Genomic DNA, 42,752 nt, shown 5'->3' on the forward strand with positions numbered 1-42,752 from the left:
TCCAGACCCTCGTCCGCGGGATCCGGGAGCGCCACGAGTAACCGCCGCAAGATGCCGAGTCCCTGTCGCGCCAGCAGGGTGGGTAGACCGCGCACGGCAAAGCGGTCGAGATCTTTCATCGGTTCCGACAACTCGGCGTAGGGGATCAATTGGGGGTGATGTTTGAGCCGGTTGTCCCGGACCGGTGCGTAACTCCAGCCGTCGAGCGAGCGGTCCGCCGCCCAGCGTTCGTGTTCGATGATGGCCAACCGCTCGACTTCCATTGGGGTCATGATGAAGGATTCGACCATCTCCTCGGCCACGGCGCGGGAGTCGATCACCGCGAGTTTCGCCCAGACATGATCGGCTTGGTGACGGTTGGCTTGGCGATAGGATTCCGCCAACAACGGCCAGGGCTGACCAGCCGGCTCCCGAGCAGGATCGCGGCCCTGAGCGGCGATGCTATCGCGATAGTGGTCGTGAATGGTGCGGGCGACGTCATCCCCCGCGCCGTCGAGCAAGACCTCGGCACGGCAGGCCTCGCGTTGGTAGGCGATCGGGATGAGCTGTCCGTCCCATGGCGCGATCCGGTCGGTGTGGTGCTGATCAGGCTCATGGAGCTGTCCAGTCTCCAGGAGGATTGGGGGCGAGACACCCTGTTGGCGCGCCAGGATCTCACGAATCCGCGCGGCCGTTGCGAGACCTGCTCGCGCGGCGTCATCCAGGCAGACGATGGCGAGGGTGACCGGTCGTGCTGCTGCCGGACCCAGATCGATGTCTCGTCCTGCGCCCAGCTCCTCGGCGGCGCCCTCCGTGTCCGTCCCGTGGGAGTGCGCATCCAAGTGCATGGGGCGGGGCGCGCTGGGGTTGGTCAAGGCCGTGAGTGGGGCGAACGCGATGCTGGCGACCGCGCGTGCCTGAGGATAAGCGGCGAGGAAGCCGGTTTCGACTTGCTGGCTCTGATGGCAGAAGATACTGACATGCGCACGATCATTGCCGTACTGAATGAGGCGTAGTGCGTGCACGAGCAGAGCCTGCGCGGGCGGGTCGAAACCGGCGATCAGCAGATGTGGCGACTGCCCAAAGCATGGGTCCATGCCCAGGTGCAGTGGCCAGCGTGATAACAGAATGCGCGCCGCGCGACTCTCGATGCCGAAGGTTTCCAGGCGCACGGGGTGGTCCGGAGCCAGTACAGGAAGGTGTGGTGGCGCGTCCCCTCTGTGCATCAGGATCAGGCGGGAGTTCGGGCGACTGGCGCGACGTCGTGGGGGCGGCCAGGACGCAATCAGTTGTTCGACCAAGCTGGTGGCATTCGGTGGATCGACCAGAATACAGGTGCCGACACCTTTGAGATCGAGGGTTGCGAGCCGTTGTGGATCGATCTGGGTGACACGACGACGGGTCGTGCGCAAGCCGGCGGCAACGGCGGACGCGAGTGGCTCCCGGCCGCAAACCACATTCAGGAGGGAGGTTGCGAGGAACACGGGCGGCCTATCGGCGGTTGCTGGGTGCCAGTCGTGCGTGCAGAAACTGGGGCAACGAGGCCGCCGCCTCGTCCCACGGCATCACCTCGATCAGGGATCGGTCGATGGAGGCGAGCAGGGGGTCGACGGGGGCGTCCTGCGCTCCCTGTTGTCGCCACGCAACGAGCTGATCGGTCATGCCACCAGTACCGGCGAGCAGCAGCACGCGCCCGCGCTGCTTGAGCCAATGCCAGACGTCGAGACGGGTGATGTCACCACCCGCGGCAACCAGCATGAGCGCGGGCTGACCCGCGGCGAGTTGGACCGCGGCCGCGCTGATCCAGGGCGATTCATCGCCCCAGTGCGCGCCGGGGATGAGCAGGATGTGGCTGTGATGGGGGTCGAGTCGAACCGGAGCCGCGGGACTCGTCGGCAGGGGGGTGACCGCACCCTGTGGCGCGATTCCGAGCAGTGGGAAGTGGGCGCGCGTGCGCATGCGCGCCTGCCCCATCGCCGCCATGACGCCGTAAGCCGTGCCGCCGTCGATGACGGCCGCGCCGACCTCGTCGAGGATCGGCGTGATCCGTTCGAAGATGGCCACCAGAGTAGCGGCGAGGTGGTCCGGGAGATTGCCCGCACCGCCAACGACCACCAGGAGAGGACGTGGACTCCGCAGGTCCAGTGACGCGAAGGCACGGGCCAGCTCCTGCGATGGGGTGCGTTGGGCGGTGGCGATCCAGACCCGCTGGCACGGAGGCGGATCCGCTATGTCAGCCTGTTCCAAGGCCCTTCATTCCGAATGATGCAGGACGTTTCCGGCGGTGTCCTGCACCGTAACCCGCAGCGGGATGCCTTCCCGAATACTGGCCGAGACCACACAGAAATCCTCGAAGAGGTCCTTGCAGCGGGCGAAGCGAGGCGCCTGGATGACGACGTCTTCAAGAATCAAGGTCACCTCCAGCCGACCGACACGCAGGCGTTTTTTCGCATTGCGGACCATGACGCAGATGGCCTCGGCACGCACGCAGGACGCGGGTGGCTCCTCTTTGAAGACACAGTAGAGGAGACTTGCGCTGAGACAGTTGGCGGCCGCTGCCGCAAGCAGTCGCGAGGCGTTCGGACCCTGTTGCTCACCGAGCGGTGGCGGTTCATCCATGATGAGATCCGCCGCCCGTTTCCAATCAAAGGCGACCTTGATCTGAAACCCTTCCTGTTGCTCGAGATGGATCTTGAAACGGCCCTCTTCAGACATGGCGTTGGCTCCGGTGCAATGGGTACGGGGACAGATCGTTGAGTTGAATAGGTTGGACGTCGTGACATGACGTCGTGGTTACGGGCTTTGCCCATCCTCCGATGGGGGCCGGTCGAGCGCTCGGCGGGGTGTGGTGTAGGCTGGTCGGCGCGGATTCTTCGGATCACGAACGCAGCGGATCCCGGCGGCGCGAATCGAATCGGGAGCGGCTGCGAAGGCGCGCCAATCGCCTGCGTGAATGATGGCCCGATCCTTCACCGACCCGCGGTAGAGATAGATCCAGACGCGGCCATAGGGCGAGGGCAGCAACTGGCGGTCGTAGAGACGCGGATAGTCCTCGAGCCGATCGAGTTGACGCAAGCCGGCGCGATCGACGCGATAAACCTCACCGTGAATTGGGCTGACGCCGCCACGCACGGCACCAGGATAGGCTCCGAGTAAGTAGAGGGTGAAGCAGGGTGCCGTGCGCAAGGGTCCGAGACGCTCGGCATGGGCGAGCAGGTGATGATTCACCTGTCCACGGAGCAGGGTGCCGTAGACGAAGACCCGATGGTGCATCTGAACCTCCAGACTCAAGGCGCCAGACCAAGTGCACGCAGATGCCCTGCGGTACTGGCGATGGTGTGATAATCGGCCACCGCCTGTTGCAGGGCAAGTCGATCTGGTGGTGTGTCGAGTGCCACCGTGATTGCTGCGGCGAGGGCCTCCGGATCCTCCATCGGGACCAGGTGGCCATAGCGCCCGTTCTGGGTGATTTCACGGGGTCCGCTTGGGCAATCGGTTGCGACCACCGGGATCCCCAAGGCCAGGGCCTCGGTCAACACCGTCGGTGAGCCCTCCCAGATCGACGAGAGCACGAACAGATCGCAGCGCGCGAGATAGGCATAGGGATTCGGACGAAAACCGGGAAGAGACAACGCCTCCTGGATCCCCAGGTCCAGGGCTAGGGCTTCGAGTGCCGCGCGGGCGCCCGGCTCACCGTCGCCGAGGATCAGAAGCCGACAGGGGCGGCGGGCATGCACGATCGCAAAGGCGCGGAGCAGGGTGGGGAAATCCTTCTGGCGGGTGAGGCGACCTGAACCAACCAGCACCGGAGTCGTCTTCGGCGACAGAAAGGGATGTACAACTGGCTCAGCGGCTTGCTCGAACAGATCATGGGCGATCACCGGATTATGGATCACGGTGATCCGCTCCGCCGGCAGGCCCGTGATCCGGGCCGTGTCGTCCGCGACGCCTTGGGAGACGGCGACGATGGCATGGGCACGTGGGTAGAGCCACCGCATGGGCAGATAATAGGCGAGCCGACGCAGGAGGTTGCTGTGCTCCAGCGCTTTCGACAGATGTGTGTCCATGCGCACGACGATGCGTGTCGATCCGCCCGCTAGGGCTCCGGCGAGTAAGGCGATGCGATTGCCGCGGTTCTTGGCGGTGAGCAGCGCGGGCGGACGTTCACGGCGAAGATACCGCACCAGCGGCAGCAGACAGAGGGCGGTGTGTGAGGAGCCGAGGCGAATGATGTTCACGCCCACCGGGAGCTTGGCGAAATGCGGACCACGTGCCTTGACCAACAACAAATCAACGGCGAAGCCCTGGTCGAGGAAGCCCTGGCAGAGATTGACGATCACGCGCTCCACCCCGCCGTCCCCGGAGAAGGATACGAATATCGCCAGGCGTGTGGTCATGTACGCGATCCCGGTGGGCCAAAACGTTTGGTCGTCACGGCAGGCTCAACAGAGCCAGCAGCGAGACCTGATGTGGTGTTGAGAATGGCGCAAGGATAACAGGAATCGCGGTGTGAACTGGGCGACGCAGTGGACCCCGAGCAGAGCCTTCGCCGCGGAGCGGGCAGCGGTGCGTTGAGTAACCCGTTGACGCCGCGCGGGCCGGTCGGGTGTGCCAACCGACCGCGTGGACGGTTCAGCTCACCCCGATTCCGTTTGGTCTATAGTTGAAAAGGTATTCCGTGGTGGCGGCACCTGAGAGTGTCCCACCGCGTCCGAGCGGCGGAGATCGTGCCGCCACCATGATCCGAGGGAATGGGGCGAGGAAAGACCGATGTTCATTAAGCGATCCCTGACGCGTCTATCAATCTTCATAACGTGTTCGATCGTCATGCTTGCGGCGGCACTGGTGCCGATGACCGACCTGTTCGCCGGAACGCGGGTGTGCGGTGTGGATTGGGAATGGATCGTCCCGCAACCGCAAGGCAATCGCCTCAAGAGTGTTACCCATGGCCGTGGTGTGTTCGTCGCCGTCGGCGCGTACGGGACCATCCTGACCAGCTTAGACGGAATCCAGTGGACACTAGCAGTGTCCGGGACGCGTCGTGATTTGAATCAGGTGATTTGGACGGGCAGCCAATTTGTTGTGGTTGGGCGTCAAGGTGCCATCCTGACCAGCCCTGATGGACAGTCCTGGACCGAACGCCTGTCATCAGTTCAAGGTGATCTCCAGAGTGTTGCCTGGAATGGCGAGCGCTTCGTCGCCACCGGAGGGCTTGGCAAGTTCTATCACGAGGGCGAGCCGAATCAATACGAAACGCTCATCGTTACGAGCGAGGATGGCCGCCACTGGACCCTGCAACCGAACGACAACAGCGTCCTGCTGATGGATGTGATCTGGGGTCATGGACTCTGGATCGCCGTGGGCCAGGCTGCTCGAAATCAGTTCAGTCCCGCGCCGCGATCGTCTTTTTTCGTCAGTCAAGATGGCCTGACCTGGAGCGAGGTCGCCAGCTTTGGGGCTGCGCTCAAGCGTCTGGCCTGGAACGGAGAACGCTATCTCGCCGTGGGCTGGGGGCCGGATGATCCGGCAGCGCGAACCGATTCGAGTGTGACCCTGACGAGTGCGGATGGCGTTCATTGGTCGGTTGCATCACGATCCCCCGGCATCTTTTTGGACCTGCACTGGACTGGCGACCTGTTCGTCGTGACGGGCAGAGACGGACTGGTTGCAACCAGTTCGAATGGCCAAGCCTGGATCGAGCAACAGACCGGAGTGACCGAGTCACTCGATGGTCTGGCCTGGAATCAGGAGCGATTCGTCGCCGTTGGGGGCGCGGGTATGCTGTTGACGAGCCAGAATCTCACGAATTGGGTCGAGCAATCGACCAGGAATGCGCTCAATTTTGGCCAGATCATCTGGGATGGCGACCAGTTCGTCGCCATTGCCGGCCGCGACATCTTGACCAGTCGCGATGGCGTCGCTTGGGCGGTGCGCCATACGCGCACTGGTGCGGATCGCCTGAGGACCTTGGTCTGGGGCGGGGGACAATACCTTGCGCTTACGGGCACGGGTATCTTGCTCAGCGTAGATGGCATCACCTGGACCTTCTACCCTGGCGCTTCGCCTCTGGATCCCTTGCAGGTGATCTGGACGGGTCAGCGGTTCCTAGCGATCAACACCGAGGGGGTATTCGCTAGCGTGGATGGTCTGACTTGGAGCCATCTCTACTCGAGCACGGGCTCTGGAATCCTCCACTCGATTGCGGCTCGCGGTTCCGCCATCGTCGTACTCGAACGTGATGATGAATTTTATGAAAATTGGCGCATCTTCAGTCCAGATGGCAACAGTTGGACGAAGCAATCAACGCCTCATGTGCTGAATCACGTCATCAGTGGTGGCGATGGTTTCGTGATCGTTGGTCGGCAAGGCGTGATCATGACAAGCCCCAATGGGGTTGATTGGAGGACGCGCGCGTCTGGAACCACGGAATCAATCGAGCAGTTGATCTGGAATGGCAGCCAATATTTGGCGCTGGCACAAACTCTTGAATTTCAATTCGACAGCCTGGGGATCAATCCGCAGGTTGGCACGATGTCGGTCCTGACCAGCGCCGATGCGATCGACTGGAGCCGGCATCCCCTGATGCCGACAAACGCATCGGGCCCCTTGGCTTGGGGTGCGGATCAGTTCTTGTTGCCGCGGTTCGCTGGCGTGCTGCGCAGTCCATGCGACGCACGGATCATGCCGCCAATCGTCGAGACGGGTGGCAAGCGCGCAATCGGTCGTGAGAGTGTGACGCTGGAGGGATCCGTCGATGAGCAAGCCTCCAATGCCTGGGTCAGCTTCGAGTACGGCCCGACGGAAGTGCTTGGAGAGAAGATCAGTGCCTGGCCGCGGGTGGTCGAGCCCGGAACCGGGCGCAAGCTCTTCACCGCGACGCTGACCGGTTTGAACTGCGGCACCAGCTACCATTATCGGGCGACGGCCACGAACGGGGCGGGAACTCGCTTCGGTCAGATCCGCCAGTTGATGACTGCGGATTGTTCGGGGCTGGGGCAGCCGATGCTCAATGCCGCTGTCCTGCCCTATGCTCGGGCGGTTGCCGTCGGTACGCCAGCAACGGCCTTCGGCACCCTCATCAATGCCGGTGACGCTGTTGCCGAGCGTTGCGCAATCCGGCTACCAACATCGATCCCCGCGCTGTTCGACTTCCAAACAGCCGATGCGACGAATCACTTGGTCGGCTCACCCAATGAGCCCGTGACCATTCCACCGGGGGGAATTCAGAGCTTTGTGTTTGGGGTAACGCCGCTTGTGCCGATGATGTCGGTGGAGATCCCGTTGCGGTTTGACTGTGACAACGCGGAAGGAGCGCCTAGTCATCCTGGGCTCAACACCTTCATACTTTCAGCCGCACAGACTGCCCCCCCTGATTTACTCGCCATTGCCGCGACGCCGACGCAGGACGGTGTCATCCGTCTCCCGAATCCTCTCGGGCAGGCGGCCTTCGCGGCCGCGGCCATCAATATCGGTTCCGGCGGAAAGGTCCTGATCAGCGCCGACGATGGCGATCAACGACTGCCAGTCGATCTGCAGGTTTGCGAGACGACCGCCACCGGACAATGGCTCTCCTGCGGTAAGACTCTCTCGCGCCGGGTTGCCGCCAATCGAACCGTTTTCTACACGGTTGTCATCGGGGGCCGAGGCGAGGCGGTTGCGTTCGATCCGGCGGTCAATCGTGTCTTCCTGCGATTCGAAGCGGATGGCATCCTGGTCGGGGCAACGAGTGTTGCGGTGACGGTTCCCGAGGGCTGAGAGTTGCTTCGTCTCTTGCTCGTCGATTCAACTGAATGGAGTGCTCCGAGACATGACGAAGAAGCGCCTTCTGATCCTGCTCCTCATGGTGATACTGTTGCCGGGCTGTTCGACGTCTCCTCAGAGTGCGGAACCGGGCACGGTGTCCGATCATCCGGTCATCTATGGACAGCTCGGTGTCTCGATCGATCGCGTACGGGTCCGCTGAGCGCGCTTGAGTCCGCCATCGCGCGCTGTGCGCCGAGCCGATCGGGGACTCCGTGCGGTCTCAGTCGTGTGTACGCGACTCCCTATGCCTCCAGCGCGCACGCGCCTGGGACGCGATGGCACGCCGCAGCGGGCGCACCCCGGCTCCTATCAGAATCATGAGGGACAGGATGCTGATCCAGCTCGGCAGCAACTCTTGCGTCGCGCTCACCTGACTCATGATCTCCAGATGCAAGCCTGGGAGCATCCAATCGAGGAGGGTGCCCAGCAGGATGGTTGAGACGAGGATTCCAAACAGGTAACTGCCGAGCGCTCGGGTGCCGAGTTCGCGCTGGAGCAGGATGAGTGTCGCGGCACTGGTCATTGGACCCGCGAGTAGGAAGACCAGCGCCGCTCCGGGTGAGAGGCCAGCGCTCAGGAGGCCCAACGCGATCGGCGTCGCCGCCGTGGCGCAGACATAGAGTGGGATGCCAATGATGGCCATCAGGATCATGATGCCGAAACCGCTGCCGATCACGGCAAGCGCGTCGGGTGGCACCAAGGCCATGACGATGCCGGCGATGACTAAGCCACCAAGGATCCAGGCGCCGATGTCATCCAAGAGATCGGTGAAGGCATAGCGTACCCCCAAGTGGATCCGGGTGGCGATCCGCGGTTCTGACGGAGCGGTTCTTGCTCCGCCTGGGGTGCTCCGCGCGTCCCCGCGGCAGGCCCCGCTGCAGCAGGCCGACGCGGCCTCCTGGCGTGGTGTCATGGACTGCTCCCGGTTGCCCGTCATCCCGACCAGCAGACCCGTGACGATGGCCGTCAGAACGGCTCCCAGGGCCCGCGCGATGGCCATGAAAGGACCCAGGAGCGCAAAAGTGATCGCCACGGAGTCGATGCCGATCCCAGGAGTGCCAATCAGAAAGGCCGTCGTGGGTCCGCGTCCGGCACCCTTGCGGTGCAGCATGAGTGCGGTCGGAATGGCGCCACAGGAACACAAGGGCAGCGGAGCGCCCACCACCGCGGCACGAGCAATGGCACCCACGCCATTGCCTCCGATCCACTGTTGAATGCGTTCCTCGGGCACCAGCGCCTTGATCAGTCCGGCGGCCAGCAGGCCGACCAGCAGCCAGGGCGCGGTGGCGAGGACAATCGAGAGGATGGCGGCCAGGATGGTCATGTGATCGCGCCTCCGGCTTGAGACAGTCGTTATGGCGCGTCCCGTCCCGGCATCCGCGGTGCGTGCCCGAGCGCGCGTGCGGACGGGCGACCCCGTTCGTCTGAGAGACCGCGCGCCGGTCACCGGGTTCAGTATGCCCGTGCTGCCCCCCGGACTGGTTGGTGAGGCGTGCTCCGCTAGTTGCCGCGCTCCGACTCCCGCTCGGTGGGCTCGCCGGCAACCGCCTCGGGGTGATTCCCCTTGGGTTGGATCAAGGCACTGCCTTTCTCCCCCAACCACTGGAACATGACGTAGAGTCCCGGGATTAGCAGGATACCGATGACCACGGCGAATAACATGCCACCGAGCACGGTGGTGCCGAGATGGATCCGTGCATTGGCACCCGCGCCCGTCGCGAGCACGAGGGGCAGTAAGCCGATCATAAAGGCAAGCGCGGTCATGAGCACGGCACGGAAGCGCATGCGCGCGGCATTCATGGCTGAATCCAACAGACTCTTGCCCGATTCGCGTTGTTCCTTGGCGAACTCGACGATGAGGATCGCATTCTTGCCGGCAAGACCGATCAAGAGCACCAGGCCGATCTGGGTGTAGAGATCATTGTCGAGTCCGACCATCCAGAGGGTGACGGCGGCACCGAGGATGGCCACCGTCACTGAGGTCAAGACGGCGAAGGGAATCGACCAACTCTCGTAGAGCGCCACCAGGAAGAGATAGCCGAACAGGATCGCTAGGCCGAAGATGGCGATTTCAGCACCCGCGCTCTGTTGCGATTCTTGCAGCGAGAGGGCGGTCCACTCGAAGCCATAACCTTCCGGTAGGGCCTTCTTTGCCGCCTCCTGCATCGCGGCCATGGCATCGCCGCCCGAGTAGCCCGGTCCTGGGGTGCCATTCACCATGGCGGTGAGGTACTCGTTGTAGCGGAAAATCAGGTCCGCGCCGAGTTCATCGCGGATGGTCGCCAGGGTACCGAGCGGCACCATGTCGCCGTTGCGTGAGCGCACATAGGTCCCGGCGAGATCCTCGATGCTGCGGCGTGCGTTTTGGTCGGCCTGGACATTGACCTGGTAGGTCTGCCCCAGGTAGGTGAAATTATTGACATAGGTGGTCCCGAAGACAGCCTGGAGTGTCGCAAAGACGTCCGCAACCGGAACGTCGAGGTACTGCGCCTTGGTGCGGTCGAGTTCCAGAAAGAGTTGCGGAACATCGGCACTGAAGGAGGAGTAGGCGGTCCCGATGCGGGGGTCTTCCTTGGCCGTTGCGATCAAGCCCTGCAAGGTTTGGGTCAGTTCCATCGGTGACTGTCCGCCGAGGGCCTCGAGCTGCATCGTGAAGCCACTCGCCTCGCCAAGACCCGGAATCGGCGGTGGTGGAAACATGAAGACGGTCGCCTCGGGGATCCGGTTCATCTCGCTCTGGAGGGTCTCGAGCAGCCCCTTGATGCGCAGTGCCGGTGTCTCACGCTGGTCCCACGGGTCGAGCACAATGACGCCCATGCCACTATTGGATGACGGCGCGCTGGTGAGCAGGCTGTAGCCGGAGACTGTCATGACATTGGCCACGCCAGGAGTGCGCGCGGCGATCTGTTGCACCTGCGTGAGGACCTCGGTGGTGCGCGGGAGCGCCGACCCGCTCGGCAGACTGACGTCGACGAAGATGACCCCTTGGTCCTCGTTCGGAATGAAACCGGTCGGAAGCCGCTCGAGGACCAGGATGGCGACGCCGCCAATGATGACGATCAGCAGGCCGGCGACCGCCGAGCGGCGGGCGATGAGGGCGACGAGGCGCACATAACCATTGCGGGTCTTGTCGAAGCCGGCATTGAACCAGGCAAAGGGGCCGCGTTTGATCTCCTTCGGTTTTCCGAGAAAGAGTGAACAGAGCACCGGCGAGAGGGTGAGGGCATTCAGGGCGGAGATCGCGACCGCCGCCGAGATGGTCAGGGCGAATTGACGAAACATCTCGCCTGTGATGCCAGGGAGGAACGCCACCGGGGCGAAGATCGCGAACAGCACCAGGGTGGTGGAGATGATGGGGCCCGTGACCTGCTCCATGGCCTTCAATGTTGCCGAGCGGCGATCGAGACCTTCTTCGAGCATGATCCGCTGAACGTTTTCCACCACCACGATCGCATCGTCGACGACCAATCCGATCGCGAGGACCACCGCGAAGAGGCTGATGGTATTGGCCGAGAATCCCGCCGCGAGCAAGACCACGAAGACCCCGATGAGCGACACGGGAATGGTGAGGGCGGGGACGATCGTCGCGCGCAGATCCTGCAGAAAGATGAACACCACCAACAACACGATGACCGAGGTGATGGCGAGCGTGAAGATAATCTCCTGGATCGATGCCTGCACGAAAAGGGTCGAGTCGTAGATGACCTCTGCGTCGACTCCCGAGGGAAAGCGGCTTTTGAGGGTCTCGAGTTCGGCGCGGACCAACTTGGCGACCTCTAGGGCATTGGCGTTCGGTGCCTGGTAGATGCCGATGGCGGCCGCGGGCTTGCCGTTCAGATAGGAGATCTGGGTATAGGCCTGAGCACCGAGTTCAACGCGCGCGATGTCCTGAACACGCACGATGGCGCCGTCATCGCCCGTGCGCACGACGATCTCCTCGAATTCGCTGGGTTGGACCAACTGCCCTTCGGTGACGATGGCGTATTGGATGACCTGATCATCGCCGATCGGTGGGCCGCCGATCTGTCCCAGTGCGGCTTGGAGATTCTGCGCCTGGATCGCGTTGATGACGTCACTCGGAGCGATCCCCAGCGCCGACATCTGCTCGGGGTGGAGCCAGATGCGCATGGAGTAGTTGAGCGCGCCGAAGAGACTGGCTTGGCCAACGCCTGGGATGCGCGCGATCTCGTTCTCGATGTTGATGGTCGTGAAATTCGACAAGAAGATCGGGTCACGGCTCTCGTCAGGCGAGTAAACATTGATGAAGAGCAACAGATTGGTCGACTGGGCCTGGACCGTGATGCCGAGCGCCTGCACCTCCGGCGGGAGTTGGGCGAGTGCTTGGGAGACGCGATTCTGGGTATTGACCTGCGCGATGTCCGGGTCGGTGCCAACCTCGAAGGTGACGGTCAGATTGTAGGTGCCGGCCGAGGAGGCGGTGGAGGACATGTAGAGCATGTTCTCGACGCCGTTGACCTGTTGCTCGATCGGGCTACCAACAGTGTCGGCAATGGTTTGGGCATCAGCGCCGGGATACGAGGCCGTGACCTGAACGACCGGCGGCACGATGTTCGGGTACTGAGCGACCGGGATGTTGAAGATCGACAGCAGACCGGAGACGACGATGACGATCGATACCACGGCAGCGAGCCGGGGGCGATCCACGAAGACCTTTGAAATCATCATCAGTCTCCCGTCTTGCTGGTTGCGTCGTGCTTGGCTCCATCGCTTGCGTCACTTGGGTCGGCTGGATGCGCGGCCGGGTCCGCCGCCGGAGCGGATGCGGTGTCAGGATTGGCTGGGGACGGATTCGGAGCGGACGCGTGTTTGGATGTGTCGGCAGGGCTTGGGTCGACGACCATGCCGGATTTGATCTTCTGAATCCCGGAGACGACGACGATCTCGCCTTCTCGTAAGCCTTCGGTGACAGCGAACCCCGTGCCGACCTGAGCCCCGGTCTTGATGTTGCGAAGGGTCACGCGGTGATCGCTGCCGACCACATAGACCTGCTGGCCATCGCGAGTCTGGATCACGGCGCTCGCCGGCACGACGGGCAGGCGACGCTGCTCGGCGGTATGGACAACGGCGGTGATGAACTGACCCGGCAAGAGGATCCCTTCGGGGTTGGGAAAGTCGGCATAGATCGCGATCGAGCCGGTTGCCGGGTTCACTTGATTGTCGATGAAGGCGACGCGTCCTGGCTTGGCATACGGCTCGCCGGTTGGCAGGATCAATTCTGGAACATAGCTTGAGATGTCATCGCCCTGAACCTGGTCTGAGATGCGCACGAAGGCCGCGCTCGGGATCGAGAAGACGGCGCGGATGGGATCGAGCTGAACCACGGTCGCGAGGGTCTCACTGCCTGGCCCGACGAGGTTGCCGACGGTGAAATTGGTCGCCCCGATGCGGCCATCGATTGGGCTGGAAATCGTGGTGTAGCCGAGATTGATCTGGGCGGTCTTGACCTGGGCCTCGGACTGTTGTTTAGACGCCTCGGCGCGTTGGACATCCGCCGCGGCCATGTCGCGCTTGGCTTTGACGCGATCGAATTCGGCTTGGGACACATCACCCTTCTTGACCAACGTTGAATAACGGTCGAATTCAGCTTGTGCGTCGACCAAATCGGCCTGCGCGCGCGCGATGTCGGCGACCGTCGCGGCGAGATCCGCGTTGGCCGCATCCAGCGCGGCTTGGAAGGGTGCCGGTTCGATCTGATAGAGCAGTTGATCGGTGTTGACGAGCGACCCTTGCGAAAAGGCGACTTGTTCGAGGAAGCCTTCGACCCGGGCGCGCACCTTGACCTGCTGGATGGCTTGGATGGTGCCGATGAAACGTCCCGCGTGATCGACGACTTCGGTTTTCACCGCATCGACTAACACAGCAGGCGCGGCGGCCGCGTCAGCTTGCTTGCTCTGGGCTTGGGTCTCGTGGCCATCGTGGGACGTCCCGTCCGCGGCAGCCATGCCCGCCAAGATCCAAAGACCAAGGCTGGCACCGCTGAGGAAAAGGCTAGGCCCTCGTTGTCTGTGGCTCTGGGACATTGGCATCATCGCCTCGTGCTGACTGGGTAGATGGGACTTGGTCATGCGTTGCGCGAACGCCTTGGCATGGCGTCGCCAGGGGGCTCACCGGATTTGTCGGGATTGTAACAGGAGAGACCCTGGCTGCTCGGGGAAGAATGACGGCGGGGCCACTGCATGAGCTGACCGGGTCTGGCACGGCCTAACTCATGCTCGCACGCGACCAGGGTGCATGACGACGCGCAGGGTGGTCGTTGCCCGATTTGAGTCGCAAGGTTGTGCGATAATCGATGAAATTACCGCGTGCCCGCGCGATGCATATCGCCAGCGCTCGGCACGAACGGACATGCGGCTTGGGTCTGCGAACGCGTCCGCAGTATCGTGGCTGTTACTGACCGTCGCACGCCTTTGCCATTCTGACTGCGTTTGGATGCGGATCGCCGACATGAGTTCTATCCAGGTCAAAACCGGCCGTCGCATCGCACCGACCTGGCGCGAGCGTCTGCATGGCTATCTGTTGCTGATCCGTCTCAATCGACCCATCGGCATTTTCTTGCTGATGTGGCCGGCACTGTGGGCCTTGTGGCTCGCCGGCGATGGTCAGCCGCCTTGGCCGCTGGTGGTGATCTTCGTCCTCGGCGTGGTGTTGATGCGCTCGGCTGGTTGCGCCATCAATGATTTTGCGGATCGAGGTTTCGACGGCCAGGTCGCTCGGACGCGTCATCGCCCCCTGGCGACGGGCCTCGTCTCGCCCCAGGAAGCCGTCGCCATCTTCGTGCTCCTGAGCCTTGCTGCATTTGGGCTGGTGCTCTTGCTGAACTGGCAGACCATTGCCCTCTCGGTGGTGGCGGTTTTGCTGACCGTGATCTACCCTTTCATGAAGCGTTTCACTCATGTCCCGCAATTGTTTCTCGGTGCTGCGTTTGGTTGGGCGATCCCCATGGCGTTCACCGCGGTGACGGGAACGATTCCGGTCGATGCCTGGATCCTGTTCGCAGCGACGCTGGTCTGGGCGCTGATCTACGATACTCAGTACGCAATGGTCGATCGCGAGGATGATCTCAAGGTTGGGATCAAGTCGACCGCGATCCTGTTCGGCCGTGCCGATCGACTCGCGATCGGTCTGCTCCAGCTGGTGATGCTCGCACTGCTGGCCTGGGTCGGCATGCTGGCTGGACGCGGTGCTCTGTTCTTCGGTTTCCTGGCAGTCGCCGCTGCATTGGCGGTCTATCAGCAGGTGCTGATTCGTCACCGGGATCCGGTACGTTGCTTCAAGGCATTTCTGAACAATAATTATTTTGGGATGGCCATCTTCCTCGGGCTGGTGCTCGACTATGCATTGGGCACGGTTCCGGCTGGGATCGATTAAGGCGATTTCCGGAGCATCTTGTCCCCGACCCCGAAGGCGATCCTCGGCCCACTCTAGGTCGGACTTCAGTCCGACTCGGTGGTCTCGCCATCCTAAACCTGTTCTGGTCGTGCTGAAGCCCAACCCACGGTTGGGATACGGTTTACCGGCAATGGCCTAAGCGCTGGCGCGATCTGTTAGGCCGCGGGATGCGACGCGGGCACGGTCTCCTCGATCACCTCGGCCGCACCGTTGGGAAAGCGCTGGACCACCCAAGCGGGTAGCTTCGCCTGATTGGCGTGATAGAGCGCGTCGGATTCGAACATGATCAGGACGAGGATGGTGCCCATGACGGGTAGGATCCCGACGCCGATGACCAGAGCCAACACCGCTTCCTTCATCATCCCGCCGTAGGCATAACCGATCCAACCCAGCAACATAGCGACCAGCAGCAAGCTGAGCATCGCTAGGAACACCACACTGCGCTTCGCGCAGACTTGCCAATGACACATGACATACCAGGTGTCCGTGGTGAACGCGCGTTTGGCGCGCCAGAGCGTGTACCCAAGAATACTGAAGGAAATCAACGGAACTAGAATCATCACCCAGGGGAAACTGCCGGCGAGACCGCCGAGCGCGACGGCGAGCAGGATGTGATTCCCGATGAGGTTGGTGAGAAAGAGTTCGTGCGGAACGTTCGCTTTCTTGATCTCGGTTGCTGTGACATTGAAACGCATCGGTATCGACCTATCGTGACCGCTCGGTTGAAGGGTACGGACGTCGCGGCCCGTGAGGATGCGCCGGGGGGCGCGGGTCTGCGCAAATGGAGCAGGTCGGATCGGCAGTCACGCGGACGCTGCGCCACTGCATCCGTGCCGCGTCGAGCAATAAGAGCTGTCCGAAGAGCGGTTCTCCGATGCCAGCGAGGATTTTGATCGCTTCGAGGGCTTGGATACTGCCGATGATGCCAACGAGGGGCGCTAGGATGCCGGTGGCCGCGCAGGTCTCCTCGACCTCGCCATCATTCGGGTAGAGACACTGATAGCAGGGACCACCAGGTTGGCCTGAGAACGCAGTGACCTGACCGTCGAGGCGACTGGCGGCACCGCTGACGAAAGGGACGCCGTTCTGCGTGCAGGCCGCATTCACCGCGAACCGCGTTGCGAAGTTATCGCAGCAGTCGAGGACCAGATCCACGTCTGTGATCAAGTCGTTCAGGGTGTCGTGGGTGAGGCTGCGCTTGACGGTATGCAGTCTGACCTCGGGGTTAAGCGCGGCCAGTGTGATGCGGGCCGAATCGGCTTTCGGGGTGCCACAGCGATCGCTGGTATGGAGGATCTGGCGCTGGAGATTGGATAGATCCACGGCGTCGAAGTCAGCCAGGATCAAGTCACCGACGCCCGCCGCGGCGAGGTACATGGCGACCGGCGAGCCAAGCCCACCTAAGCCGACAATGAGCACTTTGGCATGACGCAACCGCTCCTGTCCCGCGATCCCGAATTCGGGGAGCAGGATTTGGCGGCTGTAGCGCAAAAGTTCCTCATCGGTCATGCCGGCGGACTCGGGTGTGGGTCGAGGCGCCGCATGCGGCGTTGGCGTGCCCCGTTCAGAGGTAACGGCGCCAATGTTCGGGGCGCAGATCGCGGCACCCGTGCTCGATTAACTCGTAGCGCTTGGCGAAGACCCGTTCCGTGCAGTTACTCAATCCGTTAGGGCAACCGCAATTGGCGCGGAGCGTTTCTTCCGTGTAGTGGTAGAGCGCACGCTTCAAGCGACACATCATGCGACTGTCGAGGTGGAGGCCAAGCTCGGTCAGTGCGCCTTCGATTTCGTGCAATGTGGTCACCAGGACATCGTAGGACACCTTGAGCAGTGTCGGAGCAATCGGATCCGCACCCAGGATCCCATCAACACCGCTGAGGAAACGCGCGGCGGTCATGGCCTGGTTCGGGTCAGGATGGATCCCGTGAAAGGTGATCTCACGGAGTTTGATGCGGTCAGCGTCTGAGATGTCCATGGTATGCTTATCCTAGTCGCGGTCTTGCCTTTCGCCAAGTCTAATCCAAGCGGATGATGAGGCCGGCGCGCTCGCTTGGGCGTCTTGCGGGCGTCTTTGGGGTTGCAGGTGTTCTGGCTGGTCTTTGGCCCCACGACGACATCGCCATGCGCCGGCAGAATGGGCATTGCCGCAGACCCGATGCGTGCCAATCAGCCCCGATGTCCAACACCAAGAAGCGTCTCGGAATCCTCGATGAATGAACCAGAAGTGATCGCGCCCGTGAGGGATGCCGCCACGCGTGACCAGTGCCCGGTGCCGGTGACGCTCGGGATTCGGGTGCGGAGCCTGCTGTTCGTCCTGCTCTACAATCTAATGGGGATCCTGCATAGCCTCGTGTCGCTGGCCTTGGCCCCGTTTCAGAACTTCGAACAACGGTATCGCTTCGTCAATCATTGGACACAGGCAACCATGCGGTTGTTGCGTGTGCTCAATGGTGTCGAGATTCGGGTGCGGGGGAGCGAAAAGCTCCCACGAGGCGAGGCGGTGGTGGTGCTCTCGAATCATCAGAGTCAATGGGAGACCTTCTACCTGCAGTTGCTCTTCATGCCGCAAGCGACCGTGCTCAAACGGGAACTCCTATGGGTGCCCTTCTTTGGTTGGGCCTTGGCCTTGTTACGCCCCATTGCGATCGATCGTGGGCAACCCGGTCAAGCCTTGAAGAACATTCTGCGCGTTGGTCAAGAGCGGCTCGAAGAGGGGATCAGCGTGGTCATCTATCCCGAGGGCACCCGCCAACCACCTGGAACGGTCGGACGCTTCAATGCCGGCGGCGCCATGTTGGCCTGCCGAGCCGGTCGGCGCGTGGTGCCCATCGCTCACAATGCGGGCCACTGTTGGCCGGCCCGCTCCATCTGGCGTTTCCCCGGCACCATCACGCTGGTGATCGGTGACCCGATCGATTGCGCTGGAATGACTCCGAAGGAGGTCAATCAGCGTGTCGAGAACTGGATCCGAGAGCAGCTTCGTGATCTCTGATCACAGGCCCCGAGATCACCGCCTCGGTTCCTGCATTGGTTTCAATCGGTGGCCGGTCCTGGACTGGCCTCGACATTGAATGCCTCAAGGCCGGATAGACGCATCCGGTGATCGGCGCAATGCGGCTGGCGTGGCGGCTGGCCCGCCACCGCCTCGGCGATGGCGCGAATGTGCTCGGGCGTGCTGCCGCAGCATCCGCCGACGATGTTGAGAAAGCCTGATGTCGCCCACTCTGCGATGTGCTCGGCCATTTGGTGTGGGGTCATGTCATAGCCCCCCATTTCGTTTGGAAGACCGGCATTGGGATGGAAGGTGGTGTAGGACTCGGCAATCCGCGCCATGTCCTCGACGTGCGGGCGTAACAGATCGGGTCCGAGTGCGCAATTCAGTCCGATCGCGAAGGGTTTGACGTGCCGCAAACTGTTGTAGAAGGCTTCGACGGTTTGACCGGAGAGGGTGCGCCCCGAGGCATCGGTGATGGTCCCTGAGATCATCACGGGCAGCACCACCCCGTCCTCCTCGAAGACTTGGTCAACGGCGAACGCCGCGGCCTTGGCATTCAGAGTATCAAAGATGGTCTCGATGAGAATGAGGTCGACCGCACCGGTGAGCAGCGCGCGCGTCGCCTCGGCATACACCTGCACGAGTTCGTCGAAGTGCGTATTGCGGGCACCTGGATCATTGACGTCGGGTGAGATGCTGGCGGTCTTGCTGGTGGGACCCAGCACGCCGGCGACGAACCGCGGCTTCTCGGGGGTTTTTGCGGTCCAGGCATCAGCGACGTCACGGGCGAGGCGGGCGGCGGCGGTGACGATCTCGCACGTGTGCGCCCCGAGACCGTAATCGGCCTGGGAGAGACGGTTGCCATTGAAGGTATTGGTTTCAATGATGTCGGCGCCAGCCTCCAGGTAAGCATCGTGGATGGCGCGGATCACCTCGGGTTTGGTCAGGGAGAGCAAATCGTTGTTGCCCTTGAGGTCGGATGGCCAGTCCTTGAAGGCCGCGCCACGATAGTCGGCCTCGGTGAGGTCGTAACGCTGAATCATGGTGCCCATGGCGCCGTCGAGGATCAGGATGCGGCGGTTGGCGAGGTCGGTGAGTCGGGTACGCGAATCTGGCATGATGGGCAGCTGTATCAATCGAGGTCAGATAATGGGTGACCAGTATACCCAGGGTGCGACAGGATCGTGAGTCGATGCGGGTCCATCTGATCGCAGTCGGTCGTCGCATGCCACAATGGGTGCAGACGGCCTACGGTGACTATGCCAAACGCTTGCCACCCGAGTGCGCGCTCGTCCTGCACGAGATCGAGCCTGGCGCGCGGGGTAAGGCGGAGCCCCCGGTGCGTGCACGCGCCGCGGAGGGGGAACGGATGTTACGAGCGATTCCCAAGGGCGCGCGCGTGATCGCGCTCGACGTTCGGGGCGAACCCTGGAGCACCGAGCAATTGAGCCTTCAATTGACCTCTTGGCTGGCGGGCGGACGCGATGTCGCCTGCTTGGTGGGGGGGCCTGATGGGTTGGCCGAGACGTGTCTGACGCGCGCGGAACAGCGCTGGTCGCTGTCGCGTCTGACCTTCCCGCATCCCTTGGTGCGCGTCATCCTGGCCGAGCAACTCTATCGGGCCTGGAGTCTGACTCGGGGACATCCTTATCACCGCGCAGGGGAGAGCTGAATCCGATGATCGGTTGCGAGGGGGAGCCGCGGGTTTATCTGGCGTCACGCTCGCCACGGCGGCGTCTTTTGCTTGAACAGATCGGTGTGCGCGCGCTCGTCATCGAGGTTGCGATCGACGAGACGCCGCGACCCCTTGAGCCGCCAGCGGCCTATGTCAGGCGGGTCGCGGCGGCGAAGGCGCGTGCGGGTTGTGCGGCCCGACCGGCTGCCGCATCGTTACCGGTGTTGGCGGCCGACACCGCGGTCGTGCTGGACACCAGCATTCTTGGTCAGCCGGGCGATCGAGCGGCGGCGGTCAGGATGCTGCGGCGGCTTGCGGGTCGCTCGCATGAGGTGTTCACCGCCGTGACCCTTATTGCTGGAGGACGTGAGCAGCAGGCCCTGAGCGTCAATCAGGTGACCTTTCGAGCCCTGACGGAGTCTGAAATTTTGAAGTATTGCGATACGGGCGAACCGCTCGACAAGGCCGGAGCCTACGGCATTCAGGGGCTCGGTGCCGTATTCGTCGAGCGGCTCCAGGGCAGCTATAGCGGCGTCATGGGCTTGCCCTTGTTGGAGACGGCTCAGTTGCTCGCCGCCGCCGGCGTCGATGTCCTGGCCGCGGCGGCGCGGATCCAAGCGCGGGGGGCAGACCGAGCATCATGAGCAGGCTCCGCCACGCACAGCCGGTTGGGCGGCCTTCAGGGTCGCGGTGCCCGGTTGTCGCGGCTGGTGATGGGCCGGGACGACATCCACTGCAAGCGAGCGACGGACAATGAACTTGTGAGCGAAGAGATCCTGATCAATGTGACACCGCCGGAGACACGGGTCGCCGTGGTTGAAAACGGTGTCGTGCAGGAAATCATTATCGAGCGCGCCGAGCGCTGTGGTTTAGTCGGTAACATTTACAAGGGGCGGGTTTGCCGCGTGCTGCCCGGGATGCAGGCCGCGTTTGTCGATATTGGTCTCGAGCGTGCGGCCTTTCTGCACGCCTCGGACATCGTCGGCCCCCAAGGAGAGACTCGAGGTGATCAGATCACGGAACTGGTGCGCGAGGGCGATCGCCTCATCGTGCAAGTCGTGAAGGATCCGCTCGGTTCGAAAGGGGCGCGGTTGACCACGAATATCTCGGTCGCCTCCCGTTATCTCGTCTGCATGCCAGCGCTCGGTACGACCGGGGTGTCACAGAAGATCGAGGATGATCAGGAGCGCCGCCGTCTGCGCGAAATCCTCCAGGGATACGTCGAGACTCACAGCGATGACGGCGGGTTCATCGCCCGGACCGCTGCCGATGGGGTCACGGCGGAGGCGCTGTGCCGTGACATGGCTTTTTTGGCCAAGCTCTGGCGCGGCATCAAGGATCGCTGCAGCGCGGCAACCGAGATCGGCTTGATTCATGATGATTTGCCACTTGCCTTGCGTGCATTACGGGACCTGGTCACCCCCGAGGTCGAGCGTGTGCGGGTCGACTCCAGTGCCATGGTCGATAAAGCCCGCGGCTTCGCGGTGAAATACATTCCTGAGATCAAGGACCGCATCGATCACTACCAGGGTGAGCGTCCCTTGTTCGATCTCTACGGCGTGGAAGAAGAGATTCGCAAGGCCCTGCAACGGAAGGTACAGCTCAAATCGGGTGGTCATCTGGTGATCGATCAGACCGAGGCCATGACGACGATCGATGTGAACACGGGGGCTTTCGTCGGGCATCGCAACCTCGAGGAGACCATCTTCAAGACCAATCTGGAGGCAGCCCAGGCCATCTGCCGGCAACTCCGGCTGCGCAATCTCGGTGGGATCATCATCATTGATTTCATTGATATGACCGAGGATGAGCACAAACGCCAAGTCCTTCGCGCATTGGAAAAATGTCTCGCCCGGGATCATGCCAAGACGCACATCACCGAGGTCTCGTCGCTGGGGCTGGTGGAGATGACACGTAAGCGCACACGCGAGTCGCTCGAACATGTGCTCTGTGAACCCTGCCCCTACTGCATGGGGCGTGGTTCCGTGAAGACCGCGCAAACGACCTCTTACGAGATCTTCCGTGAGATCCTGCGCGAGTCGCGACAATTCGATGTGGAAACCCTCCTCGTCCTGGCCTCTCCAGAGGTCATCGATCGGTTGCTCGATGAAGAGTCCGCGCATCTGGCCGAACTCGAAGCCTTCATCGGACGGCCGATTCGTCTGCAGGCCGAGGCGCTCTACACGCAAGAGCAATTCGACGTGGTCTTGATCTGAACGGGGATGGGTGGAGCGAGCGTGCATGAGGATGTGGCGTGCGCGGATGAGCGGATTGGGGCGGCTCCTGGGGGCTCTGGGACTGATCCTCCTGACTGTGATCGCCTTGATGACGGTCGTCGCGCGCTTCGCGCTTCCAATGAGCGATGCCGATAACAGATGGATCGCCGAGGTCGTCGGCGCAGCCCTCGGCTACGAGGTGACACTGGGCGGCGCGGACGTGCGCTTCCACGGCGGGCGACCGCGTCTGACGGTGCGCGACATTCTACTGACTGATCCACGGCACGGGCAGCGGGCGCTGGAACTGACGTCGTTGGAGTTCACGCTGGACCCGCTCGCCTCACTGCTCAGTGCGTCGCCGCGCATCGGGCGTGTGGGGCTATCCGGGTCGCACGTGACGGTTCGTCTGGATTCCGAGGGGCGCCTGCGGGTGGATGGCCTTGAGCGGATGCACGGCGAGGAATCACCCGCGATCGCAGCGATGCTGGCTCGGGCTCGGGTCGAACTGCGATTCGACGAGGTGATCATGCGGGACGAACGAGATCGCATGGCACCGATGGGGCTGCGCCTGCAGGATGTCCATCTGCGTCTGCTCACGCTGAACTCAGGGTTTCGTTTGGCCGTGAACGCCGGGTTGCAGAATGGGCCCTCTGACCCGGACCCGAGCCTGCGCTCGATGGGAGCAGACGGGTCCTCACGGACGCTCAGCCAGCTGGACGTCATCGCTGAATTCAACGGCACGGTGACCGACCCGGCATCCTGGACCGGGCGTGCCTACGCACACCTCGATGCCGCGGTCCGCGATACGATCCCGCAGGTGCATCGTTTCGATGACCTCGACCTCGACCTCGATGCCGCGCGCGTGCGCTTGGAGCACTGGCTGCGGATCGATGCCGGCCGGTTGCATCAGGCGTTGGCCTGGTTCGAGTTGACGGGCCTTGGCGGGGGCGCGGTGGCACCAGATGCCTCATCGATGTCGCCGCACCGGCTCGAGCAGGTGACTGGGCGGCTGCGGCTGATGCCGCGCAGCGGCGGCGGTTGGCAACTCCAGGCGCGTGATCTGCTCGGTCGCCTCGCCACGACCGATCGGCTGCCCCGCCTGGAACTGGATCTCGACCTTGATCAGGATCACCGCCCCGAGCGGCTGCGGGTGACGAGCCGCCCCTGGGAGTTCGATGTGCTGACGCGCCTGGCCGGCGCCTGGGTGAGTCAACTCCAGGTTCCGACCGCGATTGCCGAGATCCTCGAGAGCCTGGATGCGGCGCAACCACATGGGCAGCTCGATCAGATCAGCCTGGATGTCGCCTGGCAGGATGATCGCAAGTCCGCTTGGGGGGATGCGCAGTGGACGGCTTCGGCGGTGGGGCGTGGGCTCGGGTGGCGGCGCACGGCGGTGCTGCCCGGCGTGGTCGGACTGGAGGCTCAGTTGCGGCTCGATGCGCGAGGTGCGGAGGCCTGGCTGGGGTCGCACGCACTGCAACTGGATCTCAATCCACTCTTCAGTGAGCCCCTCGCGCTTGACCGTGTGGCGGGTCGGCTGCAATGGCGGCACGCGCTCGATGAGCCCGCGCGTCTCATGGTGCGGAATCTGACCTTCGAGAACGCGCACCTAGCCGGACGCGCGCGGATGCTGCTCGAGGTTCCGAACGACGGGTCGAGCCCGCATCTGGATCTGCGTGCGAGCTTCCACGATGCCGAGGGCTCTCAGCTGCGGACCTATCTCCCCGTTGGCATCATGCGTCCTGAACTGATTGCCTGGCTTGAGCGGGCAATCCAGGGGGGGCGCATCCCGCAGGCCGATCTGGTGCTCCGCGGTCCCCTTGCCGCCTACCCCTTTCATGGTGATGAAGGGCGTTTCGAACTCATATTGGATCTTGAGGACGTGGTCTTTGATTACCTCGCGGACTGGCCGGTGATCACGCAAGCGGCAGGGCGGCTGCAGTTCGAGAATGAATCCCTGAGGATCGAGCTCGATCATGGCCAGATCCTCGACAGTCGGCTGGTTGAGGCACGCGCCGATCTTGCCGATCTATGGGGTGAGCAGCGGATGACAATCAGTGCCGCGGTGGAGGGGCCCTTCGTCGATACGCTACGGGCCTTGGCGGACTCACCGTTGCGCACGACGTTGGGCCGGCTGAGTGAGCACTTGGAGGTGCATGGTGAGTCGCGGCTGCGCCTGGCGATCGATCTGCCCTTCAGTGATCTCTCGCGGAGCAGCGTGGCCGGGTGGTTGACGTGGCCGCGCCCGGCGACGTTGGGAATCGGCGGAACGAACCTGGTCCTCACGGATCTGCTCGGGGGGGTCAGCTTTGATCAGCAGGGCCTCACCGCCGATGAGATCACGGCGCAGTTCTGGGGCCATCCGCTGCGTCTGACGATCGAAACCCATCACCCCGCAGATTCAGAGTCGTCCTCCATCCAGTTCAAGGCGCGTTCCGCGACTCCCGTCTCCGAACTCGCGCGACGTCTTCCGAGCCCGGCTTGGGACCTGCTCGATGGGCAACTCGCATGGGACTTGGATGTTCAGTTGCCTGCTCATGAGATCCAAAACGACCCGTTTCCGCTCGCGTTTCGGCTGCGTTCCGATTTGCAGGGGTTGGCGATCGAGCTGCCCGAACCGCTGGCGAAGACGGCAGAGATCCGTCGCAGCCTGGATGTCGCCGGAACCCTCGTGCCCGCGCGTTCGCTCCAGCTGCTTGGTGAGCTGGGGGCACTGGCGGGGGATCTGTGGCTCGATCTCGGGGTTTCCCCCGCGCGTCTCGAACGGCTGTCCATCCGCGCTGGCGAAGGGGCGAGTCCGGTTGCGCGGGAGCCCGGGATCATCGTTTCCGGGCAGCTCGAGGAACTCGATCTGTCGGCCTGGCGCAAGATCTGGGACCGGCTCGCGAACAGCGATGGCATGGCATGGTCTCCAACTCAAGGGGGTGGCGCGGCCACGCTGCGAATTGATCATCTGCTGGTGGGTGGCGTGAATCTCAGTGACGTTGACCTGAGGGTGGCTCCTGACCCCGGCGCGGTCGCGACCGGGTTGGGTCGAGAGAGCAACCGAACAGGTGATCCAAGGACCATGGGCTGGCTCGCCGAGGTGCAGGCGCCCGCCTTGTCTGGTCGTGTGCGCATCTCCGGGCTCCCGGAGCAGCCGGTTGATGTGTCGTTGAATGATCTCGATCTGCGCGCCGTCTGGGCCGGTAGCGTGCGCACGACCGGAGCCGAGACCTGGCCTCATGGCGAGGTTGCGGGAGACGATGGGCTGCCCTCGTTCGACCTCCGGGTCGAGCGCCTGCGCTGGGGCGAGCTGCCGTTGGGAGAACTGGCGCTGGAGCTGCGTGCCGCACCTTTTCTCGTGCGAGTTCCCAGGATCGCGCTCTCCGGTACTGGTCTGCTGTCGGTCGACGGCGAGGCGTCTTGGCGCGCCAACGAGGAGGGTGGGCAAACCGAGTTATCGCTGGCGATCACAACCACGGATACGGGGACGCTCTTGGAGGCGATCGATTCGCGGAATCAACTCGAGGATGCGCCATTGCAGGCACGCTTGTTGCTGAACTGGCCGGGTGGTTTGGATGATTTCGATCTTGCCCGGGCGCACGGCTTCATCGATCTGGACGTGGGGCCGGGGCGACTGCTGGAGGTCGAGCCTGGACTGGGACGCATCCTGGGGGTGCTGAATCTCAACGCCCTGAAACGGCGCCTGTCGATGGACTTCACCGATCTCTATGGCCAGGGATTTGCCTTCGAGGATATGCAGGGGCGGATTCGCGTCGGCGAGGGCCGTGCGTTGCTCCGGGACTTCACGATCGATGGTCCGGCGAGTCAGCTGATCATCAGCGGTGAAAGTGACCTGGTGCATCAGCAGTTCGATCAGACGGTCATCGTCGAACCGCGTTTGGGTTCGAGCGTCGCTCTCGCAGGCGCCGTTGCCGGTGGGCCGATCCTTGGTGCCGCCGTCTATCTTGTCGATCGTCTCGCGGGCAACCCACTCGATCGTCTCGGTCGTTACCAGTATCGGATCACCGGTTCCTGGACCGATCCCGAGGTGCGCGGGATGGGCTGGGATCCGGCAGTCGGAGCAGATCGGGGGGGTGCCTCTGAGCCTGGTTCCTCTGGTCCTGTTCCATCGGACTCCACTGCGCCACGGAATCTATTTCTGGATTGAGTGGAACCCGAAACACGGTGTTTCAGCCGGTTCGTTGGGGTGGTATCGTTCCCTGATGCGCGGCTGAGACGAGATGGCCCGCGAGCGGATGCCGGGGATGTGATCGTGACATGAGTATGAAGATGAAACCGAAGGTCGGTGCGGTTCAGATGGCGACGGGTCCAAACGTCAACGCCAATCTCTTCGAGGCAGAACGGCTCGTCAAGGCGGCGCGCGACAAAGGCGCTGGTCTGGTGGTGCTGCCGGAGAACTTTGCCTTCATGGGTAAGCGTGACCAGGATCAACTCGCGTTGCGCGAGGAGGAAGGTGATGGTCCATTGCAGTCCTTTCTTGCGCGCGTCGCCCGACAACAGGGGGTGTGGTTGGTGGGTGGGACCATCCCGATGGTGGCTCACGATGCCGGGAAGATCCGCGCCGCTTGCCTCGTCTTCGATGACCGAGGAGAGCAGGTCGGGCGCTACGACAAGGTCCATCTCTTCGATGTCTGTCTCCCCGAGGGGAATGAACGCTATCAGGAGTCGGCGACCATCGAGGCCGGGGATGCGACGGTGGTGCTCGAGACCCCATTTGGACGCATGGGGGTCGCGGTCTGCTACGACCTGCGCTTTCCGGAGATGTTTCGACAGATGCTCGACCGTGGCATGGAGATCCTGGCCATCCCCTCGGCCTTCACCTCGATTACGGGCAAGGCCCATTGGGAGACCCTGGTCCGTGCGCGGGCGATCGAAAACCTCGCCTACGTGATCGCGGCGGCACAGGGTGGGTTTCACATCAGTGGCCGCGAGACACACGGCCACAGCATGATTGTTGACCCCTGGGGGACCGTGCTCGCGCAGGTGCCACGGGGATCGGGATTCATCTGCAGTGCCCTTGACGAGGATTATCAGGAGTCGGTTCGGCGAAATTTCCCGACGATCGAGCACCGTCGTTTGAAATGCCGCGCTTGAGACCGCAATCTGTTTCGAACCCAGGCGGTTCCGAAGAGTTGATTTGCGGGGCCAGATCCCCTCGATGTCTCTGATGCGACGCCGAACTTCACGGAGCCTCACGACCAAATCATGATGATGACTGATCCTGTTTCAATCGCACGCCGTCGTATTCTCGAACCCGCCAATCTGACCGACGCTGACTTGGATCGATTGCTTGGCATGTTGATTGGGCCAACCGTCGACGCCGCTGATCTCTATTTTCAAACCAGTCGGCTCGAATCCTGGATTCTTGAGGACGGAATCATTAAGGACGGTAACTTTAGCATCGAGCAGGGTGCGGGGATGCGCGTCATCAGTGGCGAGAAAACCGGATTCGCCTATTCCGATGAGCTGCGCTTGCCCATCCTGGCGCAAGCGGCCAACGCCGCGCGTGCCATTGCGCGCCAGGGACAATGCGCCACCACGCGGATCGGAACAGTGTCGCATCCGCAGCAGCTTTATCACCCGATCGATCCGATTGTCAGTCTGCCAGACCCCGAGAAGATCGCATTGCTGAAGCGGGTCGATGCCGAAGCGCGGCGTGCCGACCCACGCGTGTGCGAGGTGGTGGCGAGCGTGGTCGCGGTCCAGGACACCATTCTCGTCCTGGCTGACGACGGTTCACTCGCGGCTGACGTGAGGCCTTTGGTGCGGCTGAATGTGAATGTCGTGGTGGAGTCTGATGGGCGACGGGAGCAGGGTTCGGCCGGCGGTGGCGCGCGCGCGGACCTCGGATATTTCCTTATGGAAGATCGGGCCATGTCGTTCGCCCGCGAGGCCGTGCGGCTGGCGGTGACGAATCTCGAAGCTGGCGAAGCTCCCGCCGGGACCATGACCGTGGTGCTCGGCTCGGGTTGGCCTGGCGTCCTGCTGCATGAGGCCGTTGGGCATGGCCTCGAGGGCGATTTCAATCGCAAGGGCAGTTCGGCGTTTGCCGGTCGCATCGGTGAGCGTGTCGCCGCGCCGGGAGTGACGGTCGTCGATGATGGGACACTGCCGGGCCGTCGCGGATCGCTTAACATGGATGACGAGGGGACCATGACGCAGCGCACGGTGCTGATCGAGGATGGCATCCTGCGTGGCTACCTCCAAGACAAGCTTAATGCTCGGCTCACCGGGACCCGCTCGACTGGAAACGGCCGGCGTGAATCCTATGCGCATCTGCCGATGCCACGGATGACGAATACCTACATGCTGGCGGGTGATCGCGATCCAGAAGAGATCATTGCTTCGGTCGATCAGGGGCTCTACGCGGTCAATTTCGGCGGTGGCCAGGTCGACATCACCTCGGGAAAATTCGTCTTCTCGGCGAGCGAAGCCTACCTGATCGAGCGGGGAAAGATCGGTCGTTCCGTGAAAGGGGCAACCCTGATTGGTAACGGTCCAGACGTCCTGACCCGGGTCAGTATGATCGGCAACGATCTCCGCCTTGATGACGGCGTTGGAACCTGTGGCAAAGAGGGGCAAAGCGTCCCTGTCGGCGTCGGCCAACCAACGCTGCGGATCGACGGCCTCACCGTCGGTGGCACGCAGACCTGAGTGTGCGTGCGCCCCATTTTCCCCTTGCATCCAGATTGGACAGGATAAAGCATGCCGATCGATTCGACTGAAGAGACGTCACAACGGCTCGCGCGTCTGATGCAGACGGTCGAGGACCTACTGAAAGAGGCGAAGCAACGCGGTGCGACGGCCGCCGAGGCGTCCGTCGGCAGCAGTGCCGGACTCGAGATTTCCGTGCGACTGGGGTCGGTCGAGACCGTCGAGCATACCCGTGACAATGGTCTGGGAGTCACCGTCTATTTTGGCCATCGTAAAGGTTCCGCGACGACCTCCGATCTGAGCACGACAGCCCTGCGCGAGGCTGTTCGGGCCGCTTGCTCGATTGCCACGCACACGCAGGAAGATCCCTGCGCGCATCTCGCTGACGCGGCGCTGATGGCCACGGATCTCCCCGACCTCGACCTCTATCATCCCTGGCCACTCGAGGTTGCGGAGGCCATCACGATTGCGACCGAGTGCGAGGACGCGGCGCGCGGTTATGACGCGCGCATCGTGAACTCCGAAGGGGCGAGTCTGTCGAGCCATACGGGCATCAAGGTGTACGGTAACAGCCATGGCTTCGTCGCTGGGTATCCAACGAGCCGCCACGGCCTAAGCTGTGCGGTGATCGGCCAGCAGGGCCAGAGCCTGCAACGCGACCACTGGTGGACCAGTGCCCGCGCACCGACGGATCTCACAGCCGCGCGTGTGGTAGGTGAGCGCGCGGCAGAACGAACCGTGGCGCGACTCGGTGCACGCCGAATCGAAACCTGCTCGGTGCCGGTCCTCTTTCGGGCAGAGATTGCAACAGGACTGGTCCGCAGTCTGATGTCGGTGATCCAGGGCGCGAACATTTATCGCCGCACCAGCTTCCTGCTCGATCGGATCGGTGAGCGGGTTTTTCCGGAGTTCGTCCGAATTCATGAAGAACCACTGCTGCCGCGGGGATTGTCGAGCGCGCCCTTCGATGGCGATGGCGTGGCGACACGCTCGAAGGACCTGATCAGCGATGGCATCTTGCAGACGTATATCCTGGATTCCTACTCGGCCTGTCGCCTTGGGATGCAAACGACCGGGAATGCCGGTGGTGTGCGGAACCTACGGGTCCAGATGGGTGAATTGGATCGCAATGGCCTACTGCGCGAGATGCATACGGGTTTGCTGGTAACCGAGCTCATGGGTCACGGGGTGAATCCGGTGACGGGTGATTATTCGCGCGGTGCGGCCGGTTTCTGGGTCGAGGGCGGTGTCATTCAGTATCCCGTAGAGGAGATCACGATTGCGGGAAATCTCAAACGCATGTATGCCGGCTTAGTCGGGATTGGAAATGATTGCGACTATGACGGAAGTACACGAACGGGCTCATGGCTGATTGATTCCATGACGATCGCGGGTGAGTAGAGAGCGGTTCGGATGGAGCGGTGCGCCATGTCGGTGCGATCGAATCGTCGCTGATCGCCAGAATCGATCTGTGTTGGGATAAAATCGCCCATGATGCTTATGAATAACCCCCTCGAACGGACGCTCGAGTTGATTGAGAATGCCCCTGAATCCGCCGCCGCGCTGACGCTCTATGCCTTAGTCAGTACACTGGAATTTCAGCGTGCGGGTTGTCTGTTCAAGCTGACGAAGCTTCAGGATCTTGACGACGACGAGCGCGCGACCGCTTATGGCTTGATGGAGCTGTTCGCGCGCGGGGGTGTTGGGAGTCCTGCTTGGGAGGCGGCCAAGACGCGCATGGATACATTGATTCGCGCTGGCCTGTCTGCTCCCTAGAATCATCTTCGGGCTACCGTTCCCAGCCGGGTTTAGGACACGACCGCGCGGTTGTCGGCAGCGGGTGTCCGGGGTTGGAACGACTGTGTGTTCACCAGTCTGAACGGGAGTCATCTATGACGCAATGGATTAGGATCATTTCGGATGTCTGTTAAATCAGTGGGTGTCGTTGGGGGCGGAATTGGTGGACTCGCCGCGGCCTGGCTGCTCGATGAGCAGTATGAAGTCACACTGCTTGAGCGCAATGCGTATGTTGGTGGCCACAGCCATACGATCGAGGTTGAGGATCCACGCGGTGCCTTCCCGGTCGACACAGGCTTCATGGTGTTCAATCGGCGCAATTATCCGCTGTTGACCTCATTGTTCGAATATCTCGGTGTGCCGACCTATCCCACGAGCATGTCCTTCTCGGCAAGCGTCGAGGGCGGGCGAATCGAGTACGGTGGAGACAATCTCAATACCCTTTTCGGCGCACGCGCGAATCTCTTCGACTTAGGCTTTCTGCGGATGGTGACTGAGATTCTGCGCTTCAATGCGGCGGCAAAATCCTTTCTGCGGTCTTCCGCCGATCGCGAGTTGACCGTAGGCGAGTTTCTCACTCGTGGTCGTTACTCGGAGCGTTTTGCCCGCCACTACCTGTTGCCTATGGCCGCCGCCATTTGGTCTTGCCCAACGGAGCAGATGCGGGCCTTCCCCTTCCTGAGCTTCGCGCGCTTTTTCGCCAACCACGGCCTTTTGGATTTGGTCGATCGACCGGATTGGGAAACCGTGCGCGGCGGGAGTCAAGCCTATGTGCAAGCCATGCTGGCCCGGTTCCGGGGACGCTGTTTGACGCACACCGCCGTGGATCGGATCGTCCGTAGCAACGATCAGGGTGGCGTGGAGGTTCACACCACCGCAGGCGAGCGGCTGGTCTTCGATGCCGTCGTGATGGGCTGCCATGCGGACGAAGCTCTCGCCATCCTCGACACGCCTAGCACGCTCGAGCGCGAGATTTTGGGTTGCTTCAGTTATCAGACGAATCAGGTGTTTCTGCACACGGATCGGACCTTGATGCCACAGCGTCGGCGGGTGTGGTCGTCCTGGAACTATCTCGAACAGTCCGATGCAGGGAGTCAGGCGTCCACTGTGACCGTCACCTATTGGATGAACAGTCTGCAGGATCTGCCACGGGATCCTGATGTCTTCGTCAGCCTCAACCCCCGTCGACCGCCACGTCGGGAGACGATCCTGGCCGAACTGACCTACGAGCACCCGATGTTCGATCGGGCGGCTGGCGAGGCGCAGCAGCGGATCGGTGAGATCCAGGGTCGGGACCGCCTCTGGTTCAGCGGCGCCTACCTCGGCTATGGCTTTCATGAGGATGGCTTGCGCGCCGCGGTGTCGGTTGCGGAGGGTTTTGGAGTCCGCCCCCCGTGGCAGGACCTCTCCATGCAGCCAGCCGCGCCATCCCAGCAGACTACGTCCTCAGGGCGAATCGATGATGTGGCATCGGTGGGGTCGCCATGAGTGCCCACGCGGGTTGCTTGATTTTTGGTGACGTCATGCACCGGCGTTTGTTTCCAGTGCGTTATCGTTTTGTCTATCGAGTCTTCAGTCTGTTGATTGATATCGACCGCATCGCCGAGGTTGCGGGTGACTGTCGCTGGTTCTCCTACAACCGCTTCAATCTCTTTTCGTTCCACGACCGCGATCATGGGCCACGGAACGGTGAGTCGTTGCGGCCCTGGCTGATGGAACGGCTGCGTCGGTTTGGCCTCGATGGTGAGATCGGTCGGGTCGAACTCCAGTGTTTCCCCCGGGTTCTCGGCTTCGTGTTCAACCCCTTGAGCGTCTGGACCTGTTTCGATCAGGACGGCCAGCCGGTCGCGGTGCTGTGTGAGGTGAACAACACCTTCGGCGAGGCGCACAGCTATCTGTTGCATCACAACGGCACCTCAATGCACTGGCCGATTCGGCATCGACACACCAAGGATTTTCATGTTTCACCCTTTGTCGATATGAATGCGGATTATCATTTTCGTTTTTCGCGTCATGGCGAGCGTCATGGCATCGTGATTCGCGAGTACCAAGATGACGCCTTGATGTTGGTGGCGGTGCAGCAAGGCACCGCGGAACGGATGACCGATCGTCGGCTCCTGCATGCCGCGTTCGCCTACCCATTTTTGACGCTGAAGGTGGTTGCCATGATTCATTGGCAGGCGTTGAAAATTTGGCTGAAAGGAGGGACGTATCATGCAAAGCCCGCTCCGCCCGCAAAGGAGATCTCCTGATGTCCGCAGAGGAACTGATCGAAGAACCCGTTCGACGTCGATTGAGTTGGTCTAACCGTCTGATCAATGGCTTCTGCAGCCAACTGGCATTTGGACAGCTCTTCCTTCGTTATCCCGATGGTGGCGCGACCCTGCATCGCGGTCGGTTCCCTGGTGCCAGCGGCACAATGGAAATCAGGGAACCACTGAAGATGGCGAGTCGCCTGCTCACGCGCGGTGAAGTGGGCTTTGGCGAGTCCTTTGTCGAGGGATACTGGTCGACGCCGGATCTCGCGGCCTTGCTGGAGGTGCTATACGACAACTTGGAGCATCTTGGCGCTGGTCCGCGTGGGATGCGCTGGTCACGCTTATGGGACCGCCTCACGCATCGACTGCGCGATAATCATCGGCTCAATAGCCGACGCAACATCGCCCACCACTATGATCTGGGCAACGACTTCTATGGCTGCTGGCTGGATGCGAGCATGACCTACTCCTCTGCTGTGTTCAAGGACTTCGAGAACGACAGCCTGAAGACGGCGCAGGAGCGGAAATATCACCGGTTGCTGGATGCGCTGGGAGCGCAACCGGGCGAGCACATCCTCGAGATCGGGTGTGGCTGGGGTGGATTTGCCGAATTGGCGGCACGCCGGGGCTTGCGTGTGACAGGTGTGACACTCTCGCGTGAGCAGCTCGTCTATGCGCGCGAGCGGCTGGCGACGGCCGGACTCGCTGATCGGGCTGAATTTCGCTTGCAAGACTACCGAGACATCCAGGGTCAGTTCGATCACGCGGTCTCGATCGAGATGATGGAAGCCGTCGGCGAGGCCTTTTGGCCGGTTTACTATCAAACACTGAGAAGCCTGGTGCGGCCCGGTGGCCGAATCGCGTTGCAGGTGATCACCATCAACGAGGACGATTTTCCGATCTATCGTCGGCAACCTGATTTTGTGCAGCTCTACATTTTCCCCGGTGGCATGTTACCGACACCCGAACGCCTGCAAGCCGAGGCCGCATCGGCGGGACTGCTGATCCGCGAGACTGCTTGGTTTGGCTTGGACTATGCCGAGACACTCCGGCGGTGGCGCCGGGCGTTCCACGCCGCGGAGCAAGAAGTCGTCCGGCTCGGTTATGATGCGCGCTTTCGGCGGATGTGGGACTACTATCTTGCCTACTGTGAGACCGGGTTTAAAACGGGCTGTATCGATCTTGCGCAGACCCTGCTTGAGGTCCCCCGACAGGCGTGACCTCAGTCCAATGACGGTGCCCAGCCCGATGGTGCGGGGGCGGACCAGGGGGAGTGGCGCGCATGTTTGAGATCGTGCTCATCAATGTATCTGGAGTGGACCGACCTGGAATCACGGCAGCCTTGACCGAGATCCTGGCACGCTACAGTGTGCCCGTTCTCGATATCGGCCAATCGACCATTCACAACGCCCTCGCACTGGGTTTACTCATCGAACTCCCTCCCGATGGGAGGGCCTGTCCCGTATTTCGTGACCTGCTCTTTCAGGCCCATGGAATGGGCCTGGACCTGCGTTTCACGCCGATCGATCCAGAAGACTACGAGCGATGGGTCGCCGAGCAAGGGCAACCGCGACACATCCTCACCTTGATCAGCCGCGAGATCAGTTCGGAACAAATCGCGAAGGTCTCGGCGGTCGTCGCGGACTACCAGCTCAATGTGGATCGGATTTCACGACTCTCGGGGCGGATCTCGCGCCGGAGTCCGGCGGCTCAACCTCTCGCCTGTGTCGAGCTCTCACTGCGAGGCGCGGTCTCGACGATCTCCGACTTGCATGCCTCGTTACTGGCTCTGGGGCAGGTGCTCGGTTTGGATGTAGCTGTTCAGGAGGATGATATTTTTCGGCGCAACCGCCGTCTGGTTTGCTTCGATATGGACTCGACCTTGATTCAGACGGAGGTGATCGATGAGCTCGCCAAGGTGGCTGGAGTGGGTTGCGAGGTTGCCGCCATCACGGAGGCAGCCATGCGCGGTGAACTCGATTTCAAGGAGAGTTTTCGGCGTCGTATTGCCTTGCTCGAAGGTCTTGATGAGGCGGTGCTTGCGGAAATCGCTGACCGCCTGCCGATCACGGAAGGTGCCGATCGTTTGATCGCCAGCCTCAAGCAGCTTGGCTACCGGATTGCCATTTTGTCGGGCGGCTTCACCTACTTCGCCGAGCATCTCAAACGCCGCTTTGGGGTGGATGATGTCTACGCCAACGAGTTGGAATTTTGCAACGGGCGACTCACGGGGGTCGTGACCGGTGAGATTATCGACGGGCAGCGCAAAGCGGAATTGTTACGCGAAATCGCGGCCCACGAAGGGATTCGCCTTGAGCAGGTGATCGCGGTTGGCGATGGCGCGAACGACCTTCCCATGTTGGCCATCGCCGGACTCGGGATTGCATTTCATGCCAAGCCAATCGTGACGCAGCAGGCACGCCACGCGATCGCGAACGTCGGGCTCGACGGCATTCTGTATCTTCTCGGGATGCGTGACCGTGATCTGGAACGGTTACAACAGGCATCCATTGCCCCAACCCTGTGATTGAATCACGATCTGCCGCGAGGCGCGCGCATCATGCATGACCTAGATCGGACCTACCATATTGGCCCCATCGCCTTGGCGCCGACCGTGCTTCCGCGACACGGCTGGAGCTTCCTGGTGGTGGCTTTTTTCTCGATCGGACTGATGATCTTCATCTCGATCGGGCAGACCTATATCCTCAATGAACACCTTGGTGTCCCTGAGGCCGTACAGGGCTCGGTCAGCGGCAATTTGGTCTTTTTGACCGAAATGATCACCTTGCTGCTTTTTTTGCCCGCCGGGGTGCTCATGGATCGCATCGGACGCCGTGGTGTTTATGCCGCGGGCTTCCTGGTGTTGGCCTTGACCTATGTCCTCTATCCTCTCGCCGGATCGGTCGAAACTCTTTATTTGTACCGCATTCTCTATGCCATCGGCGTCGTCGCGGTGGCTGGTGGCTTGTCGACCGTGCTGGCGGACTATCCGGCCGAGCGGTCGCGCGGAAAACTCGTGGCGATCGTCGGAGTCATGAGTGGCCTAGGAATTGTGCTCATCAGCCAGGGTTTCGGTGCCTTGCCAAAGGTATTGGTCAACGCCGGGTATGATGGCATCGCGGCCGGTCGCATCACGCACTTCATGGTTGCCGGTCTGGCCGTCGCCGTTGCGGTCCTGATTCTCTGGGGACTGAAGCCGGGTCTTCCGGTGCGGACACAGGATCGTCCGAGCGTTCGCGATTTGCTCCGGCGAGGATTCGCGCGGGGGCGCAATCCACGAATTGCACTGGCGTACAGTTCGGCCTTCATTGCTCGCGGCGATCAATCGGTGAACGCCATCTTTTTGGTGTTGTGGGGAACACTCGCGGGCAAGGCCGTCGGGATGGAATCCGCCGCGGCAGTGATGAGTGGGACCATGATCTTCGTCATCGCGCAGATTGCGGCCTTGGTGTGGGCACCGATTCTCGGCCCCTTGCTTGATCGCATTGACCGGGTGACGGGCTTAGCCATTTGCATGGCACTGGCGGCGTTGGGCAACCTCGGTCTCTTGGCCTTGTCAGACCCTTTCTCATCCTTGGGTCCGATCTTTTTCGTCCTGCTTGGAATCGGTCAGATCAGTGTCTACCTTGGAGGCCAGTCTTTGATTGGTCAGGAAGCACCCGTTGGCGAGCGCGGGGCAGTGCTTGGTGCGTTCAATGTCGCCGGTGCCGTCGGGATCCTATTGATCACCCCGATTGGCGGTTATCTCTTCGACCGTGTCGATCCGAGGGCACCGTTCGTCGTGGTTGGAGTGATCAATGTGCTGCTCATGCTCGCTAGCATTCACCTGCGTATGCGACTGGGTCCAGCGAACCATTCGAATTGAAGGCACGGGCGGATGCGTGACTGATTCACCCAGGCGGAACTGAACGACGCGATCACCTGGACGGTGATCACCGAGGAGAGGGGGATTGGAATCAAACCAGGATCCATTGAGCCGGATGAATATGACCGACTCTGGATTTGGTTTCGGATTGTGTTTGGTCGGGGTGACTGGATTCGAACCAGCGACTTCTGCCTCCCGAAGACAGCGCTCTACCAAGCTGAGCTACACCCCGAGAACGATGCGTTTTGATGCCTGGATCAACTAGTGCCGTCGTGTGACCGAGAAGACGGCGAGGGTCTCCATAGCATCTCGTGCGGGACTTTCAGGTAACACCTTGAGGGCCTCGATGGCCTTGCGTGCATACTCTTCCGCAAGCTCTACAGTGTACTGAATGGCATCGGTTGATGCAATCACCTCGATGACGGCATCGATCCGCTCACGACCGCCATGCTCGATCGCCTGACGCAGAAGGGAGCGCTGTGTCTCGTTCCCGACCGCCATCGCACGGATGATCGGAAGGGTGGGTTTCCCCTCTTCCAGGTCATCCCCCACGTTTTTATCCAACTCGGTGTTATCGGTACTGTAATCCAGCGCGTCATCAATGAGCTGGAAGGCAATCCCAACGTTCAGGCCGTAACTCGACGTGGCGTCCTCGATCTCCGGACTTGAGTCCGCTAACACCGCTCCCAAACGGACACCGGCCTCGAACAACGTCGCGGTCTTCCGCGTGATGACCTCCATGTAACGCGCCTGGTCGGTGTCTGGATCGCGCGTATTGAGGAGCTGCAACACCTCACCCTCGGCGATGCGATTGGTCGCATGCGCGAGAATGTCCATCACCCGCATCTTGCCGACATCGACCATCATTTCGAATGCACGGGAGTAGAGAAAGTCCCCAACCAGGACACTCGCTTCATTGCCCCAGACCATATTGGCCGTCTCACGACTGCGTCGTAACTCAGAAGCATCGACAACGTCATCGTGAAGCAGGGTTGCGGTGTGAATAAACTCAACGACTGCCGCGAGATCGATGTGCTGTGAACCATGATAGCCACAGGCGCGTGCGGCCAAGAGAACGATCAAGGGGCGGAGACGTTTGCCACCACTGTTGACGATGTAGTTGCCGATTTGATTGATCAGAACGACGTCCGAGTGGAGTCGCCGCAGGATCAGCGCATCGACAGCCTTTACGTCCTCAGCGACGGGTTGTCGTAGCTTCGTGATATCCATGGATGCGATGGACCGTCAATGAGTGGCCGCGGATGCTAGGTGTGGGGTCTCGGTCTGTCAAGTTGACTGGTAGCTGGATTGATCGTTTGTTCATGCGCTGCTGTGAGCCGGTTCTGTTCGGGTGGGCTCGTTCAGTGGACCCTGTTAGGGTCGACTGCGCCGCGCCTGCCGTGATCTCTCGTGTCCAGGTCAGTGTACTGTGGTTTGGGTGATTGTTCACGGCGCATGGGTGGGCGAATGGGTGTTTTGGTTCTGATGATCCGTTGCTCAGCTTGAGTTCGCTGATCCGAACACGCCCAGTGCGGGCACGGCACGTCCCAGGAGGGTGTGTTGAGCTGCGGCGAACTGTGGTCTGCTGGTGAACAGTATCTGTCTTCGAGCCTCATGTGTCGAGCTGGAAAGCGATCTGGCCTTGACCAACCTCATCAGCTTCGATAAGATTCCGCTTCTTTTTATCTCGGCGCATGACGCCACGAGCGCCTTTTTGGTTGCGGGGATCTTCAGGCATGTATGCGGTCATTCAAACCGGTGGCAAGCAATACCGGGTTTCGGAAGGCGATACTCTTCAAGTTGAGAAGTTGTCGGCTGCGGAAGGGACAACAGTCAACTTCGACCAGATTCTGCTTCTGGCCGATGGCGATGAGATCAAGGTAGGTCAGCCCTACGTGACCGGTGGCCAAGTGACGGCGACCGTCGAGCGCCATGGCCGGGGGAAAAAGGTCATGATCGTCAAATTCCGGCGCCGCAAACACCACCTGAAGCGTCAGGGACACCGGCAATCCTTCACTGCACTGAAGATCACATCGATCAGCGCTGGCTGACCAGGAGAGCACACCATGGCACATAAAAAAGCAGGTGGTAGTTCAAGGAACGGTCGCGACTCTGAATCGAAGCGACTCGGCGTCAAGGTCTTTGGTGGACAGGCAGTCAAGGCCGGGGCCATCATCGTGCGGCAGCGCGGCACACGCTTTCATAGCGGTGTGAACGTGGGTTGCGGCCGAGATCACACCCTGTTTGCGCTCCGTGATGGCACCGTCGCATTCGTCGAACAAGGTCCGAAAAACCGGAAGTTCGTGACCGTGATCGAGAAGCCTGCCGAAGCCGCGGATCTCTGACTCACTCGCGTCGGGGACAACGCTAGGGTGAGATGAGCCCCGTCGATTCGGCGGGGCTCTTTTCGTTCTGCGTTGGGGGGTTGCAGTGTTATGAAATTCGTTGATGAAGCCTTTATCAGAGTCGAAGCAGGTGATGGCGGCAGTGGGTGTGTCAGCTTTCGACGCGAGAAATACATTCCGAAAGGTGGTCCTAATGGGGGAGACGGGGGCAATGGCGGAAGTGTCTTTCTCCTCGCGGATCCGAATCTGAACACGCTCGTCGATCTGCGCGATCGACGTGTCCATCGGGCTGAGCGCGGTCGCAATGGAATGGGACGCGACATGACGGGACGAGCCGGGCTCGACCTTGAGATCCGAGTTCCGGTCGGAACCCGTGTGCTGGAGCGTGAAACCGGCGAGATGATTGGCGAGTTGCTCGAACCCGGTCAGCGTCTCTTGGTGGCGCAGGGCGGCTTTCACGGCATCGGAAACGCGCGTTTCAAATCGAGTACGAATCGAAGCCCACGGCAATGTACACCGGGCACCCCGGGCGAGCGCCGTGATCTCCATTTGGAATTACGTCTGCTTGCGGATGTCGGTCTATTGGGCCTTCCGAACGCCGGCAAGTCCTCGCTGATTCGTCAAGTCTCCAGTGCGCGGCCGAAAGTCGCCGATTACCCCTTTACCACCCTGTATCCCAATCTCGGTGTGGTGCGTCTGGCTCAAGATCGCAGTTTCGTGATTGCGGATATTCCAGGACTCATCGCTGGCGCCGCACAGGGCGCCGGCTTGGGCAGTCAGTTTCTGAGACATTTGTCGCGGACACGTTTGTTGCTGCATGTCCTGGATCTCGCTCCGATGGATGATTCACACGATCCGGTCCTGCAGGTGCGTCAGATCGAAAGCGAACTGGTGGCCTTTGGAGCCGGTTTGGAGCAGAAGGAGCGCTGGTTGGTGCTCAACAAGATCGATTGCCTGCAACCGGATGAGTACCAGGAGCGCAAGGCGAGGATCCTGAGCGAGCTCAATTGGTGTGCCCCCGTGTATGGAATTTCCGCCTTGACGGGAGAAGGGACCAAACCTCTGCTCGAGGATCTGATGCGGCAGCTCGAGCACCGGGCGGCGCTTGATGAATCTGTGCGGGAAGCAGGGCAGGGGGATGAGTCGGACCATCAAGGTGAATCACCTCAGGGGCCGGCCGCATCGGAATGGCATCCGCTGGACTGAGTCTGGAGAGAGGCGAGGAGGGCGGTTAGATGATCTCTCGGGATATGTTGCCATTCACGCGACGGTGGGTGGTCAAGATTGGCAGTGCGCTCTTGACGCGTGATGGTGCCGGACTCGACCGTAGCCTTCTTGTACCTTGGGTGGAGCAAATCTCGCGTCGACGTGATTCGCGCACAGAGGTTGTCTTAGTCTCCTCTGGAGCCGTTGCCGAGGGGATGGTCAGGATGGGCTGGCGTGTCCGCCCGAAGGCGTTACATGCCTTGCAAGCGGCTGCGGCAATCGGCCAAATGGGGTTGGTTCGGGCTTACGAAGACTGTTTCCAAGCACGGGGTCACCATACCGCCCAGGTCCTGTTGACTCGTGATGACCTTGCCGACCGGTCACGCTATCTCAATGCTCGCAGTACCCTGCGAACACTCCTAAAGCTCGGCGTCATCCCCATCATTAACGAGAATGATACCGTTGCGACGGATGAGCTACGGTTCGGAGACAACGATACCTTGGCGGCCCTCGTGGCTAATTTGATTCAGGCGGATCTGCTCATTCTTCTCACTGACCAGGATGGCCTGTTCGATCGGGACCCGCGCCTGCATGCGGATGCGCGCTTGATCTCGGAGACGCGCGTCGATGATCCACACCTGGATCAAGTCGCTGGCGGAAGCGCCAATGGATTGGGTACAGGTGGGATGGTGACGAAGGTTCGAGCGGCGCGGTTGGCGGCTCGTTCGGGCACCCCGACCATCATTGCCCCAGGTCGTGCTGAGCAGGTGCTCACGCGAATTGGCGAAGGGCAGGGGGTCGGTACCCTTTTGGTTCCATTCCAGGGCCCGCAGGCTGCTCGCAAGCAGTGGTTAGCAGGACATCTTCAGGTCCGTGGGCGTGTCATCCTCGACGATGGGGCGGTTAAGGCACTGCGTGAGCGGGGTACGAGCCTGCTCGCTGTTGGGATCAAGGAGGTGGTGGGCGCCTTCAACCGTGGTGAAGTGGTCGCCTGCACGGACGAAGTAGGCCGGGAAATTGCCCGTGGTCTCAGTAACTATGACGCTTTAGAAGTGAGTCGGATCAAGGGGAAATCGTCGAATCTGTTCGAATCGATCCTTGGTTATTTCGATGACGAAGAGGTCATCCATCGCGACAACTTAGTGTTGCTCTGAGTCAGGCGTTGTCTGCGCAGCCTCCGCGCCTGACCGGAGACAGTTTCGGCTTAGTGAGATCCCGCCGGACTCCCCTTCAACGAACCCCCTTAGATCCTGTGCCCCTGAGAACCAATCGGTAACGTTGGATCCAGCCCTGTTTCCAGCGCACTGATCAGAGTCGGAGACCAGTGGCACGGGCTACGGCATCCGCGATTCGAATCTGATCCGCATCGGTCAGATAGGGATGCATCGGCAGGCTCAAGACGCGTTGTGCGATCCGATCGCTGACAGGAGTGGGGCATTGGCCGATACTCGATTGAAACACAGGCTGTTCATTGAGCGGGATCGGGTAATGAACCGCGGTCGGAATCCCGTCGCGAGCAAGTGCTTCACTCACCAGCTCGCGTTGTTCGAGTTGGATCGTATATTGCGCAAAGACGGATGTCCTGTGTGGGGTGATGAAGGGGGTTAACACGGGGCTCTCCTCAGTGCTGGCACTGGAGTGAGCGCCTCGTTCCTGCAGTAACTCCGAATAACGCGCACCGAGTCGACTCCGTGCCTCAACTTCGTCAGGAAACAGCTGCAACTTGGAGAGCAAGATGGCGGCTTGCAACGTATCCAGGCGTCCATTCAAACCGAGCCGAGGATGATGGTAGCGCCGATCCTGTCCATGGTTACGAATCTCCTTGATACGCTTCGCTAAGTCAGCGTCATTGGTAAAGCAGGCTCCCGCATCACCGTACGCACCGAGTGGCTTTGCGGGAAAGAAGGAGGTGCAGCCGATGGTTGATAGGTTGCACGAGTGCCGCCCATTGTAGGACGCTCCAAAACTCTGTGCCGCATCCTCGATCACGGGAAGGCGGTGTGCCGTTGCAATGGCTTGGATCGCATCCATGTCCGCGCACTGACCATAAAGCGAAACGGGCATGATGGCGCGGGTCCGCCCCGTGATGGCTGCTTCGATACGATTCGGATCGAGGTTATAGGTCACGGGATCGATATCAACGAAGACAGGCCTGATCCCGAGCAAAGCGATCATTTCACCCGTCGCAATAAAAGTGAATGGGGTAGTGATCACTTCGTCGCCTCGCCCAATTTCGAGCGCCATTAGGGCGGCGAGCAAGGCGTCGGTCCCACTCGATAGACCGATGCAGTGTCGCGCACCAACGAATGTCGCCAGTGCGGCCTCAAGCTCCTCCACTTCTGGACCCATGATGTATTGGCCATGCTCCAGGACCCGATCGATTCGCGCTTTGACATCATCCTGGATCAGACGATATTGGGTTTTCAGATCGATGAATTGCATCAAGGAGGTCCGTTAAGAAGGGGTATCGTGCTGCAATTGTGTCATGCCTTTCGGCCATCGGCGAGGGTGTGGTGGTGTTTGGGTTGAGGGCGGGTGTGAGG

35 protein-coding genes, 1 tRNA gene and 1 pseudogene (1 of these 37 only partly in view) are annotated in these 42,752 nt (G+C 61.5%); 21 read left to right on the forward strand and 16 right to left on the reverse strand.

Annotation, left to right across the window (positions count from 1 at the left end; all coding sequences use genetic code 11):
• The 5 genes from CKO25_RS14945 to CKO25_RS14965 all read right to left on the reverse strand — a co-directional run.
• Positions 1-1,463, reverse strand: partial view of a RyR domain-containing protein gene (locus tag CKO25_RS14945; protein ID WP_338115142.1) — the 5' portion only. Its footprint begins 412 nt before the window's first position; the window shows 1,463 of its 1,875 coding nt (coding positions 1-1,463); it begins with the start codon at positions 1,461-1,463; its stop codon lies beyond the left edge, outside the window.
• A gap of 7 nt (positions 1,464-1,470) precedes the next feature.
• The gene (locus CKO25_RS14950; RefSeq protein WP_200388749.1) at positions 1,471-2,226 is read right to left on the reverse strand and encodes a hypothetical protein; all 756 of its coding nucleotides are present in this window, start codon (positions 2,224-2,226) and stop codon (positions 1,471-1,473) included.
• A 6-nt stretch (positions 2,227-2,232) separates the two neighbouring features.
• A complete protein-coding gene (locus tag CKO25_RS14955; RefSeq protein WP_200388750.1) occupies positions 2,233-2,694 on the reverse strand; it encodes an OsmC family protein in 462 nt (153 codons plus the stop codon).
• Between the two features lie 78 nt (positions 2,695-2,772).
• A complete protein-coding gene (locus CKO25_RS14960) occupies positions 2,773-3,252 on the reverse strand; it encodes a gamma-glutamylcyclotransferase family protein (protein WP_200388751.1) in 480 nt (159 codons plus the stop codon).
• 14 nt (positions 3,253-3,266) lie between these two features.
• Positions 3,267-4,376 (reverse strand): glycosyltransferase, encoded by a 1,110-nt coding sequence (locus CKO25_RS14965; protein ID WP_200388752.1) that lies wholly within the window; start codon positions 4,374-4,376, stop codon positions 3,267-3,269.
• A 430-nt stretch (positions 4,377-4,806) separates the two neighbouring features.
• Between CKO25_RS14965 and CKO25_RS14970 the strand changes: the two genes are divergently transcribed.
• Together CKO25_RS14970 and CKO25_RS14975 are read left to right on the forward strand one after the other, a co-directional pair.
• Positions 4,807-7,734 carry a WD40/YVTN/BNR-like repeat-containing protein gene (locus CKO25_RS14970; RefSeq protein ID WP_200388753.1) on the forward strand — a complete coding sequence of 976 codons (2,928 nt, stop codon included), beginning with the start codon at positions 4,807-4,809 and terminating at the stop codon, positions 7,732-7,734.
• 52 nt (positions 7,735-7,786) lie between these two features.
• Positions 7,787-7,942 carry a hypothetical protein gene (locus CKO25_RS14975; RefSeq protein WP_200388754.1) on the forward strand — a complete coding sequence of 52 codons (156 nt, stop codon included), beginning with the start codon at positions 7,787-7,789 and terminating at the stop codon, positions 7,940-7,942.
• A gap of 60 nt (positions 7,943-8,002) precedes the next feature.
• Here CKO25_RS14975 and CKO25_RS14980 read toward each other — a convergent pair whose 3' ends face one another.
• The 3 genes from CKO25_RS14980 to CKO25_RS14990 form a co-directional block, all read right to left on the reverse strand.
• Positions 8,003-9,106 carry an SO_0444 family Cu/Zn efflux transporter gene (locus CKO25_RS14980; RefSeq protein ID WP_200388755.1) on the reverse strand — a complete coding sequence of 368 codons (1,104 nt, stop codon included), beginning with the start codon at positions 9,104-9,106 and terminating at the stop codon, positions 8,003-8,005.
• Positions 9,107-9,282: 176 nt separating this feature from the next.
• Complete coding sequence (locus CKO25_RS14985) at positions 9,283-12,468, reverse strand: efflux RND transporter permease subunit (protein ID WP_338115143.1); 3,186 nt, start codon at positions 12,466-12,468, stop codon at positions 9,283-9,285.
• Positions 12,468-13,745 carry an efflux RND transporter periplasmic adaptor subunit gene (locus CKO25_RS14990; RefSeq protein WP_200388756.1) on the reverse strand — a complete coding sequence of 426 codons (1,278 nt, stop codon included), beginning with the start codon at positions 13,743-13,745 and terminating at the stop codon, positions 12,468-12,470. Before CKO25_RS14990 ends, CKO25_RS14985 begins: the two co-directional genes overlap by 1 nt.
• A 502-nt stretch (positions 13,746-14,247) precedes the next feature.
• Between CKO25_RS14990 and ubiA the strand changes: the two genes are divergently transcribed.
• Positions 14,248-15,171: a 4-hydroxybenzoate octaprenyltransferase gene (gene ubiA / locus CKO25_RS14995; RefSeq protein WP_200388757.1), complete on the forward strand. Its 924-nt coding sequence runs from the start codon at positions 14,248-14,250 to the stop codon at positions 15,169-15,171.
• A 176-nt stretch (positions 15,172-15,347) separates the two neighbouring features.
• Here ubiA and CKO25_RS15000 read toward each other — a convergent pair whose 3' ends face one another.
• Genes CKO25_RS15000 through CKO25_RS15010 form a run of 3 tightly spaced genes read right to left on the reverse strand, consistent with a single transcriptional unit; the run spans position 15,348 to position 17,167 of the window.
• A complete protein-coding gene (locus CKO25_RS15000) occupies positions 15,348-15,887 on the reverse strand; it encodes a hypothetical protein (protein WP_200388758.1) in 540 nt (179 codons plus the stop codon).
• A gap of 10 nt (positions 15,888-15,897) precedes the next feature.
• Entirely contained in the window at positions 15,898-16,701 is an 804-nt protein-coding gene (locus tag CKO25_RS15005; RefSeq protein ID WP_200388759.1) for a HesA/MoeB/ThiF family protein, read from the reverse strand.
• Positions 16,702-16,756: 55 nt separating this feature from the next.
• Positions 16,757-17,167, reverse strand: a complete 411-nt coding sequence (locus tag CKO25_RS15010) for a hypothetical protein (RefSeq protein WP_200388760.1) — start codon at positions 17,165-17,167, stop codon at positions 16,757-16,759.
• Between the two features lie 234 nt (positions 17,168-17,401).
• On the opposite strand from CKO25_RS15010, the gene CKO25_RS15015 reads away from it, so the two are divergent.
• Positions 17,402-18,184 carry a lysophospholipid acyltransferase family protein gene (locus tag CKO25_RS15015; protein WP_200388761.1) on the forward strand — a complete coding sequence of 261 codons (783 nt, stop codon included), beginning with the start codon at positions 17,402-17,404 and terminating at the stop codon, positions 18,182-18,184.
• A gap of 71 nt (positions 18,185-18,255) precedes the next feature.
• On the opposite strand, the pseudogene CKO25_RS15020 reads toward CKO25_RS15015, so the two are convergent.
• A pseudogene (locus CKO25_RS15020) lies at positions 18,256-19,305 on the reverse strand (homocysteine S-methyltransferase family protein); the annotation flags it as partial.
• A gap of 74 nt (positions 19,306-19,379) precedes the next feature.
• Here CKO25_RS15020 and rlmH point away from each other — a divergent pair.
• From rlmH to CKO25_RS15085, 13 genes are all read left to right on the forward strand, one after another.
• Positions 19,380-19,859, forward strand: coding sequence for a 23S rRNA (pseudouridine(1915)-N(3))-methyltransferase RlmH (rlmH, locus tag CKO25_RS15025; protein ID WP_200388763.1), 480 nt, complete (start codon positions 19,380-19,382; stop codon positions 19,857-19,859).
• Positions 19,860-19,864: 5 nt separating this feature from the next.
• The gene (locus tag CKO25_RS15030) at positions 19,865-20,506 is read left to right on the forward strand and encodes a Maf family protein (RefSeq protein ID WP_200388764.1); all 642 of its coding nucleotides are present in this window, start codon (positions 19,865-19,867) and stop codon (positions 20,504-20,506) included.
• A 117-nt stretch (positions 20,507-20,623) separates the two neighbouring features.
• Entirely contained in the window at positions 20,624-22,078 is a 1,455-nt protein-coding gene (gene rng / locus CKO25_RS15035) for a ribonuclease G (RefSeq protein WP_200388765.1), read from the forward strand.
• Positions 22,079-22,103: 25 nt separating this feature from the next.
• A complete protein-coding gene (locus CKO25_RS15040) occupies positions 22,104-26,231 on the forward strand; it encodes a YhdP family protein (protein ID WP_200388766.1) in 4,128 nt (1,375 codons plus the stop codon).
• Between the two features lie 116 nt (positions 26,232-26,347).
• Complete coding sequence (locus tag CKO25_RS15045) at positions 26,348-27,178, forward strand: carbon-nitrogen hydrolase family protein (protein ID WP_200388786.1); 831 nt, start codon at positions 26,348-26,350, stop codon at positions 27,176-27,178.
• Positions 27,179-27,295: 117 nt separating this feature from the next.
• Positions 27,296-28,738 (forward strand): metalloprotease TldD, encoded by a 1,443-nt coding sequence (gene tldD, locus CKO25_RS15050; protein ID WP_200388787.1) that lies wholly within the window; start codon positions 27,296-27,298, stop codon positions 28,736-28,738.
• Positions 28,739-28,789: 51 nt separating this feature from the next.
• Positions 28,790-30,139: a metalloprotease PmbA gene (gene pmbA / locus CKO25_RS15055; protein ID WP_200388767.1), complete on the forward strand. Its 1,350-nt coding sequence runs from the start codon at positions 28,790-28,792 to the stop codon at positions 30,137-30,139.
• Positions 30,140-30,229: 90 nt separating this feature from the next.
• Positions 30,230-30,514, forward strand: a complete 285-nt coding sequence (locus CKO25_RS15060) for a hypothetical protein (RefSeq protein WP_242467642.1) — start codon at positions 30,230-30,232, stop codon at positions 30,512-30,514.
• A 144-nt stretch (positions 30,515-30,658) separates the two neighbouring features.
• Positions 30,659-32,023, forward strand: a complete 1,365-nt coding sequence (locus CKO25_RS15065; RefSeq protein WP_200388768.1) for an NAD(P)/FAD-dependent oxidoreductase — start codon at positions 30,659-30,661, stop codon at positions 32,021-32,023.
• A complete protein-coding gene (locus CKO25_RS15070) occupies positions 32,020-32,787 on the forward strand; it encodes a DUF1365 domain-containing protein (RefSeq protein WP_200388769.1) in 768 nt (255 codons plus the stop codon). Before CKO25_RS15065 ends, CKO25_RS15070 begins: the two co-directional genes overlap by 4 nt.
• A complete protein-coding gene (locus CKO25_RS15075; protein WP_200388770.1) occupies positions 32,787-34,013 on the forward strand; it encodes an SAM-dependent methyltransferase in 1,227 nt (408 codons plus the stop codon). The genes CKO25_RS15070 and CKO25_RS15075 overlap by 1 nt, the downstream gene beginning before the upstream one ends.
• Before the next feature lie 62 nt (positions 34,014-34,075).
• Positions 34,076-35,320 carry a phosphoserine phosphatase SerB gene (serB, locus tag CKO25_RS15080; protein ID WP_207162319.1) on the forward strand — a complete coding sequence of 415 codons (1,245 nt, stop codon included), beginning with the start codon at positions 34,076-34,078 and terminating at the stop codon, positions 35,318-35,320.
• Between the two features lie 33 nt (positions 35,321-35,353).
• On the forward strand, positions 35,354-36,658 hold the full coding sequence (locus CKO25_RS15085) for an MFS transporter (RefSeq protein WP_200388772.1): 1,305 nt from the start codon (positions 35,354-35,356) through the stop codon (positions 36,656-36,658).
• 155 nt (positions 36,659-36,813) lie between these two features.
• On the opposite strand, the gene CKO25_RS15090 is transcribed toward CKO25_RS15085, so the two are convergent.
• From CKO25_RS15090 to CKO25_RS21635, 3 genes are all read right to left on the reverse strand, one after another.
• Positions 36,814-36,890 (reverse strand) — tRNA-Pro (locus CKO25_RS15090).
• Positions 36,891-36,919: 29 nt separating this feature from the next.
• Entirely contained in the window at positions 36,920-37,888 is a 969-nt protein-coding gene (locus tag CKO25_RS15095; protein WP_200388773.1) for a polyprenyl synthetase family protein, read from the reverse strand.
• A gap of 382 nt (positions 37,889-38,270) precedes the next feature.
• Complete coding sequence (locus tag CKO25_RS21635; RefSeq protein WP_276569038.1) at positions 38,271-38,396, reverse strand: hypothetical protein; 126 nt, start codon at positions 38,394-38,396, stop codon at positions 38,271-38,273.
• On the opposite strand from CKO25_RS21635, the gene rplU reads away from it, so the two are divergent.
• The 4 genes from rplU (at position 38,395) to proB (ending at position 41,363) form a co-directional block, all read left to right on the forward strand.
• The gene (gene rplU / locus CKO25_RS15100) at positions 38,395-38,709 is read left to right on the forward strand and encodes a 50S ribosomal protein L21 (RefSeq protein ID WP_200388774.1); all 315 of its coding nucleotides are present in this window, start codon (positions 38,395-38,397) and stop codon (positions 38,707-38,709) included. The genes CKO25_RS21635 and rplU overlap by 2 nt on opposite strands.
• Positions 38,710-38,724: 15 nt before the next feature.
• Positions 38,725-39,003 carry a 50S ribosomal protein L27 gene (rpmA, locus tag CKO25_RS15105; RefSeq protein WP_200388775.1) on the forward strand — a complete coding sequence of 93 codons (279 nt, stop codon included), beginning with the start codon at positions 38,725-38,727 and terminating at the stop codon, positions 39,001-39,003.
• A 90-nt stretch (positions 39,004-39,093) separates the two neighbouring features.
• Positions 39,094-40,209 (forward strand): Obg family GTPase CgtA, encoded by a 1,116-nt coding sequence (gene cgtA, locus CKO25_RS15110; RefSeq protein ID WP_200388776.1) that lies wholly within the window; start codon positions 39,094-39,096, stop codon positions 40,207-40,209.
• A 29-nt stretch (positions 40,210-40,238) separates the two neighbouring features.
• Positions 40,239-41,363 carry a glutamate 5-kinase gene (gene proB, locus CKO25_RS15115; protein WP_200388777.1) on the forward strand — a complete coding sequence of 375 codons (1,125 nt, stop codon included), beginning with the start codon at positions 40,239-40,241 and terminating at the stop codon, positions 41,361-41,363.
• Between the two features lie 154 nt (positions 41,364-41,517).
• Here the strand turns inward: proB and CKO25_RS15120 are convergent, their stop codons facing one another.
• Entirely contained in the window at positions 41,518-42,651 is a 1,134-nt protein-coding gene (locus CKO25_RS15120) for a DegT/DnrJ/EryC1/StrS family aminotransferase (protein WP_200388778.1), read from the reverse strand.
• Between the last annotated feature and the right edge of the window lie 101 nt (positions 42,652-42,752).

This window comes from Thiocapsa imhoffii (assembly GCF_016583985.1).
GTDB lineage: Bacteria > Pseudomonadota > Gammaproteobacteria > Chromatiales > Chromatiaceae > Thiocapsa > Thiocapsa imhoffii.

What these genes read in the sequence shown, in the direction of transcription:
- CKO25_RS14970 (WP_200388753.1), top strand. Translation starts at nt 4,807, where the DNA reads ATGCTTGCGGCGGCACTGGTGCCGATGACCGACCTGTTCGCCGGAACG.
- proB (WP_200388777.1), top strand. Translation starts at nt 40,239, where the DNA reads ATGATCTCTCGGGATATGTTGCCATTCACGCGACGGTGGGTGGTCAAG.
- rplU (WP_200388774.1), top strand. Translation starts at nt 38,395, where the DNA reads ATGTATGCGGTCATTCAAACCGGTGGCAAGCAATACCGGGTTTCGGAA.
- CKO25_RS14955 (WP_200388750.1), bottom strand. Translation starts at nt 2,694, where the DNA reads ATGTCTGAAGAGGGCCGTTTCAAGATCCATCTCGAGCAACAGGAAGGG.
- CKO25_RS14960 (WP_200388751.1), bottom strand. Translation starts at nt 3,252, where the DNA reads ATGCACCATCGGGTCTTCGTCTACGGCACCCTGCTCCGTGGACAGGTG.
- CKO25_RS21635 (WP_276569038.1), bottom strand. Translation starts at nt 38,396, where the DNA reads ATGCCTGAAGATCCCCGCAACCAAAAAGGCGCTCGTGGCGTCATGCGC.
- CKO25_RS15060 (WP_242467642.1), top strand. Translation starts at nt 30,230, where the DNA reads ATGATGCTTATGAATAACCCCCTCGAACGGACGCTCGAGTTGATTGAG.
- cgtA (WP_200388776.1), top strand. Translation starts at nt 39,094, where the DNA reads ATGAAATTCGTTGATGAAGCCTTTATCAGAGTCGAAGCAGGTGATGGC.
- CKO25_RS15095 (WP_200388773.1), bottom strand. Translation starts at nt 37,888, where the DNA reads ATGGATATCACGAAGCTACGACAACCCGTCGCTGAGGACGTAAAGGCT.
- CKO25_RS15065 (WP_200388768.1), top strand. Translation starts at nt 30,659, where the DNA reads ATGTCTGTTAAATCAGTGGGTGTCGTTGGGGGCGGAATTGGTGGACTC.
- CKO25_RS14990 (WP_200388756.1), bottom strand. Translation starts at nt 13,745, where the DNA reads ATGGCTGCCGCGGACGGGACGTCCCACGATGGCCACGAGACCCAAGCC.
- CKO25_RS15120 (WP_200388778.1), bottom strand. Translation starts at nt 42,651, where the DNA reads ATGCAATTCATCGATCTGAAAACCCAATATCGTCTGATCCAGGATGAT.
- CKO25_RS15000 (WP_200388758.1), bottom strand. Translation starts at nt 15,887, where the DNA reads ATGCGTTTCAATGTCACAGCAACCGAGATCAAGAAAGCGAACGTTCCG.
- CKO25_RS15040 (WP_200388766.1), top strand. Translation starts at nt 22,104, where the DNA reads ATGAGGATGTGGCGTGCGCGGATGAGCGGATTGGGGCGGCTCCTGGGG.
- CKO25_RS14975 (WP_200388754.1), top strand. Translation starts at nt 7,787, where the DNA reads ATGACGAAGAAGCGCCTTCTGATCCTGCTCCTCATGGTGATACTGTTG.
- pmbA (WP_200388767.1), top strand. Translation starts at nt 28,790, where the DNA reads ATGCCGATCGATTCGACTGAAGAGACGTCACAACGGCTCGCGCGTCTG.
- CKO25_RS14980 (WP_200388755.1), bottom strand. Translation starts at nt 9,106, where the DNA reads ATGACCATCCTGGCCGCCATCCTCTCGATTGTCCTCGCCACCGCGCCC.
- tldD (WP_200388787.1), top strand. Translation starts at nt 27,296, where the DNA reads ATGACTGATCCTGTTTCAATCGCACGCCGTCGTATTCTCGAACCCGCC.
- CKO25_RS15075 (WP_200388770.1), top strand. Translation starts at nt 32,787, where the DNA reads ATGTCCGCAGAGGAACTGATCGAAGAACCCGTTCGACGTCGATTGAGT.
- CKO25_RS15085 (WP_200388772.1), top strand. Translation starts at nt 35,354, where the DNA reads ATGCATGACCTAGATCGGACCTACCATATTGGCCCCATCGCCTTGGCG.
- CKO25_RS14985 (WP_338115143.1), bottom strand. Translation starts at nt 12,468, where the DNA reads ATGATGATTTCAAAGGTCTTCGTGGATCGCCCCCGGCTCGCTGCCGTG.
- CKO25_RS15005 (WP_200388759.1), bottom strand. Translation starts at nt 16,701, where the DNA reads ATGACCGATGAGGAACTTTTGCGCTACAGCCGCCAAATCCTGCTCCCC.
- CKO25_RS14965 (WP_200388752.1), bottom strand. Translation starts at nt 4,376, where the DNA reads ATGACCACACGCCTGGCGATATTCGTATCCTTCTCCGGGGACGGCGGG.
- CKO25_RS15010 (WP_200388760.1), bottom strand. Translation starts at nt 17,167, where the DNA reads ATGGACATCTCAGACGCTGACCGCATCAAACTCCGTGAGATCACCTTT.
- CKO25_RS15045 (WP_200388786.1), top strand. Translation starts at nt 26,348, where the DNA reads ATGAAGATGAAACCGAAGGTCGGTGCGGTTCAGATGGCGACGGGTCCA.
- CKO25_RS15030 (WP_200388764.1), top strand. Translation starts at nt 19,865, where the DNA reads ATGATCGGTTGCGAGGGGGAGCCGCGGGTTTATCTGGCGTCACGCTCG.
- CKO25_RS15015 (WP_200388761.1), top strand. Translation starts at nt 17,402, where the DNA reads ATGAATGAACCAGAAGTGATCGCGCCCGTGAGGGATGCCGCCACGCGT.
- serB (WP_207162319.1), top strand. Translation starts at nt 34,076, where the DNA reads ATGTTTGAGATCGTGCTCATCAATGTATCTGGAGTGGACCGACCTGGA.
- rpmA (WP_200388775.1), top strand. Translation starts at nt 38,725, where the DNA reads ATGGCACATAAAAAAGCAGGTGGTAGTTCAAGGAACGGTCGCGACTCT.
- CKO25_RS15070 (WP_200388769.1), top strand. Translation starts at nt 32,020, where the DNA reads ATGAGTGCCCACGCGGGTTGCTTGATTTTTGGTGACGTCATGCACCGG.
- ubiA (WP_200388757.1), top strand. Translation starts at nt 14,248, where the DNA reads ATGAGTTCTATCCAGGTCAAAACCGGCCGTCGCATCGCACCGACCTGG.
- rlmH (WP_200388763.1), top strand. Translation starts at nt 19,380, where the DNA reads ATGCGGGTCCATCTGATCGCAGTCGGTCGTCGCATGCCACAATGGGTG.